General features: G+C 43.0%; 56 protein-coding genes and 1 CRISPR repeat array (1 of these 57 cut by a window edge). Of the genes, 18 read left to right on the plus strand and 38 right to left on the minus strand.

Going from position 1 to position 57,671, the window contains the following annotated elements; translation table 11 throughout:
- Nucleotides 1–390, plus strand: partial view of a dipeptidyl-peptidase 3 family protein gene (locus ABD128_RS10860; RefSeq protein WP_343990170.1) — the 3' end only. It extends 1,341 nt beyond the left edge of the window; the window shows 390 of its 1,731 coding nt (coding positions 1,342–1,731); the start codon falls outside the window, past its left edge; its stop codon occupies nucleotides 388–390.
- A gap of 57 nt (nucleotides 391–447) precedes the next feature.
- On the opposite strand, the gene ABD128_RS10865 is transcribed toward ABD128_RS10860, so the two are convergent.
- Complete coding sequence (locus tag ABD128_RS10865) at nucleotides 448–2,217, minus strand: DUF7927 domain-containing protein (RefSeq protein WP_343990172.1); 1,770 nt, start codon at nucleotides 2,215–2,217, stop codon at nucleotides 448–450.
- 119 nt (nucleotides 2,218–2,336) lie between these two features.
- Between ABD128_RS10865 and tusD the strand changes: the two genes are divergently transcribed.
- From tusD to ABD128_RS10890, 5 genes are all read left to right on the plus strand, one after another.
- Entirely contained in the window at nucleotides 2,337–2,729 is a 393-nt protein-coding gene (tusD, locus tag ABD128_RS10870; RefSeq protein ID WP_343990175.1) for a sulfurtransferase complex subunit TusD, read from the plus strand.
- A 19-nt stretch (nucleotides 2,730–2,748) separates the two neighbouring features.
- Nucleotides 2,749–3,108 (plus strand): sulfurtransferase complex subunit TusC, encoded by a 360-nt coding sequence (tusC, locus tag ABD128_RS10875; RefSeq protein WP_343990177.1) that lies wholly within the window; start codon nucleotides 2,749–2,751, stop codon nucleotides 3,106–3,108.
- A 9-nt stretch (nucleotides 3,109–3,117) separates the two neighbouring features.
- Nucleotides 3,118–3,375 carry a sulfurtransferase complex subunit TusB gene (tusB, locus tag ABD128_RS10880; RefSeq protein WP_343990179.1) on the plus strand — a complete coding sequence of 86 codons (258 nt, stop codon included), beginning with the start codon at nucleotides 3,118–3,120 and terminating at the stop codon, nucleotides 3,373–3,375.
- Nucleotides 3,372–3,698: a TusE/DsrC/DsvC family sulfur relay protein gene (locus ABD128_RS10885; protein ID WP_343990182.1), complete on the plus strand. Its 327-nt coding sequence runs from the start codon at nucleotides 3,372–3,374 to the stop codon at nucleotides 3,696–3,698. The genes tusB and ABD128_RS10885 overlap by 4 nt, the downstream gene beginning before the upstream one ends.
- A 132-nt stretch (nucleotides 3,699–3,830) precedes the next feature.
- Nucleotides 3,831–4,490, plus strand: coding sequence for an MlaC/ttg2D family ABC transporter substrate-binding protein (locus ABD128_RS10890; protein ID WP_343990185.1), 660 nt, complete (start codon nucleotides 3,831–3,833; stop codon nucleotides 4,488–4,490).
- 75 nt (nucleotides 4,491–4,565) lie between these two features.
- On the opposite strand, the gene ABD128_RS10895 is transcribed toward ABD128_RS10890, so the two are convergent.
- The 12 genes from ABD128_RS10895 to ABD128_RS10950 all read right to left on the minus strand — a co-directional run bounded on the left by ABD128_RS10895 (nucleotide 4,566) and on the right by ABD128_RS10950 (nucleotide 13,726).
- The gene (locus ABD128_RS10895) at nucleotides 4,566–5,039 is read right to left on the minus strand and encodes a peroxiredoxin (protein WP_343990188.1); all 474 of its coding nucleotides are present in this window, start codon (nucleotides 5,037–5,039) and stop codon (nucleotides 4,566–4,568) included.
- Between the two features lie 31 nt (nucleotides 5,040–5,070).
- Nucleotides 5,071–5,250 (minus strand): PspC domain-containing protein, encoded by a 180-nt coding sequence (locus ABD128_RS10900; protein ID WP_343990191.1) that lies wholly within the window; start codon nucleotides 5,248–5,250, stop codon nucleotides 5,071–5,073.
- 145 nt (nucleotides 5,251–5,395) lie between these two features.
- Nucleotides 5,396–5,812 carry an alternative ribosome rescue aminoacyl-tRNA hydrolase ArfB gene (gene arfB, locus ABD128_RS10905; protein ID WP_343990194.1) on the minus strand — a complete coding sequence of 139 codons (417 nt, stop codon included), beginning with the start codon at nucleotides 5,810–5,812 and terminating at the stop codon, nucleotides 5,396–5,398.
- A 7-nt stretch (nucleotides 5,813–5,819) separates the two neighbouring features.
- Entirely contained in the window at nucleotides 5,820–6,842 is a 1,023-nt protein-coding gene (gene trhO / locus ABD128_RS10910) for an oxygen-dependent tRNA uridine(34) hydroxylase TrhO (RefSeq protein ID WP_343990197.1), read from the minus strand.
- A 148-nt stretch (nucleotides 6,843–6,990) separates the two neighbouring features.
- Nucleotides 6,991–7,725: a M48 family metallopeptidase gene (locus ABD128_RS10915; protein ID WP_343990200.1), complete on the minus strand. Its 735-nt coding sequence runs from the start codon at nucleotides 7,723–7,725 to the stop codon at nucleotides 6,991–6,993.
- 8 nt (nucleotides 7,726–7,733) lie between these two features.
- On the minus strand, nucleotides 7,734–8,051 hold the full coding sequence (locus tag ABD128_RS10920; protein ID WP_343990203.1) for a GIY-YIG nuclease family protein: 318 nt from the start codon (nucleotides 8,049–8,051) through the stop codon (nucleotides 7,734–7,736).
- Entirely contained in the window at nucleotides 8,038–8,565 is a 528-nt protein-coding gene (locus tag ABD128_RS10925; RefSeq protein ID WP_343990206.1) for a C40 family peptidase, read from the minus strand. Before ABD128_RS10925 ends, ABD128_RS10920 begins: the two co-directional genes overlap by 14 nt.
- A 165-nt stretch (nucleotides 8,566–8,730) precedes the next feature.
- Complete coding sequence (locus tag ABD128_RS10930; RefSeq protein WP_343990208.1) at nucleotides 8,731–9,717, minus strand: serine/threonine protein kinase; 987 nt, start codon at nucleotides 9,715–9,717, stop codon at nucleotides 8,731–8,733.
- A gap of 24 nt (nucleotides 9,718–9,741) precedes the next feature.
- Nucleotides 9,742–11,313 carry a SulP family inorganic anion transporter gene (locus ABD128_RS10935; protein ID WP_343990211.1) on the minus strand — a complete coding sequence of 524 codons (1,572 nt, stop codon included), beginning with the start codon at nucleotides 11,311–11,313 and terminating at the stop codon, nucleotides 9,742–9,744.
- Between the two features lie 114 nt (nucleotides 11,314–11,427).
- Complete coding sequence (locus ABD128_RS10940; protein WP_110201456.1) at nucleotides 11,428–12,021, minus strand: DUF502 domain-containing protein; 594 nt, start codon at nucleotides 12,019–12,021, stop codon at nucleotides 11,428–11,430.
- 13 nt (nucleotides 12,022–12,034) lie between these two features.
- Nucleotides 12,035–12,472 (minus strand): SRPBCC family protein, encoded by a 438-nt coding sequence (locus ABD128_RS10945; protein WP_343990219.1) that lies wholly within the window; start codon nucleotides 12,470–12,472, stop codon nucleotides 12,035–12,037.
- 72 nt (nucleotides 12,473–12,544) lie between these two features.
- The gene (locus ABD128_RS10950) at nucleotides 12,545–13,726 is read right to left on the minus strand and encodes a GNAT family N-acetyltransferase (protein ID WP_343990222.1); all 1,182 of its coding nucleotides are present in this window, start codon (nucleotides 13,724–13,726) and stop codon (nucleotides 12,545–12,547) included.
- An 800-nt stretch (nucleotides 13,727–14,526) separates the two neighbouring features.
- Between ABD128_RS10950 and cas9 the strand changes: the two genes are divergently transcribed.
- The 3 genes from cas9 to cas2 are packed head-to-tail and all read left to right on the plus strand — an operon-like array spanning nucleotide 14,527 to nucleotide 18,927.
- A complete protein-coding gene (cas9, locus tag ABD128_RS10955) occupies nucleotides 14,527–17,685 on the plus strand; it encodes a type II CRISPR RNA-guided endonuclease Cas9 (protein ID WP_343990225.1) in 3,159 nt (1,052 codons plus the stop codon).
- Nucleotides 17,686–17,687: 2 nt separating this feature from the next.
- On the plus strand, nucleotides 17,688–18,605 hold the full coding sequence (gene cas1, locus ABD128_RS10960; protein WP_343990228.1) for a type II CRISPR-associated endonuclease Cas1: 918 nt from the start codon (nucleotides 17,688–17,690) through the stop codon (nucleotides 18,603–18,605).
- A complete protein-coding gene (gene cas2 / locus ABD128_RS10965; protein WP_343990231.1) occupies nucleotides 18,598–18,927 on the plus strand; it encodes a CRISPR-associated endonuclease Cas2 in 330 nt (109 codons plus the stop codon). The genes cas1 and cas2 overlap by 8 nt, the downstream gene beginning before the upstream one ends.
- A 62-nt stretch (nucleotides 18,928–18,989) precedes the next feature.
- Nucleotides 18,990–20,213: a CRISPR direct-repeat array (repeat unit 36 nt; unit sequence AGTTTATCAGATAGGAAATTGTGCTTAAACCGCAAC).
- A 148-nt stretch (nucleotides 20,214–20,361) separates the two neighbouring features.
- On the opposite strand, the gene ABD128_RS10970 is transcribed toward cas2, so the two are convergent.
- Nucleotides 20,362–22,593 (minus strand): M3 family metallopeptidase, encoded by a 2,232-nt coding sequence (locus ABD128_RS10970; RefSeq protein ID WP_343990234.1) that lies wholly within the window; start codon nucleotides 22,591–22,593, stop codon nucleotides 20,362–20,364.
- A 192-nt stretch (nucleotides 22,594–22,785) separates the two neighbouring features.
- Nucleotides 22,786–24,042, minus strand: coding sequence for an MFS transporter (locus ABD128_RS10975; protein ID WP_343990237.1), 1,257 nt, complete (start codon nucleotides 24,040–24,042; stop codon nucleotides 22,786–22,788).
- A gap of 247 nt (nucleotides 24,043–24,289) precedes the next feature.
- Between ABD128_RS10975 and ABD128_RS10980 the strand changes: the two genes are divergently transcribed.
- Together ABD128_RS10980 and ggt are read left to right on the plus strand one after the other, a co-directional pair.
- Complete coding sequence (locus ABD128_RS10980; protein ID WP_343990240.1) at nucleotides 24,290–24,826, plus strand: hypothetical protein; 537 nt, start codon at nucleotides 24,290–24,292, stop codon at nucleotides 24,824–24,826.
- Nucleotides 24,827–25,068: 242 nt separating this feature from the next.
- Nucleotides 25,069–26,793, plus strand: a complete 1,725-nt coding sequence (ggt, locus tag ABD128_RS10985) for a gamma-glutamyltransferase (protein WP_343990242.1) — start codon at nucleotides 25,069–25,071, stop codon at nucleotides 26,791–26,793.
- Between the two features lie 52 nt (nucleotides 26,794–26,845).
- Here ggt and ABD128_RS10990 read toward each other — a convergent pair whose 3' ends face one another.
- The 4 genes from ABD128_RS10990 to ABD128_RS11005 form a co-directional block, all read right to left on the minus strand.
- A complete protein-coding gene (locus tag ABD128_RS10990; protein WP_343990245.1) occupies nucleotides 26,846–27,412 on the minus strand; it encodes a GNAT family N-acetyltransferase in 567 nt (188 codons plus the stop codon).
- A gap of 202 nt (nucleotides 27,413–27,614) precedes the next feature.
- Entirely contained in the window at nucleotides 27,615–28,709 is a 1,095-nt protein-coding gene (locus tag ABD128_RS10995) for a PepSY-associated TM helix domain-containing protein (protein WP_343990248.1), read from the minus strand.
- Between the two features lie 20 nt (nucleotides 28,710–28,729).
- Complete coding sequence (locus ABD128_RS11000) at nucleotides 28,730–30,835, minus strand: TonB-dependent receptor (protein ID WP_343990251.1); 2,106 nt, start codon at nucleotides 30,833–30,835, stop codon at nucleotides 28,730–28,732.
- A gap of 161 nt (nucleotides 30,836–30,996) precedes the next feature.
- Complete coding sequence (locus tag ABD128_RS11005) at nucleotides 30,997–31,284, minus strand: DUF6694 family lipoprotein (protein ID WP_343990254.1); 288 nt, start codon at nucleotides 31,282–31,284, stop codon at nucleotides 30,997–30,999.
- 194 nt (nucleotides 31,285–31,478) lie between these two features.
- Between ABD128_RS11005 and ABD128_RS11010 the strand changes: the two genes are divergently transcribed.
- Nucleotides 31,479–32,309, plus strand: coding sequence for a pseudouridine synthase (locus ABD128_RS11010; RefSeq protein WP_343990257.1), 831 nt, complete (start codon nucleotides 31,479–31,481; stop codon nucleotides 32,307–32,309).
- Between the two features lie 50 nt (nucleotides 32,310–32,359).
- Entirely contained in the window at nucleotides 32,360–32,593 is a 234-nt protein-coding gene (locus ABD128_RS11015) for a DksA/TraR family C4-type zinc finger protein (RefSeq protein WP_343990260.1), read from the plus strand.
- A 48-nt stretch (nucleotides 32,594–32,641) separates the two neighbouring features.
- Here ABD128_RS11015 and ABD128_RS11020 read toward each other — a convergent pair whose 3' ends face one another.
- From ABD128_RS11020 to ABD128_RS11035, 4 genes are all read right to left on the minus strand, one after another.
- On the minus strand, nucleotides 32,642–32,935 hold the full coding sequence (locus ABD128_RS11020; protein WP_343990263.1) for a hypothetical protein: 294 nt from the start codon (nucleotides 32,933–32,935) through the stop codon (nucleotides 32,642–32,644).
- Nucleotides 32,936–32,988: 53 nt separating this feature from the next.
- The gene (locus ABD128_RS11025; protein ID WP_343990266.1) at nucleotides 32,989–33,480 is read right to left on the minus strand and encodes a hypothetical protein; all 492 of its coding nucleotides are present in this window, start codon (nucleotides 33,478–33,480) and stop codon (nucleotides 32,989–32,991) included.
- 4 nt (nucleotides 33,481–33,484) lie between these two features.
- Nucleotides 33,485–34,237 (minus strand): Tle-like phospholipase domain-containing protein, encoded by a 753-nt coding sequence (locus tag ABD128_RS11030; RefSeq protein ID WP_343990269.1) that lies wholly within the window; start codon nucleotides 34,235–34,237, stop codon nucleotides 33,485–33,487.
- A 124-nt stretch (nucleotides 34,238–34,361) separates the two neighbouring features.
- On the minus strand, nucleotides 34,362–34,946 hold the full coding sequence (locus tag ABD128_RS11035) for an exopolysaccharide biosynthesis protein (RefSeq protein ID WP_343990272.1): 585 nt from the start codon (nucleotides 34,944–34,946) through the stop codon (nucleotides 34,362–34,364).
- A 124-nt stretch (nucleotides 34,947–35,070) separates the two neighbouring features.
- Here ABD128_RS11035 and ABD128_RS11040 point away from each other — a divergent pair, with 124 nt between their 5' ends.
- Entirely contained in the window at nucleotides 35,071–35,820 is a 750-nt protein-coding gene (locus ABD128_RS11040) for an SDR family NAD(P)-dependent oxidoreductase (RefSeq protein WP_343990274.1), read from the plus strand.
- On the opposite strand, the gene ABD128_RS11045 is transcribed toward ABD128_RS11040, so the two are convergent.
- Entirely contained in the window at nucleotides 35,821–36,453 is a 633-nt protein-coding gene (locus ABD128_RS11045) for a flavin reductase family protein (protein ID WP_343990277.1), read from the minus strand.
- 61 nt (nucleotides 36,454–36,514) lie between these two features.
- Nucleotides 36,515–37,975: a bifunctional 2-methylcitrate dehydratase/aconitate hydratase gene (locus tag ABD128_RS11050; RefSeq protein ID WP_343990280.1), complete on the minus strand. Its 1,461-nt coding sequence runs from the start codon at nucleotides 37,973–37,975 to the stop codon at nucleotides 36,515–36,517.
- Nucleotides 37,976–38,153: 178 nt separating this feature from the next.
- Here ABD128_RS11050 and ABD128_RS11055 point away from each other — a divergent pair, with 178 nt between their 5' ends.
- Entirely contained in the window at nucleotides 38,154–39,440 is a 1,287-nt protein-coding gene (locus ABD128_RS11055) for an NAD(P)/FAD-dependent oxidoreductase (protein WP_343990283.1), read from the plus strand.
- A 32-nt stretch (nucleotides 39,441–39,472) separates the two neighbouring features.
- Here the strand turns inward: ABD128_RS11055 and ABD128_RS11060 are convergent, their stop codons facing one another.
- The 12 genes from ABD128_RS11060 to ABD128_RS11115 all read right to left on the minus strand — a co-directional run bounded on the left by ABD128_RS11060 (nucleotide 39,473) and on the right by ABD128_RS11115 (nucleotide 52,869).
- Nucleotides 39,473–40,501: a Vgb family protein gene (locus ABD128_RS11060; RefSeq protein WP_343990286.1), complete on the minus strand. Its 1,029-nt coding sequence runs from the start codon at nucleotides 40,499–40,501 to the stop codon at nucleotides 39,473–39,475.
- Between the two features lie 327 nt (nucleotides 40,502–40,828).
- Nucleotides 40,829–41,473, minus strand: coding sequence for a nuclease-related domain-containing protein (locus ABD128_RS11065; protein ID WP_343990289.1), 645 nt, complete (start codon nucleotides 41,471–41,473; stop codon nucleotides 40,829–40,831).
- 11 nt (nucleotides 41,474–41,484) lie between these two features.
- Complete coding sequence (locus ABD128_RS11070) at nucleotides 41,485–41,928, minus strand: hypothetical protein (protein ID WP_343990292.1); 444 nt, start codon at nucleotides 41,926–41,928, stop codon at nucleotides 41,485–41,487.
- Nucleotides 41,929–42,038: 110 nt separating this feature from the next.
- Nucleotides 42,039–42,626 carry a hypothetical protein gene (locus tag ABD128_RS11075; RefSeq protein ID WP_343990295.1) on the minus strand — a complete coding sequence of 196 codons (588 nt, stop codon included), beginning with the start codon at nucleotides 42,624–42,626 and terminating at the stop codon, nucleotides 42,039–42,041.
- A gap of 28 nt (nucleotides 42,627–42,654) precedes the next feature.
- The gene (locus ABD128_RS11080; protein WP_343990298.1) at nucleotides 42,655–43,164 is read right to left on the minus strand and encodes a PIN domain-containing protein; all 510 of its coding nucleotides are present in this window, start codon (nucleotides 43,162–43,164) and stop codon (nucleotides 42,655–42,657) included.
- A gap of 432 nt (nucleotides 43,165–43,596) precedes the next feature.
- Entirely contained in the window at nucleotides 43,597–44,787 is a 1,191-nt protein-coding gene (gene prpF / locus ABD128_RS11085) for a 2-methylaconitate cis-trans isomerase PrpF (protein ID WP_343990301.1), read from the minus strand.
- A 23-nt stretch (nucleotides 44,788–44,810) separates the two neighbouring features.
- Entirely contained in the window at nucleotides 44,811–45,419 is a 609-nt protein-coding gene (locus ABD128_RS11090; RefSeq protein ID WP_343990506.1) for a LysE family translocator, read from the minus strand.
- A gap of 39 nt (nucleotides 45,420–45,458) precedes the next feature.
- Complete coding sequence (gene acnD, locus ABD128_RS11095) at nucleotides 45,459–48,047, minus strand: Fe/S-dependent 2-methylisocitrate dehydratase AcnD (protein WP_343990303.1); 2,589 nt, start codon at nucleotides 48,045–48,047, stop codon at nucleotides 45,459–45,461.
- A 23-nt stretch (nucleotides 48,048–48,070) separates the two neighbouring features.
- On the minus strand, nucleotides 48,071–48,556 hold the full coding sequence (locus ABD128_RS11100; RefSeq protein ID WP_343990306.1) for a hypothetical protein: 486 nt from the start codon (nucleotides 48,554–48,556) through the stop codon (nucleotides 48,071–48,073).
- A gap of 470 nt (nucleotides 48,557–49,026) precedes the next feature.
- Nucleotides 49,027–50,172, minus strand: coding sequence for a bifunctional 2-methylcitrate synthase/citrate synthase (gene prpC / locus ABD128_RS11105; protein WP_343990309.1), 1,146 nt, complete (start codon nucleotides 50,170–50,172; stop codon nucleotides 49,027–49,029).
- Between the two features lie 188 nt (nucleotides 50,173–50,360).
- On the minus strand, nucleotides 50,361–51,239 hold the full coding sequence (gene prpB / locus ABD128_RS11110) for a methylisocitrate lyase (protein ID WP_343990312.1): 879 nt from the start codon (nucleotides 51,237–51,239) through the stop codon (nucleotides 50,361–50,363).
- Nucleotides 51,240–51,363: 124 nt separating this feature from the next.
- Nucleotides 51,364–52,869, minus strand: a complete 1,506-nt coding sequence (locus ABD128_RS11115) for a fumarate hydratase (protein ID WP_343990315.1) — start codon at nucleotides 52,867–52,869, stop codon at nucleotides 51,364–51,366.
- Nucleotides 52,870–53,043: 174 nt separating this feature from the next.
- On the opposite strand from ABD128_RS11115, the gene pabB reads away from it, so the two are divergent.
- From pabB to ABD128_RS11130, 3 genes are all read left to right on the plus strand, one after another.
- Nucleotides 53,044–54,495 carry an aminodeoxychorismate synthase component I gene (gene pabB, locus ABD128_RS11120; RefSeq protein ID WP_343990318.1) on the plus strand — a complete coding sequence of 484 codons (1,452 nt, stop codon included), beginning with the start codon at nucleotides 53,044–53,046 and terminating at the stop codon, nucleotides 54,493–54,495.
- Nucleotides 54,496–54,537: 42 nt separating this feature from the next.
- Entirely contained in the window at nucleotides 54,538–55,119 is a 582-nt protein-coding gene (locus tag ABD128_RS11125; protein WP_343990321.1) for a CoA pyrophosphatase, read from the plus strand.
- 86 nt (nucleotides 55,120–55,205) lie between these two features.
- Nucleotides 55,206–56,099, plus strand: coding sequence for a TIGR01777 family oxidoreductase (locus tag ABD128_RS11130; protein WP_343990324.1), 894 nt, complete (start codon nucleotides 55,206–55,208; stop codon nucleotides 56,097–56,099).
- Nucleotides 56,100–56,110: 11 nt separating this feature from the next.
- On the opposite strand, the gene ABD128_RS11135 is transcribed toward ABD128_RS11130, so the two are convergent.
- Nucleotides 56,111–57,661 carry an amidohydrolase family protein gene (locus ABD128_RS11135; RefSeq protein ID WP_343990327.1) on the minus strand — a complete coding sequence of 517 codons (1,551 nt, stop codon included), beginning with the start codon at nucleotides 57,659–57,661 and terminating at the stop codon, nucleotides 56,111–56,113.
- Nucleotides 57,662–57,671: the final 10 nt, after the last annotated feature.

Consider the following 57,671-nt stretch of genomic DNA (forward strand, 5'->3'; position numbering starts at 1 on the left):
GGCGAAATTAAAGAAGGCGAATTGATGGATAACTACGTCACCTTCTTAGCTGGCATCTTCCGCTCTGTACGCTTTGGCGCAAGCAGTGCCCACGGTAAAGCAAACATGGTTCGCTTCAATTTCTTTAAAGACAAAGGTGCTTTCGAGCGCGATGAAGAAACTGGCCAATACAGCGTAAACTTCGACAAAATGACGCAAGCGATGAACGACTTATCAGAAACCATTCTTGTGATTCAAGGTAACGGTGATTATGAAGCGGCTAAAAACTTACTGAATAATCAAGGAGTTATCAGCAAGCAGTTAGCTGCCGACTTAAAGCATCTTGAAGAAAAGCAAATTCCTGTGGATGTAACCTTTAAACAAGGTAAAGAGGTTCTGGGTTTAAAATAAGCACCCCAAAGAACTCACACAAGATTAAAAACGCCACTATTTTAGTGGCGTTTTTTGTTAAAAGCTTGAAGGGTCGGTGTCATAAATAACAGGGATAACAATTGTTATAGCACTGTCTTTGTCTAAATTTATCGATTGACTATAGTTTTGACCGGATATTGATTGCGCGCCACAACTTCCCGTTCCGGTAGTAACAGAGCAAGAAATAGCCCCACTAATCGTCAACCCCGAAGGTAATGAGTCAGATACTTGCATACCATTAACGGTATGGGGTCCAGAGCTGGACACCACAATAGTATAGCTCGAGGCTTGTCCCGGAGTATAACTTACAGATGAATCGTCTTTAGTGACTGAGATATCGGCTAGACAGCCAGCAGTAATGACGGTAGCGTCATCATCAGCAGTCGCTCCATCCGCATCACTATCCACTCCATCGTCTCGGCTTGGATCATCTGTAAACTCGGTCACTTGATTAAGATTATCAATATCTCCTATAACCGACGTATCTTCAATCGGATCCATATTTAATTGTCCCTGATTGTTGATAGAGCTGAGTACACAAATCGACATATCGGGATTTACTCTTACACGGTACTGTAGAGTCACAGTGCTAGATGCAGGCACGCTCCCCTGCCACTCAAGTCGCCCTGCGGTCGAGTTAAAGGTCAAACTTCCGCTCGAAGCTGACACTACCGAGTCAAAACTTACGTTTGTATCCAACAGATCTATAAACTCAGGCCCCGTACTCGCGGGATTATTAACTTGTGCAAAGTCATCCTGTTGGTTAGTAATCGTTACCGAATAAGTCAGTAACTCTCCAGGCCCAGCAACCCCATCACTATCTTCATCAGTGACCGTTTTAGTTGCAGTTAAAAATTCTAAAACCCCGAAGCTACCGCTTTCAAAAGCAAACCAAGAAACAGCTTCGTCAATACCGGTCCTATCAACATCCGTCACTTGGTCTTCATCCATATGCACAAAAAAGCTGCTCAACCCAACCTCTGTACCACACAATCTAACCCATCCGCCATCACCACCAGCCATCGTATTATGTTTTGCAATAACATTTGGAACCGAAGTGTAACTAGCCCCTATGTTTATAATCTGGCACTCGTCGTTGTGTCTGTCGACGATTCGATCTACTACGCCCGCCGAGTATCTATTGCCGTTATTGAGACCAGTCACTGGTTCGATTGCCATCCACCCAATTACTTCGGTAGCATGAGAATTCTCAGCTTCACCACCCTCAAGAGTTATGCTGAATCCGGTAGTATCTGGCCAGTTGCTTCTTGTTGTTGGCCCCCAAACAGAAGACGTAACCCAGTCAGCTTCATTAAAACTGCTGACACTATGGATAATGGCTGGGCGCGTTGTGTAAGTGTGGCTGAATGAGACGATATCTCTTGCTGTGCCTGAACCGGCCTTGCTTCTTAAGGTGTTTGTTGGGTGATTATAGGCTTCAACCTTAGTTCCATCAGGAAATACCCAGGTTCCTTGCTCAATGACAATCCATTGGATTGATTCACTCACCCACGGGACAATCGGACAGGTGTTTGCCGCTGGTGGCGTTGTGCCAGCATACTGATTAAAGGATTCACAGGGGCTTTGAACCCCAATTTCAAAACTATTTCCACTAACATTCCGAATTCTTGCCGAAAGTGAGTTGACGTTGTTATGGCTTACCGAGCCGGCAATCACCACAGGGCTTACATAAGACTTTTGGAGGTTAACTGTGACCCAACCACCATTGTCGAGGGTAGTTGTTACTTGCGCTTCACCTGTTTCGAAAAAAGCAGTAGCACTCGCTTTAACACTTATAAAACTCAAAATAAGGGTTACGCAAAGTATATAAATACACTGCCCGAGGTTCTTCATGTATGCGCACCTAACAATTTGTTTTTAATTCCTATAAAATATGCATACTAATTTATTTGTTTAAATGCTGTATGGCAACTTTTTCTTTATTGGTAACTGCAAACCCACATTCGTCCCAAGGTCAGTTTAGTGCCATTCAATTTGCCAAAAGCTTATTGTCGATTGGCCACGAGCTTAAGCGTGTATTTTTTTATGGTGATGGCGTATTGGTGGCTAGTCGCTTAAACCACCCTCCTTCTGACGAGTATAATTTAACCAAGTCATGGGCAAAGTTAGCGATTGAGCATGATTTTGAGTTAGTCGCTTGTGTCACGGTTGCCATGAAGCGCGGAATTACTAATGCAGTAGAAGCGGATCGCAACGCCCTAACGGGTGATAACCTAGACCCAGCTTTCGAAATTAGTGGCTTAGGGCAATTAACCGAAGCCATGCTTGAAAGCGATCGGCTTATAACGTTTGGGTGAACTTCGTGAGATATTCATTATGAGTAAATCCCTATCAATCATCTTCAATAAAGCCCCTTATGGCTTGCAGTCTGGCCGTGAGTTACTCGATATTGCTTTAATGGCAGCGGCATTTGACATGGACATAAAAGCTTTGTTTATTGAAGACGGCGTTTACCAGCTACTAGATAATCAGCAGCCCGATGTGCTCTATATGAAGAATCATAGCCCAACCTTTAAGGCGCTGGATTTATATGGCATCGAAACACGCTTAATTGCGGAGCATGATTTGGATGAGCGTGGCATCACCCAGGAGCAGCTATTGCCAGTTGCCGAAACCACCTCACAAGAAACCATCAAGCAAGTCATCTCTGAGTCTGACTTTGTCTTTATGCTATAAGCACTATTTATGAAAACACTCTATATTCTGAATAAACCAAGCCTACTGTCGCAATGTCAATCAGCCATGAGCGCGGACGACGGCATTATTCTTGTAGAAGATGCAGTCGTTATAGCCGCCCAAGACAAGGCCAATACTGACTATTATGTGCTTGAGGAAGATCTTATCGCTAGAGGGTTAACTCCAAAGGACGATTGGAACATTAAAGATTACGAAGGCTTCGTCGAGTTAACTCTAGCCTATGATAAAACGGTGTCCTGGTTATGAGCGTTGACTTAGGCGCTCTTCCTCGCGATAAAGAAGGCTACCTCACAGACTCTTCCGTTTGGGATGAAGCGGTAGCATCCGCTATTGCTATAGAAGAAGGTATAGAGCTAAACGAAGACCATTGGCAAGTAATTCAATATGTCAGACAGTTCTATGTCGAATTTAACACTAGCCCTTCGATTCGACCACTCGTTAAGTATCTTGCTAATCAGTGGTCAAAAGAGAAAGGCAATAGCATCTACCTACACATCTTATTTCCAGAAGGCCCAGCTAAACAAGCTACTAAAATTGCTGGATTGCCCAAACCTGCGCGTTGTATTTAACAAGTGTTTTAATTTGGAACTAATCATTAAAGCCATTAAGCATTAGTTCAGGTCGATTGTTTAAGATGGTCGGCAAAGGTAAAATAACAGCCACTTTATTTAGTGTAAGAAATCCTTATTTAAGGGGAAACCATGAAACATCTTGCTTCTAAAGCCCTGATTGCTTTAACATTTTTAACCTTCAGCCTGTCCAGTTTGGCTTTTGAAGACCCTAAAATACACTTGGAGACTGTTACCAAAAAAATCAGCTCTGAGATTTTAAGCAATAAAGAAAAGATTAAAACCGATTCGGAATATGCCAAAAGCCTGATTCGTGATTATTTACTGCCTGAAGTCGACAGTGAATATATGGCTAAAAGAATCTTAGGTAAGACTTATTGGACACAAGCGACCAAAGAACAGCGCGAAAAATTTATCAAAGAATTCATAGGCTTACTGTTAAATAGCTACTCTAAAGGTCTTGCAAACTATGATGGCCAGCCCATTACTTATGACGACACTCAATACTCAAAAAGTGGCAACCTAGCCAACGTCCGTTCGACCATTCAACCAAACGAAGGCGAACCTATCATTATTGATTATCGCTTAAAGGTTCAACCGGATGAAACTTGGTTAGTCACTGATGTCATTATTGAAGGTGTCAGTATGGCTAAAAGCTATGCTAACCAGTACCGCGAGCAGATTTCTAAAGTAGGCTTGGAGGAAACTCTAAAGCAACTTGAAGCTGAAAATGAACGAGCCAAAGAAGCTACTGAAGTTAGCGACGTCATTCAAACTGGCGACAAATCTTAAAAAAGATTTTTTGATAAAATCATTTACACAAAAAAGCCACCTCTCGGTGGCTTTTTGTTACTTCCTAGTTTAATTCTAAAGTAACGACAGAATATTCTCAGCGGAACTTTTTTCGAAGCCTGTTTCATCGACTTCAAGCGCAGTAACCACGCCATCTTCAGCAATCATGGCGAAACGCTTCGAACGAACGCCCATGCCAAAACCAGTGCCGTCCATCTCTAGTCCTAAAGCCTCTGAGAAATCTGCATTACCGTCGGCAATCATGAGTAAATTCTCAGCGTTTTGATCTTTTTCCCATGCATCCATAACAAATACATCATTAACCGACATACAAGCTACGGTATCCACGCCTTTTTCTTTTATTTGATCGTAGTTAACGACAAACCCAGGTAAATGGGCTGCCGAGCAGGTTGGCGTAAAGGCGCCTGGCACAGCAAACAATACCACTTTATTTCCAGAGAATATTTGATCCGTTTGGATGTCTTCTGGACCATCTTTACCCATTACCTTAACCGTAACATTGGGCAGTTTATCACCGACTTTTATCATATGTACCTCTTTAAAATTTTATCCCAAGCACTTACTCGCTTGGCATTACAATCCATAAAATAATGTAAACGATTACACCTGCAAAAGCAGTAAATATAGTCAGTAATGTGTAGAGGATTCTGGTTAAGGATGTATCCCAACCGAGCCACTTTGCAATACCGCCACAAACACCTGCAATCACTTTGTCTTTTGACTTTTTAAACTCTGCCATAAATCTCTCCTTAAAAATTATTTAAGTTCTCGATTTAAGAACAACTTACTATTTAATATAAGGAGTTAAAGGTGGGATGCAAGGAAATAGTTTTGAACAAATGTAAAGGATTGAGAGACAGCTTCATTAGAAAAAGCCGTAAGCGCTAAAAATCCACCTTTCCACGGAGAGATTTCTTCTGAGCCTTTTGCTTTTTATTCTCAAGCCTTCTACGCTTAGCCGCCTTCGAAGGTTTCGTTGGAATCCGCTTTTTAGGTGCTTTTAAGCAACGCTGTATGGCTTCTCGTAAACGTTTAATGGCATCGTCGCGGTTACGCTCTTGTGTGCGAAACGATTGCGCTTTAATGATCAGAACGCCTTCCGATGTAATTCTTGAGTCGTTACTGTTAAACAATCGCTCTTTGACTTTTTTTGGTAATGAAGAATGAGCGATATCAAAGCGCAGATGAATCGCTGAAGCGACCTTATTGACGTTTTGGCCACCCGCGCCTTGCGCACGAATGGCCTGTAAATCAATTTCATGATCGCCTAAAGATATATCTTTGCTAATAAATAAAGACATTAGGGGACTAGTTTCTCTTCGCCTGATTTTTGATAGCTTGCTGTGCTTTAGTTTGCTTTTTCCACTGACGACGCTTTGCTATAGCGGTAATGACTTCAGAGCCGATATGCTTCTCACCGCGAGCTTTGGCTAACTGAACCTGACGTTCGCGCTCAATGTAACGCTGGCGTTGTTCCGGCGTTTGTTTATCGTAGCAATGTGGGCAGCTAACACCTTTCTCATACTTCTCATGCTGCATTTCTTCTTCCGTGATTGGCATACGGCATGCATGGCACTGATCGTACTGCCCTTTCTTCAAATCATGGTCTACAGCCACACGATTATCAAAAACGAAACACTCGCCTTCCCACAGCGTTTCCTCTTTATCCACTTCTTCTAAATATTTTAAGATCCCGCCTTCTAAGTGGAACACATTCTCGAAGCCTTGCTCTTTTAAATATGCAGTCGATTTTTCACAGCGGATACCACCGGTACAAAACATCGCGACTTTCTTATGCTTTTTAGGATCTAAATTTTCTTTGACGTATTCAGGAAACTCACGGAAAGTTTCTGTTTTCGGATTTACAGCACCTTTAAAAGTACCAATACCCACTTCATAATCATTGCGCGTATCGATTAATAAAACTTCAGGGTCTGAGATTAGGTCATTCCAGTCTTTAGGCTTGACATAAGTCCCCACCACTTCTTTAGGGTCGATACCTTCAACGCCCATGGTGACGATTTCTTTTTTTAGTTTTACTTTTGTGCGGTAAAACGGCATAAACTCTTCGAAAGACTCTTTATGATCAAGCCCAGCCAAGCGCTCATCACTCTTAATCCAAGTTAGAACATTATCAATGCCTTGGCGTGTGCCAGCGATAGTACCGTTTATACCTTCTTGCGCTAGTAGCAAGGTACCTTTAACTTCATTATCGAGCATGACATCCAGTAATGGTTGACGGATTTCTTCAAAGTTTTCGAGAGTTACGAATTTATATAGGGCGCAGACAACAATAGACTTTTCGCCTGCTTTAGGTGCAGATATAGACATATTCAATTTTCCTCAGCTTTCTGGAACGTAAATCCAGTGCAAATTTCAGGCGGAATTGTAATGGAAAACTAAGGCTTTGTGTAGTCTTTGTGGTTAATTTTCACTCAACAAAACGTTTTGACTAAAGGAATCAATACGGCAAGTTTCATTAATACCAAACACTATGTCCCTGTTGTTTTAACCAAATTTCAGCATTTTTATAGTCAGGGCAGTATGATTCGACCATGCCCCAAAAGCGTTTGGAGTGGTTTAAGTGCTTTAGGTGGCTTAGTTCGTGAATTATGAGATAGTCGATAACGTATAACGGCGTAAGCAGAATAAGCTGGTTGAGTTGAACCATGCCCTTTCGCGTGCAGTGCCCCCATTGGATTTTAGTTTTTCGAAAACGAACTCCGCTTAGTTTCTTTTCCAGCCCCATGATTTCTGCCCAGGCTTGAACTTTTTGTGGCAAGCTTTCTTTGGCGTGGTTTAATAACCAACGATCCATTTGTTTTGCGATTGAACTCGGCGATAGGTCTTTGTTACGGATTAGAAACTCGCTATCGCTAAGGGTAATTTTGTTAGCGCCTTGACTAACGCGAATAACAAGCGGCTTGCCTAAAACGCTAATAAGTTGCCCGTTTTCCAGGACTAGGCGTGATTGATGCCATTCTGCTTGCTCAACGAGCTTGCGCGCTATCCATTTGGCTTTTTGATAAACAAATCCTTCAATCCAATCGTCAGGAGCTTTTTTAGGCGCTCTAACTTTTACTCGGTTATGGTGAACCTCGATTGACAGCGTTTTACGATCGCTTCGGATTACTTCATAGTCAAAGTTTTCATAATCAAAGCTCTCTCCATCAAAACTGTCATAGTTCAAACTGTCTAAGCTTTTTAATTTCATTATCTTAACTAGTGGGTATCGGCGATTTCATTAATCACTAACTGCCCTGAGGCAAGCAGTTTCTTTTGGCTGGCGGTGAGCTTTTTTACTTTAATTTCGGCTTTAAGCGCCAAAGATTTAGAGCTAAACTCGGTATGGTAAATCATGGTAAGAGGCTGACGACCACGCAGATATTTTGCACATCGCGGGCTGTTCGACTGATGCTCTTCGAAGCGGCGCTGTAGATCATTGGTGATCCCTGTATACAGCGTTTCGTCCTTACATCGCAAAATGTATAAGTGCCACTTTGGTGATTCTTGCTCTGACATGTTCTTACTGGTCGTCATCGGTATATAAACGCCCGGCTCTAATGAAGCGAGGTTTGAAGTATACATTTTCAATCGAGCTGACACTAACCTTTTTGCCGCTAGAAGGTGCATGAACAAAACGCCCATGGCCTATATAAATTCCTACATGAGATGGCTTGCCGTTGATTCGATAGAAAAGTAAGTCGCCGGGCTGTAAGTCGCCTTTAGCCACTTCGTCAGAAGCTGCTAGCTGCGCATAAGAAACGCGAGGCACCTGCTCGCCGACTTTAGTATGAGAATAATAGACTAGCCCACTACAATCAAAGCCTTGTTCAGGGTTACTGCCACCATAACGATAATCCACCCCCACCATAGCTTCAGCGATCTGGGCTATTGTTAGGCCTTTATTACCGCTGTGTTGAATCTTTGAAGTGTTTATAGACTTAGTACTTTTGCTCGATGACTTTGGTGTGCTGGCACAACTGCTTAGCAGCACAGCTATTACAGCTAACAGTAAGCTTCTATATAAATAATGTAGATGGGTGCTTTTCATGAGCTTAGACTAGCACGAGAAAACTGAATTTACACTAAACGCGGGCTAATTTCGGTATGCACGACACGCCTGCCATCCAGAACTTGTTTCAGGATCTTGTCAGTATAAGTCATAAATTCAAGCTAGGTCCTGAATCAAGTTCAGGACGACAATATAAAAAATCAACTAATAAATGGGTAGGCTAACTGGAGCTTCTTGTAATTCGGCAAACTGAACGCGCAAGTCTAGAATTTGCTCTTGCCAGTATTGAACTGAGCCAAAGTATGGGAAAGCATGCTTAAACGCTGGATCGTGCCAACGACGCGCTAACCAAGCGCTGTGGTAAATCATTCGCAGAGTTCGTAAGCATTCAACCAGCTGTAACTCGGCAACATTGAAGTCGCAAAACTCTTGATAGCCTTCAATAATTTCAAGTAGCTGCTTTTGTTGCTGATCACGCTCACCAGATAGCAACATCCACACGTCCTGTACCGCAGGCGCCATACGCGAATCATCTAAATCGACGAAATGTGGGTTATCATCACGCCACAGAATATTTCCCACATGGCAATCACCATGCACTCGAATATAACGTTGCTGACCGGCTTTTTGCCACAACTCATCCACTAACTTCATGACGTCGCGCGCTAAGCTTTCGTAGGGCATTTTCACTTCAGGTGGCAAGGCATGCTCGATAATATAATCTATGCTGTCATTGCCATAAGTTTGAGGGGTTAGATCAGGACGCTCGGCATAATCCTTGGCCTGCCCTACTTTATGAATACGTCCCAGAAAACGGCCAAGCGTAAATAAACTATCAAGGTTATCCAGTTCAGGTGCATGACCGCCTTTACGCTCAAATAAAGCGCAGTAATACCCTTTATACTCGAAGAGACTTTCGCCCTGAGTGACCATCGGAGCGACCACTGGAAGCTCCTGCTCTACTAATTCAAAGCAAAACTCATGCTCTTCTAGAATCTGAGCTTTTGTCCAACGGTTCGGACGATAAAACTTTGCAATAACAGGATCTGACTCTTCAATCCCAATCTGTAAGACACGATTTTCGTAACTGTTTAAAGCAATAGCACGACCATCCGAATAAAAACCTCTTGACTCGACCGCATCTAAAATGAAGTCTGGCGTCAGCGCCGCAAAAGGCTTTTCTTTAGTCATGCTATTTTCGTCAGTCAATGTCTATTAGCCGCCTAATTGGTCATCTGCAACAAAATAGCGAGGATCTTCAGCTGCATTTCGCTCAACTAAATTACCCGCTTTTTTCAGCAACTTAATGCAGTCAGGGCTTAAGTGTAACAAGTGGAGCTTTTTTCCCGCTTTTTCGTAACGTGCCGCTAAGGAATCAATCACTTCAACACCTGAGTGATCCCAAACCCGTGACTCTGCAAAGTCGATATAAACTTCGTCTAAATCGGTACGCGCCGTAAATTGCTCGGCGAAATGTGTTGTCGAGCCAAAGAACAAAGGCCCACGGACTGTATAAAAGGCTTTCCCATCTTTTTCAGTACGGCGAACTCGTACACGCTTAGCGCTTGTCCAGGCGAAAACCAGTGCCGATAGGATCACACCGACAAATACCGCCATCGCTAAATCTGTAACTACGGTGACTACCGAAACCACAACCAAGACGAAAGCGTCGTGGCGCGGAACTTTACGCATAATACGGAAACTAGCCCACTCAAAGGTGCCAATAACCACGATAAACATAACGCCAATCAAGGCTGCAACTGGAATCTGCTCAATCCAGCTTGAAGCGAACAAGATAAAGGCCAGCAAGAATAGCGCTGCGGCGATTCCTGAAGCACGTCCACGACCGCCCGAGTTCACGTTAATCAAACTTTGTCCGATCATGGCGCAACCGCCCATACCACCGAAGAAGCCGGTCGCAGTATTGGCCAAACCTTGGGCGAAACACTCGCGGTTACCTTGTCCGCGTGTTTCGGTGATTTCATCAATCAAGCGCAAGGTTAATAAAGACTCAATCAAACCAATCGCTGCTAGCACCACCGCATAAGGCAGAATGATTTTGAAAGTTTCAAGGTTTAAAGGCACCGACGGAATGTGGAATTCAGGGAAACCACCGCCGATACTAGCGATATCACCAACTGTTTTAGTTGGCATATTAAAGCCAAGAACCAACGCTGAAACGACCAAAATAGCCGCCAATGAAGCAGGAATCGCTTTGGTAATTTTTGGCATGATATAGATGATAAACATCGTCAACAGCACTAGACCGAGCATCAAATAGAGCTCAGAGCCCTGCATCCAGGCCACGTCGATACTAGAACCTTCGAGGAAAGTACCGTCCAACCAGCTTGGAGCATTTTCGTCTTTAACGCCGAACTGCTTCAATTGCGCTAGGAAAATCACAATCGCAAGACCATTCACAAAGCCAAGCATTACAGGGTGTGGCACCATACGGATCAATTTACCCAGTTTCATCCACCCCGCGAGCATCTGGATAATGCCCATCAAGACCACTGTGGCAAACAGGTATTCCACACCATGATCGGCAACTAATGCCACCATAACTACGGCTAAAGCGCCCGTAGCACCAGAAATCATACCGGGACGGCCACCAAAAATTGCCGTGATTAAACCCACCATAAAGGCTGCATAAAGCCCTACTAATGGATCAACATTCGCGACAAAGGCGAAGGCAACAGCCTCAGGCACCAAGGCCAGAGCCACCGTTAAACCTGACAATAAGTCATTTTTCAGGCTAGCTGTTTTGTTTACTAATAAATCAATCATGTTTCATACCGAGCAGATGAACCACCCCAGAACGGGGTTAGACAAGGCGCGCATTCTACAGAAAAGACTACTCCATCACAAATAGCAACTGAATCAATGGCGCCCTTATGAAATCTAGATTTTATCCGGTGTTAGACGCTTTTCGCTACCCATTGAAGCGGTCAGGACTTTTTTCATGGCTTCACTCGGCGACATGTCCAACTCCTTGACCTTATCCCTTGGCATAAACAGGGTAAAGCCACCGATTTGATAACTCATGGGGATGTAAACCGCTATCAGCTCTGAACGTTCGCCAAGCTCAACATCTTCGCTGGTGACAAAGCCAATCACTTCTGCGCCTTCTTGAACCTCAACCAAAACAGCTTTTTGTAGCTCTTCTTTCTCAGAAGGTGATAAAAAGCGAACCATATCGTTAAAGGCGCTATAAACCGCACTGACAACTGGAATTCGCTCCATCAGTCGGTTAAGCCCCTTGATAATCAACTGCCCCAAGTAAAACTTAATCAGTAGCCCAAGGCCGAAAATTAAAAGAATCCCTAAAATTAGACCAAGGCCCGGCCAATACATGCTGGCTGGCATCACCAACAATAGCAGCTTACTTAGGTAAGTTTCTAAAGTGGTTATTAACCAAACGATAATGGCTATGGTTAAAACAATAGGCAGGATCGCAAAAAGCCCCTGTATAAAAATTTTACTTAATGTTTTCATAAATGGTGAGTCATTATTCCTTTTCTGCAAAATCTTTAAATTGTTGCATGTAGCACTTAGTTTGTTTTGGAAAAGCTTTCTTCATAAAAAAGCCCATCAACTTCATGCCGAAGCTTGTAAACTGAAACTCGTTGATCGAGCTCCAATGAGTCTGATCCGAGCCAACCGCTTTAAAGTGGTTTTCCACTCGATTAAATACCCCATTTGTTTCATAGGTTCCTGTAAACTCTTGTGGCAGGTTTCGCGTTTCAATAGTTTCTATCATTTCGCACTTTCTTTTACCCATCAAATAGACCAGTTTCGACTTTGCGCCCGGTTGCCCCTCTTCGCCACTAACATGCTCAAAAGACACCAGCTCAGGTTGCCATTCTTTTAAATTATCGGGGTTATCAAACAAAGCCACCACTTCATCCACCGGCTTATTGATAATGATATCTAACTCATACTTCATGGGTGACTCCTATGTACTAACGCATTGATAATGCTCAGTCTATAACGCCCCACCCAGCAATCCTAGTAAAATTTAGTCATGTTTTTGCTTGTAGGGGCTGTGTGCTAAGTAGTCAATGCAACGCAAATCCAGCCAATCATTTTCGCGATTTACAGCGTCGGTGATAGCCTCGCGGAATTCCGGGCGACAGACATAATGCAACGAATGGGTAAACACCGGCATAAAGCCGCGCGCGAGCTTATGCTCGCCTTGTGCACCTGGCTCAAACACCTGCAAGCCTTCTTTAATCGCGTATTCAATGCCTTGGTAATAACAGGTTTCAAAGTGTAAGAACTCAACTTCCTCAAAACAGCCCCAGTAGCGCCCATAAAGCCTAGACTCTGAGCGCATGAAAAAAGCCCCGGCAATAGGCTTACCTTGGTGTTTAGCGAATAATAATAAGGTTTGCTTAGGCATCGATTCCGCACAAGCCCTAAAGAAATAGTTGGATAGCTGGGCCCAGCCCCCTTTTTTATCGAAAGTGTTGCGGTACATCTTATCGAATAGTTGCCAATCCTCGGCTGTCGCACTATCACCATCGAGCCATTCAAAAGTCCAGCCGCTATCCTCTTCTAAAAAAGGCTTACGCTCACGAACGATATTTTTACGCTTCTTCGCCTTAAGGGAAGCTAGAAAATTCGCAAAGTCTGAATAATCATGGTTGTGCCAATGAAACTGAATATCCTGGCGGCGAAGAAAAGAGTCAGACTGCAACGATTCAGTCGCAATAGAGTCACAGACTGCGTGTGTTAAGAAATTAAGGTGCCAACTACTCATACCGCTTTGCTCCACCCAGCGACAGGCCGCATCAATCAAAGCAGGCGTGTTTTCAGGCGCTAAGCGACTTAATAAACGAGGCCCTGTAACCGGCGTCATCGGTACCGCTGTAAGCGCCTTAGGGTAATAATCTAGGCCATGTCGCTGATAAGCGTCCGCCCAGGCCCAATCAAACACATATTCGCCATAAGAGTGGCCTTTGATGTAATTAGGCAACACAGCAACCAGATCGTCCCCTTGATAAAAAGCTAAATGACAAGGTTGCCAGCCGGACTCAACACAAACCGAGCGAGTCGATTCTAATGTCTTAAGAAATTCATATTGAATAAAAGGATGATCTTGCTGGTCTTCGGGTAAAGCTTTTAAAAGCTCACTCCATGCTGTAACAGGAATTTCGCTAAGCTCAACAACCGGTTTTAAACGAATATAATCTGACAAGGTAGGTGACAGTTAAAAAACGATGAAATGATTGTAACGAAGGGCCAAATTAAAGCCAATAAAAAACCCGAACGCCGTGATGGGGGTGACGTTCGGGTAGGGTATTTTGGGGTAATACCTAATGAAACGACTTTTTTAGATAACTTTTAGAAAAACGTAACGACTAGCGCCGATACCAAAACTACAGCTATAATAGCAACTAATGCACTTTCGATATGTTCACTCATAACCATCTCCTATTAGATTAAGACTGTGAATGTTTAACTTGGTGCCTATTATAAGCATTAAATGTTACAACTATAAGACAAACTCACAGGACATTTACTAACCATTAGGATAAGTAAAACTAATAGAATGCAAATATGAGATGAAAATGAGGTATAAACCAATCGAAAGCTCAAAAAAGCGTGTTCAAGCCCTCAATTCAACCTATAAAACCTTCCCTAATGCCCCTTTAAGCCTCTCCGTGATGCAAAAATGACTTTAGCGAGGAATTGGGTGAAAAAACAAAAAAGCCGCCCTAGAGCACAAATAGGCCGCTGTAGAGCTTTTTGAGCGAAGTAGATTTAAGTGAAGCTAATCAAGGCGGGGCAAAATTTCTGCTTAATTCATTACTGAATAAACAAATAAGGCATAAACAGAAAAGCAGGCCGTAGCCTGCTTTTTAATTTGTTGGAAATTCCTTGTTAACGGAAAAACCACAATTTCCTATCTGTCCGAGTAATCTATTCCAGAAATTGAATTTTGTCAAATTTTGAGGTATTACTACAGCCATAACAAATAAAAGGGAAAAGGATACAATGAAATATAGACTTGGAATCGACATGGGTTCTACCTCTCTTGGCTGGTGTGCCGTAAAATTAGATAACAATAATCAACCCTACGATATCATCGATATGGGAGTTAGAATTTTCCCAGATGGTCGAGACGCTAAAAGTAAGCAACCTCTTTCTGTAACACGCAGAGAAAAAAGATCTGCGCGACGTAGAAGAGATAGATATATTGAAAGACGCAACAAACTATTAAACGCATTGATTAAATATGGCTTGATGCCAAAAGACAAAACACAGCGTAAAAATATTGAACTTATTGATCCTTGGAAAGCTCGAGCAGAGTCTGCTATCAAACAAGTTCCTCTCTTTGAATTAGGGCGAGCACTATTTCACATCAATCAACGTCGTGGTTTCAAAAGTAACCGCATACTCGATGATACTTCAGACTCTGAATTAACTGGCATGAAAGGAGGCATACAAGATCTCCAAGAAAAGCTCAACGGCCAAACGGTAGGCCAATTTTTATATGAAAAGCATAACAACAAAGAAACGGTGAGGCTTAGACCTAACACTGTGAAAGGTAAAAATGAGTGGGACTTTTACATTTCTAGGGAAATGATGGAGCACGAAGTTAAAACTATTCTGACATACCAGTCAAAGTTTTATCCAGAGATACTGACATCTGAAATCCAGCAAGAGCTAACAGATATCATTATAGAGCAACGCCCTTTAAAAATACCTGAGCCTGGGTGGTGCACCTTGATTGAAGGAGAAAAAAGAGGACGACAAGGTTATCCAGAAATACAAAGGTTTAGGATTTTTCAGGAAGTCGCAAATTTGCAATTAAAAAAATACACTCCCGATGACCCAGAGCTTACAAAACAGCAAAAAGATATCATTTTAAAAGAATTGACCACTAATTTTGCTGAAGTTAATAAGAACGGGCTTCTAACCTGGGCAAAAATTAAAAAACTCGCCAACCTGAATCGAGCATCTTCATTTAACCTCGAAGAACTTGGCCGAAAAGGATTAAACTGTGATCTAACAAGCTTTAAACTTTCTGATGATACAGCCTTTGGAGCTGAATGGTTTGAGCTCGACCTTGCAACACAAAATCAGGTTGTGGATAAAATTGTAACTGTTGCCAACAAAAATGATTTGAAAAGCTGGCTATCTGATAATTTCGATTTAAGTGATTCCAAGCTAAAAGCCATTGGAACTGCAAAACTCCCGCAAGGTTACGCAAGCATAAGCCTCAAAGCCGCGGAAAAAATAAATCCACATATGAAAAGTGGTTTAACGTACGACAAAGCTTGTAAGAAAGAAGGTATAGACCACAGTCAGTTCCACACCGGTGAAGTTTATAACGATGGTGACCTCCCCTACTACGGGCAACTCCTTCAGCGTTATGTGTTAGGTGGAGACCGCTCTTTAGGTAAAGACGCAACACCAGAAGAATATTACGGGAAAATAAACAACCCAACTGTTCACATAGCTTTGAATCAATTAAAAACAGTTGTAAATGCATTAATTAAGCAATTAGGTTCTGCTCCAGAGGAAATACACCTTGAGCTAGCAAGAGAGCTTCCCCTTGGTGCAGAGCAATACTCAAAGCTTGAAAGGGATCTAAGAAAAGGCCGTGATGATAATGAACGAATTAATGAAGAACTTGAAAAGCTTGGGGTAGTCCAAAACTACCAAAACAAAATGAAATATAAACTTTGGGAAGACCTCGCGGAGTCACCGAATGAGCGCTGCTGCCCTTTTACTGGTGATATAATTTCATCACATGATATTTTCAATTCAGTTTATGAAGTAGAGCACTTACTACCTTTTTCGCTAAGCTATGACGACTCACGAGCAAATAAAGTCCTATCGCATAGAGATGCCAACAGACTCAAAGGCAATCAATCTCCTTATGAAGCTTTTGGCCATAGTCCCGAGGGTTACAATTGGGATGAAATCATTGCCCGCGTAGAAAACTTTGCTAATAAAAGCAAACGCTGGAGATTTGAGCCAAATGCATGGGATAAATGGAAAGGTGAAAATGGTGACTTGTTAGCAAGGATGCTTAATGACACCCGCTATATGACCCGAGTAGCTAGAGAATACATGACCTATGCTTGTCATAAAGATAAAGTGGTCGCTGTAACAGGACAGTTAACATCAATGTTAAGACATCATTGGGGTTTAAACAGCCTAATTAGTGAAGATGATACTAAAGACCGTTCGGATCATAGGCATCACGCCATTGATGCTTTGGTCGTAGCTTGCACAAGCCGCAATACTCTCAACAAAGTGTCTAAAGCATCTAAACGCGCACACGATACAAGCAAATTGCTAGAAAAGCTCGAATACCCTTTTCAAGGTTTCGAACGTCCTAAAATTCAAAATCTTGTAAATGATATCGTTATCTCTTACAAACCAGATCATGGAAAACCAAACGGTTCAACCACAATAGGCTCATTACATGAAGAAACCTTTTACGGTCGGATTTCTGATGGCAGGAAAAAGAACACTGGAATCTATGCCACGCGCAAACCATTCCTAAACATTGAAAATAAAGAAAAGAAAGTCTTAGAAGTAGCTAACAGAACAATTAGAGACGACTTATTGGAGAAACTCTCCACAAAACCAACTAACAAGCAATGGCAGGACTTTTTAGCGCAGTACGCTAAAAAGCATAATGTACGCAGAGTTAGAGTTCATATCGAAAAGTCTGATGATGTCATGATTCCAATAAAGGATAAGACCGGCAAGGCTTACCGCTATGTTCAAGGCGGGAATAACTATTGTGCTGATATCTGGTGTACCGACAAGGGTAAAAAAGCAGGGAAATGGCAATCTGAAATCATTTCCATGTTTGATGCTCATCAGCCAGACTTCACACCTCAGTGGCGTAAAGGTAACCCTACTGCCTGGCGCGTTATGCGACTACAAATCAATGATATGGTGGCTTATGAAGAAGAAAATAGAACAATCATTGCGAAAGTAAAAAAAGTAACTGGCGGTAGAGTTTATCTAAGAAGCCACCTTGTAGCCAAAGAGGAAAAAGATAAGCTAAGCTGGGCGGCGTCACCAAGCAAACTACAAGAAAAAAATGCTCGAAAGATATTTGTTGACGCCTTAGGTAAGGTCAAAGATCCAGGCCACGCTCGAAAAGCCCATAAAATTAAAAAGGAGTAGCTATGTCCACAAGGATATTAGAGATCACTCAAGATAACCGATATCTCTCTATCCATCGAGGGTTTATCGAAATCAAGGAATCAGGGGACCTAATAGGTAAGGTCCCCATAGATGATATTAACAGTATTATCGGCTCAGCCCACGGGCTAGTTTATAGCCAGAGCCTATTAATGGAACTTGCGAAACGCAATATTCCTCTTGTCGTATGCAACCAAGCCTTTGTTCCCGTTTCTGTCTTATGGCCTCTAGATGGTCATTACAATCAATCTGCAAAGATTGACAACCAGCTAAAAGTAACTCAGCCACTAAAAAAACAACTCTGGAAATCGTTAGTGAGTCAGAAGATTTTTCGCCAGGGGCAAACGCTTGAAGTCTTAGGGTTACCCGCCGGCGCTTTCTACCAACTCAGCAAAAAAGTTAATTCTGGTGACAAGGAAAACCTAGAAGGTCAGGCCGCAAAACGCTACTGGCCTCTTCTTCTAGGCAAAGACTTCAAACGCTACCGTACAGGTCCATCGCCAAATAACTTGCTCAATTATGGTTATATAGTCTTACGTTCGGCGACAGCCAGGGCGGTTGTTGCCGGCGGACTCCATCCATCTATAGGTTTGTTTCACCGCAACAAAAACAATCCGTTTCGATTAGTCGATGACCTTATGGAGCCCTTCCGTCCGTTTATTGATTTACTGGTTTGGAAGTTACATTTACAAGAAGGCATAGATGAACTTACTCCAGACATAAAGTCGCGCCTAGTATCCATACTATCCGTTGAGCTAGAATCTAACGATTTTACAAGTTCTTTGCTTAACCATATACAATTCTTAGTACGCTCGCTCAATAAAAGCTATGAAGAAAAAAAAGTTTTGTTGCAATACCCAAACCCTAGCCTATTAAACCTACAAGCAATTTTAAATGGATAAGAGTAAGTTTAGACTTATGTGGCTCATGGTTATGTTCGACTTGCCAGTAACGGAAAAGTCAGAAAGAAGATCGGCAACGCAATTTCGAAACTTCTTGTTAGACGAAGGATTCGAAATGTCACAGTTTTCCGTTTATTTCCGCTTTATTGGAGAAAAAGAGCGAAGCAAGCCGATTGTAAAGAGGATAAAAGAAGCTTTACCCGCCAATGGAAAAGTTAGCATACTATTTTTTACCGACAAACAATTTAGCGATATCTTGTATTTTCACGATAGAACCCTTGTCGAAAATGCTGAAATACCAGATCAGCTAGCCCTATTTTAGCTCCTTTTTTAATCTTAAAGGCATGAAAAAGCCCCTAAAATCAGGGGCTTAAAGGCACATAGAGTTTATCAGATAGGAAATTGTGCTTAAACCGCAACAATAGCTTTCTCACCCTTCTTTTTGCCGATAGTTTATCAGATAGGAAATTGTGCTTAAACCGCAACTACTGTTAACATCTATCCCATAAGGCGGGTAGTTTATCAGATAGGAAATTGTGCTTAAACCGCAACGATACTTGCAAGCTATTTATTTTCACTTTTAGTTTATCAGATAGGAAATTGTGCTTAAACCGCAACGAAAGCGATACTATTTAGTGGCCATGTGCTAGTTTATCAGATAGGAAATTGTGCTTAAACCGCAACAGTCCTGCCATTCTATAATTAGATCGAAGGAGTTTATCAGATAGGAAATTGTGCTTAAACCGCAACATAGCTGAGTTGCTTGGCGTTCCTGCTACTAGTTTATCAGATAGGAAATTGTGCTTAAACCGCAACTAGAATAACTCCTTTATCGTCTCCCCTAAAAGTTTATCAGATAGGAAATTGTGCTTAAACCGCAACAATGGATGGACGCAGGATTGCCATGAAAGTAGTTTATCAGATAGGAAATTGTGCTTAAACCGCAACTCTGATTCGGTTTTGGCGTGATAAATTCCAAGTTTATCAGATAGGAAATTGTGCTTAAACCGCAACGATCCCCTACTTATATCAAAAGTATTAATAAGTTTATCAGATAGGAAATTGTGCTTAAACCGCAACATAAGTGCCGACACCGCCACCATGATGAATAGTTTATCAGATAGGAAATTGTGCTTAAACCGCAACGAGTGGTCACTATGCGACCCTAACGCATGGAGTTTATCAGATAGGAAATTGTGCTTAAACCGCAACAACAGTCCAAAAGCGGGCTACTTCTCAGTAAGTTTATCAGATAGGAAATTGTGCTTAAACCGCAACGGAATCAACTTGGACGCTAAAACAATAAAAAGTTTATCAGATAGGAAATTGTGCTTAAACCGCAACATATTAACTGCAACACAATATATGTACGTTAGTTTATCAGATAGGAAATTGTGCTTAAACCGCAACGTCGGCAACTTAAACAACGCTTCATTCCCCAGTTTATCAGATAGGAAATTGTGCTTAAACCGCAACCACCCTGCTAGGTCTATAGAATCAATTCGAAGTTTATCAGATAGGAAATTGTGCTTAAACCGCAACCCTCAGTGTCTAACAGGGTCATGTTCCAGGAGTTTATCAGATAGGAAACTGTGCTTAAACCGCAACCACGTATTACCAGCGTGGGGAGTTAACTCAAGTATATCAAATAAAGAAAATAATTATACAGCTGCTTTTTATCAGATGGTTAAGCAAAAAAGCCGCCCTAGGGCGGCTTTAGACCATCAAATGACGGTTTGATTATCTAAGCTTTCGATTAACTCTCGTTAGCGTCGATTAATCCACGGCTGATCATTAAGTATTTTGGATCAGCTTCTTTACCACGGAACTTTTTGTATAACTCGATCGGATCTTGTGTACCGCCTGACGATAAGATGTACTTTTTGTACTTTTTGGCAGTTTCTTTGTCGAAGATACCGTTTTCACGGAACGCTTGGTAAGCGTCGGCAGCGAAAATTTCAGACCAGATGTAGCTGTAGTAGCCCGCTGAGTAACCACCACTCGCACTTGAGAAGATGTGGTTGAAGTAAGTGGTACGGTAGCGAGGTGCGATTTCAGGAATCAAACCAAGCTCGTCCAAAGTCGCTTTTTCGAATGCATTAGCGTCTTTAAGCTCTTTGCCGTCAAGCGTGTGCCATGCCATATCAAGCAATGCTGCTGCCATGTACTCAGTAGTGGCAAAACCTTGGTTGAACTTAGAAGCTGCTTGGATCTTGTCGATAAGCTCTTGTGGAATCACTTCGCCTGTTTTGTAGTGCTTAGCGAATTGCGCTAGTACTTCTGGCTCTAACATCCAGTTTTCAAGTACCTGCGATGGGAATTCTACGAAATCACGAGGAACCGAAGTACCGGTTTGTGAAGGATAGACGCCATCAGACAGTAAGCCGTGTGCCGCGTGACCAAATTCATGGAACAAAGTGCTCGCTTGGTCAAACGTTAATAACGTTGGCTCGTCGCCTACCGGACGTGGGTAGTTTAATACGTTTACGATGATAGGCTTAACAAACTCACCGTCTTCAGTAACGAACTGCTTACGGTATGAGTTCATCCAAGCACCGCCACGCTTACCGTCGCGCACATAGTGGTCAGTTAAGAAGATACCAATTAACTCGCCATCATTATCCGTCACTTCGAAAGTACGAACATCGTCGTGGTATTTAGGCAGGTCAAAGCGCTCTTTGAAGTTCATGCCAAATAAACGGTTCGCTGTGTAGAACACACCTTGTAACGTGCTTTCTAGCGAGAAGTATGGCTTAACGGCTTCTTCGTCTAGGGCGTATTTTTCGTTACGAACTTTAGCCGCATAATAGCGCCAGTCTGAAGCTTTAAGCTTGAAGTCTTTACCTTCTTTTTCGATTTGCTCTTGCATCAAAGCACGTTCAGCTTTCGCCTGCTCTAGGGCTGCTGGCCATACTTGGTTTAATAGCTCATAAACGTTTTCGCCGTTCTTCGCAGTGCGCTCTTCTAAAACGAAGTCAGCGTGCGTGGCGTAGCCTAGTAACTGTGCTTTTTTAGCGCGTAACTTGGCTAGCTTAGCTGCGATTACTTTGTTGTCATTAGCATTGTCATTATCACCACGGTGAGTATAGCCATGATACATCTTCGCGCGTAGCTCTGGCTTTTCAGAGTACATCAAGAAAGGTGTTTTACTAGGACGGTGTGTGGTGAAAACCCACTTGCCTTCGTGACCACGTTTAGTCGCTGTCTCAGCCGCCGCATCGATCAAACCTTGTGGCAAGCCAGCGAGATCTTCTTCGTTGTCTATTACCATTTCCCAGTAATTGGTTTCAGCCAATACGTTCTCTGAGAAAGCTAGCGCCAATTCCGTCATTTCTTTGTTAAAGTCACGGAGCTGCTGCTTCTGTTCTTCGTTTAACTTAGCACCACCACGCACGAACGACTTGTAGTTATCTTCTAATAGACGCATCTGATCTTCGCGCAAACCAAATTCGTTACGTTGCTGATAAACCGCTTCAACACGCTCGAATAACTTTGGATTTAAGCTAATATCGTCGCGGAAAGCCGATAATTTTGGGCCCACGTCTTTTTGAATTTCTTGTAGCTTAGGATTGGTGTTGGCTGAAGTCAGGTTAAAGAATACGCTAGAAACTTTGGTTAACAGCTTACCGCTGTATTCCATTGCTTCGATAGTGTTCTCGAACGTAGGTGCTTCTGGGTTATTAGCAATAGCGCCCATTTCAGCGCGTGCTTCTGCAATCGCTTTCTCAAACGCTGGGCCATAATGCTCATCTTTGATTTGGTCAAAAGGCGGCATACCAAAAGGCGTATCCCACTTTTCGAAGAACGGGTTACCACCTGTGCTAGCGGAGTCTTTCGAATCTTTAGCACCGTCATTATTAATCATTTGCGCCTGATCCGTTTGTGCTGGCTTAGTCTCTGCTGCGCCAGTTTCTTTTGCTGAATCATCACCACAGCCAACGGCTAATACTGCCGATACAATAGCTGCCCCAAGAGTCAATTTTTTCATATCTATCTACCTATAGTTCTAGTATTAATACTTGCAACTGATCTTTTATACGTGGTCTATACTTAATAGGCAAGACAGACCAGAGCTTACAAGCTCCAAAAGTGTAACAATTTTCAACAAAGACCTGTCTAAAGTGGCAGCCCCCCCTGAATTGGCAATAAAATCCAATACAATCAAAGACATATCAGAAACCTAGAGAGTTAAGGTTTCTTGCTCTTTTGTGTGCTTATCGATCATCGCTTGTTGGCGATTACGCGTTTTGAGCATGACCAAAATCGATGCAAAAACCAGCCCTGCACCCGCTAAAATTACCCATCGAGAGCTAAGGATACTTAAAGGCCCACCTAGACTCGCCACCAATACGTTAGCCACACAAAAAGTTGTGGTTTGAAGCCCCATGACCTTGCCCTGCCCTAAATGGCCAAAGTACTTCGACAAATAGGTCGGCACCATGCCGTTGGCTATGGCGATAAAGACACCAATAGTTGCGAATACAAAATATACTAGATCCATTTCAATGAACGGCTGGCCAATAAAAGACAGGCATAGCAAGCTTGAGCCGACGATGATTAACTTAATTTCGCCATATCGAGCATTCAGTTTATCGACAAAAAAGCTACTAACGATAATCATACAGGCGGTTAAAGCCACCGTCGCCCAAGCAATTGTTTTACTGCCCTCATCGAGGTAATCAACAAACCACACAGGGTAAAAGTCATAAAAAGCGTTCAATCCCATGGTGTACAAAAAGTAGAACCAGAAGATGGGTAATATATTTTTATCTTTAAGTAGCGTTAAAGAGTTATTACGACGAATCACCGTCCAAAAGTGTAACATGCTGGTATCTTTGGCCTCTTGACTTCGCTCGATGGTGAAGAATACCAATACTAGTGCTACAGCAATCCCCGCGGCGGCGATTAAAAACACCGAAGCCACGCCATAAACCACCAAGAAGCCACCAGCGATAGGCCCAATCATCCAGCCAGCATAGTTCGCCGCATAAGACATCGAAATCGCTTTAGTCCGCTCTATATGGGGGTGTAGCTCAGCCGCAATCGCCCGCGCAATCGACATATTTCCTTCGCAAACGCCAGTTAGCAGCCTCGCTAAACTAAAGGCGATGAATGATTCGTAATAAATTGCTAATGCCGTCAATACATAACCGACGGTGCTCCCAAACAAAGTAATCAGTAATACCTTTCGGCGACCATAGCTGTCAGATAAAGCACCCACAAAAATATTGCCGATGAGAAGCCCTAACGGATAAAAAGCGAGCGAGAAACCCAGTAGAATTTTGGGGTGAATGCCCATAAAGTGGGTTAAATCATTCGGCGGTGAATCTAAGAAGTATGGCGCTAGAACGGGATAAGGCAAAGCTATTCCTGCAGTTCCTAACACAGAAAGCAACATAACACTGGTGAGTACCCATATTGCTTTTTGTCTAGTCATTGAATAGCCCGAATGTAAGGTTGATATTGAGTGTCAGCAATCATAGTCCACCGGTAGAATATATAAAGCGCTTTCGTCATATAAATACCCAATCAGTCCATAGATTTAAGCAATCCAAGAAGACTAAGACCAACCGCATCAATAGAACTGTTCTGCCTATAAAAAAAGCAATCCTTACTTCACAGACTTCTACAAAACCCTTTGCTATAGTGAGGGAGTCTTTTAGACGAAAAAAGGAGGTTTTTTTATGTCACGCTTACTCTATCAGGCCGATCATCTTAAGGAGTTGGAAGATACCTACGATGACCTTCGAATGACCGGAATTGCGGATGATCATCTCCACGTCATCGCAAAAAAACAAGGGCGAGTCCTTCGTCGAGGTCTTAACGCGGCTAATCACTGGTATAAAACCGATATTCTTAATGGCGCAAGCAAAGGGGCCATTTTCGGCTTTGTCACAGCAATTATCTTGTCGTCTATTCTCCTAGCCACTGACTCTTTTAATGATGGTTTCCAAGCTTTTGGTGTCATAGCTACAATTGTGCTACTAACAGCGTTTGGCACTTGGTTCGGCGCATTCATTGGTTTGCAGTCTCAAAACCACGCACTGAAGCAGTTTTATCATTTAGTGGATGAAGGTAAGTATCTATTACTTATTGACTTAACGCTAGCAGAAGAAGACACGATTAAGCTGGTCATGGCGACTAGACACCCTGAGTTGTCGCTATTAAGTACTAACGCTGAAACAACGATTCCATTAAAAATAATGCAACGTATGCATTGAAGCTTTATGTAATCGCGTGAATAGTTTGAATGGTTAGCTATAACTCGTATAGCTTGACCAACAAGTACTTATGTCTATGGAAATGTCTACTGTCTGAGTAAATCTGACTGGCCTTTAATGAAAAACAACGGACTACCCGCATAAACCAGTTAGGGATAATCATTTACTTCTTACATTACAAAGCTTTTACTTAGCCAACGCAGAGTTTATTATCAACCCATATACACCATTTGGGGAAATCAATGATATTAAAATCTATTAAATATGCACTGCTTTGTTCGCTACTGCTCGCCACAACTTCAAAAGCTGCTGATCGTGTGACCGGTGAGATGCACGCCACACGCTCCGAAGTAATAGCGCCTCACGCTATGGCAGCTACCAGCCAACCGTTAGCTACACAAATTGCCTTAGACGTTATGAAAAATGGCGGTAACGCTATTGATGCAGCGATTGCAGCGAATGCTGCTTTAGGTCTTATGGAGCCGACAGGCAGTGGTATCGGTGGCGATTTATACGCAATTTTGTGGCACGAAAAAACCCAACGACTCTATGGATTAAATGCATCTGGTCGTTCGCCTAAAGCGCTGACTTACGAAAAGTTAGAACAAGAGCTTGAAGCTCTGGAGCGTGACGATCTGCCTCCCTATGGCATGTTACCAATCTCAGTGCCAGGCGCGGTTGATGGTTGGTTTGAACTCCACCGTAAGTTTGGCGAAATGCCAATGGACAAAATTCTCCAGCCCGCTATCGATTATGCTGAGAATGGATTTCCAGTCTCAGAGCTAATCGCCTACTATTGGGATAGAAGCGTTCCTCGACTGAGCCCACAACCTGGCAGTTTTAAAGAAACCTTTACTATCAATGGCAAAGCTCCACGCGAAGGGCAAATGTTTAAAAACCCAGAGCTTGCAAACACCTACAAGCTACTCGCTAAAAACGGTCGCTATGCTTTTTATCAGGGTGAAATCGCCAAGAAAATTGACGAATTTATGAAAGCTAATGGTGGATATTTACGCTATGAAGACTTAGCCGAGCACCGCTCAAACTGGGTTGAGCCTTTGGGTGTTGAATACAAAGGCCATACTTTGTGGGAATTGCCACCGAATGGCCAAGGCATCGCAGCACTACAAATGCTACAAATCTTAAAAAACTTTGACTTAGCTGAGATGGGTTATAACTCGACTGAGAGCTTACACACTATGGTCGAAGCGAAAAAACTGGCTTTTGAAGATCGCGCCAAATTTTATGCCGATATGGATTTTTCAAAACAGCCTATAGAACAGCTGATTTCTGAAGAGTATGGCAAGAAGCGTGCTGAGTTAATCACTGAGCGCGCCGCTAAAACGGTTCAGGCTGGTAACCCTAACCTGATTGAAGGTGACACCATTTATTTAACAACAGCCGACAAAGACGGCAACATGGTCTCTTTAATTCAAAGTAATTATCGGGGCATGGGCTCTGGAGTTGTGGTGCCAGGTTTAGGCTTCGTCTTCCAAGATAGAGGTCAGCTTTTTTCAATGGACAAAACACACGCCAATGCTTACGAGCCAGGTAAGCGCCCTTTCCACACCATTATTCCAGCATTCGTGACTAAAGATGGTAAGCCATACATGAGTTACGGTGTGATGGGCGGCGCCATGCAACCCCAAGGCCACGTACAAATTCTTGTCAACATGATTGATTACGGTATGAATTTGCAAGAAGCTGGAGACGCTACCCGCTGGCAACACATGGGCTCGACCGAGCCAACCGAAAGCCAAGCGAAGTATTTAACCGATGGCGGCTATGTCGAGATTGAGTCTGGAGTCTCGGCAAAGGTTTTAAGAGAGTTACAACAAAAAGGACATGACGTACGGTTCGGTAATGGCGGTTTTGGAGGTTATCAGGCCATTATGCGCGATCACGAAGAAGGTGTTTATCGTGGTGCGTCGGAGTCTCGCAAAGATGGTCAGGCAGCCGGTTATTAAACTCTCTAAATTCAAGCGAAAAAAAGCGGTTTCTTTAAACCGCTTTTTTTATTTAGGCTACTTGCCCTTGCCTAGCGTGACTTTGGGTTAAATCACTTTCACCACGCTGCTTAATAGACTCCGATAAGGACAGCTCCATAATATAATCATCCATAATAAAGCCTGCACCAATATCCTTTTCAACGCTATCAACCGTTTTGAACCCTATGTTTTTATAGACTTCGATTGTTTTAGAGTTGAACTTATTCACCGCTAAGCGAACCTTCTTGGCAGATTGCTCCAGCGCTTTAGAGGCGATATATTTTATCGCTTTTGTTCCAACACCGTTACCACGTACTTCCTTGATAACATAAATTTTATTTAAAAATAATGCATCGCTTTCGAAGTGATAGCTAAAGTAGCCTACGGGATGATTCTTTTCAAAAAGTAGATAGTAACTGGCACCATCATTTAATTGTCGTTTTATTGCAGGGCATGACTGGTATTTGGCAAGCATATAATCTACTTGCTCTTTACCGATGATATCAGGGTAATGCTCTTGCCATATTTTTGTTGCTAACATCTCAACTAATGTAATATCACTAGCTGATGCCACTCTATTAATTATTGTGTCTTCCATAGATTCATCCTAACTGAACACTGAGGTTTAACGCCGCCAATGATACTTCAATGATTAATATTTTCTTGTTAAAAAACGACTTTTTCCTAAATATGTCTAACAGTTCAAATTTTCTAATTCATTCCTGCATTATGTAACCTGAGAAATAGTATTTTTGCATTGTTTAGCTTCAAGTTTCGCCAAATATTGATACAAACGGATACTATTTTTTCTTTGTTTTGCGATTCTTCTTTTTAGCTCGGCACCATAACCAAAACCATACTCCACTTAAGCAAACCCAAAGCAGAGACACTCCACTTATAACCACTAGAGAAAAATACAACCAACCACCCACTTCCCCAATGTGTAACGGGTAAATTTTATGGGATAGCTTTGTGCCCAGAGTTTGATTTCTATAATCCACGACCTCTGACAGTTTGCTAGTTCCTGGCACAAATCCCACATAACTTCGACCGTTTGGGTGCCACTCTTCGGGCAGCTTCAATCGAAGGCGGTCTCTATCGAGGTAGATCATAATAGTTTGCGCATCGGGTAACAGCTTCTGCATTTCCCTAATCCTCGTTAACCAATCTGAGGGCAGGCGTTCAGCTCTTTTATGCTGTTCTTCGAGCTGACTCTTATAGTTAACAACCGTTTTAGGCACTTGCGGAAATAAAATATTAAGTCCGGAGTTAAAGCTAGCACTATAAATCATTCCAATACCAGTTAGCACTAATAGGAGCATTGGTAAGAACAGCACAACACTTAAGCTCCGATGCGACTGCCAAAGGGTTTGCCCCCATTTCTTTTTAGTCGGGCGAGAAAAGGTTATGGCAATGTCACGTTTCTTAAAACGACCTTTAGGCCACCACTTGATTAGCCCAGTAATCATGACAATCAGAGCCAAAAGTCCAAGGATACCCTGTAGCTCTTCGCCAAAGTCATCTAGCAAAAGGTGGTGATGAAACTCTACAAACCAACTGATCCAGTCGCCATACCTCGGTCGGTGCAGCAGTAAGTCGCCTTCTGGGGAGTAATACAGCCGTCCTCTATTATCGTCTATTGACTCAATCCAAGGATGCAAATCCGTCGGTACAAACGCGTACCGTTCTTGCTCAGATAAAGCACCGGACTCTAGCACTCGAATGGCCTGTTGTTGATTAGCTTTATCCTGCTGCTCTAATTGCGGATACTGTAATTTCAGCAGCTCATTTTTATAAAGAAGTAGGGTTCCTGTTAGAGTGACCAAAAAAAGCCAAAGGCTGAGCGCAATGCCCAGCCATTTGTGGATCTTGGTCGAAATTTTCTTCACTGTCATACCCAATAAGGCCTAAAACCTTACCAAGCGTACTGCCAGTTTAGACGTACCGTACGCCCACGCCCCATGAAGTTTCGAGTATCATGAGCTGCAGTTTGCGCGTAGTAAGTGAAGTACGACTCGTCGAGCAGGTTCTCGATTCCTAATGTAAAATCACCAGCTTTTTGAGTCATTAAATTAACGGTGAAATCTAAAGTAGAGTATCCGTCAAAGTTGTTTACCGACTCGGCACCAGTGTAAATATGACGGTCGAAGAAATGATTCCACTGCACACGACTATCAACATCTGAGCCCCAATTTTGAGTCCAATAAAGGTTTGCTCGACGTGGAGAGATATTACGACCGCCTAATTTTGTATCCACCAGGCCGTCTTCATCACTATCAAACTCACCATCGTTGTCGGCATACATAACACCCAATAAAGTATCCGTTGATAACGCATACTCAGTAGTCACTTCAAAACCTTGGATTTCAGTTTTTTCGCGGTTAACTTCAAAGATGCCATCAGAGTTTGGCGACAAACGAGCGCCTAAATCCGAAGTTGATTCGAAATAACTGGCTGCGAAAGTTAGGTTATCACCAAAATACTCAACACCAATTTCATTGTTATCGGTCAACACAGGTTCAAGGTTTAGGAATGTATTTACAGACTGGTTCGGCTCACTTATCCCGCGCATTACCCTTCCAACATCAGCCATGCTAAAGCCTTCAGACATGCTAACAAAACCCCGCCAGTTATCGGTAAATTCGTAAACCACGCCTAAATTAGTCAGAAGTTCATTGAACGAAGGATCCCCCCCTTCAACAAAGTGGCCACCATAAGATGCCAAGGTCGTGAAATCATCAACCTTTAATTTGCCATATTCATAACGCAAACCAGCATTAAAGCTCCAGTCGCCCGTATTAAAACGTGCTTGGACAAATGGCGCCCAGTTTTCAAATTCTGTCTCAGGAACCCACTTACGCTTAGTTTGAGCCAACTCTTGGAAAGTACGATCGCGCAGGAAGTCTAAACCGGTTGTAATATCGATATTCGAGTCAGCGACTTTTAACCAGTTCAAGGTTATGCGCGAACCAAGTTTGTTCGAATCATTGCGTGACTGATCATATAAGTCGCTACCGTAGGCAGGATCTTGGAAAGTCGCGAAATTACCGCCACCGTAGAGTGCTGAGAAGCTCTGAGAAAATAGCTGCCAGTTCAAATCTGCACCCAGCCAATCTGCATCGCTGTAATTTAGGCTAGCAGTAGTCACTTCATTTTCAGCAGGGTCAAGCTCCAATTCGCCACGGGCAGAAATTGTAGGAATACCATTCTCGCGATCGCCTCCAATTGAAATGTAGTCACCATTCGAGGCAATATCCAGGTGATTTATCATAAGTTGTAGCTGGCGCTCTCTATCAAATTGGTATACGGCCTTACCAAAGAAATCATAACTACTAGAATCCATGGTGTCGCCTTGTGTGGTATCGACGCCGATTAACTGACCGTCACCATCAACGTACATCCCCGTTTCGCGCAAATGTACGCCACCAACAAACTGCCACTGGCCTTCACCATGAGATACTAAATACCCTGCGTCATAGGACAATCCTTCCGAACTTTGGCTTGTTGGCGCCGAGACACCTGCAGTTACTTGATGTTGAGTCCCTTCTGTTGCTGATTTTGTAATGATATTAATGATACCGCCGCTAGCACCCATCCCTTGAATGGCACTCGCTCCATGAATGACTTCCACACGCTCAATCAACATGGGATCAATTGTATACCCAGAACGCGAGCCATTACGCAAAGGATTCGACTGCGGAACACCATCAATTAAATATAACGGTGTGCGTCCGCGGAAGCTCTCCCCTGAACTGGTGAGCTTTTGACGCGATGGGCTGTATGAAGGTAGTAGGTTCCCCAAAATATCAGATAAGGAGTTACTCACTGAAAGCTGCTGCTGGATTTGCTCACTATCGATGATAGTAACCGTTGCCGGAACAGCACTTTTTTGTAATGGCGCGCGTGTAGCCAAAACCACAAGGATTTCATAATCTTTAACGGCTTCTTCAGCCTGAGAATTTGCAGCTACAGTAGTAGCTAAGATACTAAAAATTGCAGAAGATATTATTGATTTTTTCATTGGCATTCACAAATCAGGAATTAAGGCGCGAATGATAAAGCTTCTCATTTGCGATTCCAACCCCTTTTTTTGAATATTTATTAACTTTTTTGTGAGAAACCTTATGTTGTAGGCACAAAAAAAGCGCCCTAAGGCGCTTTTAGATTAAGAATGAGCTCTACTTACTTGCTCATCTCAATAATTTCTTCAGCAGTTTTACCGTCTAAAGCATCAAGAACCGCTTCTTCAGCTTTTTCAGGGTTACCCATGTTTTCCATAGCAACTTTCATTGATACTGACATAATCGCCATACCAAATTCAGTTTTTTCTGCTTCGGTCATATCTTTAGTCATCTCTTCTACCGACTCTTTCATAGCAGCTTCGCTAGATGCGTCAATAGTAGGAGCACCACAAGCCGTAAGAACCAAAGTCAATGCAAAAGCCGCAAACAAATATGTAATTTTTTTCATAATTATATCGTCCAGTTGTTAATCAAAAACAATCATACTCTGAAAAATGGCAAATAGGAATCCTCAAATCCTATCGTTTAAAAAAATAATTCTTGCTACAATCATTGCCTTAATGCACCACACAAACCCTAATGTCGAAAGCCAACTACCCGTCTTTTGTCACTTTACCTTCCCACTCTAACTGTAGGAATGTATTGGAGTTCTTGGTAAAAAAGTTCCCACACATCTCAGAGCAAGTGTGGCGCAATAGAATAAATTCAGGGAAAGTCTTTTGGCGTGATGGCGGAATCATGAATATCGATGAGCCATATCAACCTAACTCTACATTATGTTATTACCGTGAAGTTCCTCTGGAACCCACAGTTCCTTTTGAAGAATTAATTATTACCCAAAATGAACAATTTTTAATTGCCCATAAACCGGCTTTTCTACCAGTCATGCCAGGTGGTGAATTCGTTAACGAATGCCTGCAAGCACGGCTTATCCAAAGAACAGGAATACAAGAGATACAAGCAGTTCATAGACTCGACCGCGACACCGCTGGTTTGGTGCTATTTTCGACAAACCCTGCTACTAGAAATCAATACCACCAGTTATTTGCAGAACGCCGAATAGCTAAGACTTATCAAGCTGTGGCCTCTATCAATAGTAGCGAACCAATAATAGGAAAAAAGTGGCACGTAAAGAACTACTTAAAGCGCTCACAACCAAATTTTCTATTCGAGAATACCACTGCGTCAGATACAGGTCAGTATGCAGAGTCTACCATCGAGTGTATAGACCAGTCCCAAACCAAAGCCCTATTCTCCTTATCCCCTATCACAGGCCGCACCCATCAGTTACGATTGCACATGCAACATATCGGCTACCCGATCCTCAACGATCGCTTTTACCCAACCTTACAACCCAAACAGCCGGATGACTTCCACAAGCCCTTGCAATTACTAGCGAAAAGCCTTTCTTTCGTAGATCCTGTGACACAACGAGAAGAAACCTTCAAAAGCCCTACAGACCTTGAAATATAAAGCATCAAGCCCAATATCTAAGAAAGTAACGTTTTGATCAGAGGTTTAAAATGGCAACCGGTTGGGCAAAAGAAGGTGCTGTCCAGGAACAAATCGAAAGCACTATCAAAGATGCGGTAGAAAAAGCTCGAAGCGAGATGAACAACTCAGGTGAGTCATTAACGCATTGTGAGTGGTGTGACGTCAAAATTCCTGAAGCTCGTCGCAAAGCGGTAAAAGGCGTCCGCTTCTGTATCGAATGCCAACAGGAGTTTGAAAAAGAGAAGCAAGCTAGTAGCAGCTAAAATCGTAGAGGCAGTAAAGACAGTCAATTACGTTAATTGAGTACAAGTTTACTCTTCTTCTGAGAAATCTACCATCGGTGGAATTTTAAATTTAGGACCATCACTATTCTGAATACCATTGTCCAATCCTGCTTTTTCTCGCTTAACAAAATCCTCAAAGTCTTTCTTTATGATAGGGAGAATAGCAAAAATCAAACGGTTTGGAATATCAAAGCGTATTAAGCTTTCAGGCTGGTTTTCAAAATCATAACCTGGCGTCGAGGGCCCAAACCGACCTTGGTAACTGCTTTTCTTTAGATGCACTTCATAAGGAATGCCAACATTACCTAAAGCCCCACACATAATATCGGAAGACAGGTATGTGATGCCTTTTAAGTATTCTTTGTCATAACTTGCTATACCTGTATTAGAAAAGCCCCCCTAGATGAACCATCTCCATAATTTTTGCTGATAACTCTCAGGGTATTCGCTGAGGTAGTAATATATCGCTCAAAAAACCAGTTTATTTCTTTGTCAGGTGTATTCTTTCCTAGGAAGAAGCCTGCTTCGCTATTTTGACTCCAACGATCTCCGTGGCCTCTTTCACCAGAAGGAACAGCCACTTCTAGGTTAGAATCTATATAAAGTTTTAAGGTGCAATTTAAAAGAGAAGGATCATTCAAGTTTGGCCTAAGGTGGAAGCCAATTGCAAATAACCCATCATCTAATCTAACCACACCGTCAGCAGGTAAGTTAAAACGCTTAGCAAACTGATCATTATATAGAAAATAATTACTGTCTTGTTTAACTATGAATGGCTCTATAACTTCCTTCTCTTTGCCCACTTCCGAACTATCACAAGCAATGATAAGTGCAACCAATGCTAATAGTACCCCTAATCTAACCATAAAATTACCACCTTAAGGGAGCTTTAAACGCCGGCCACATAGCTGCTGAAGGCTCCAAATAATCAATAGAGTGTTGGTGCAAAGCTTTTGCTCCTGCCTCTTTGACCTTTTTAAAATGAGAGCTCCAGAACCAGTGAGTGTGATGACCGTGTCCGCAATGAGAAGGGATACTAATAACATCACCTATGTGCGCGCCTGTAGCCCTGCTAATAGCGTCCCCATTAGATCTTACATTTAGCCACTTAGCATACATCGGAAGTTTGTCGCTTTTAGCCAAGCTTTTTGAAAATTGGCTCATGCTGATCTCACTGTGTATTCCTGGAACACCTATACCTAGATCTCGGTAAGAGCGTTTTGTTCCCGGGGCATTGAAGGTCACAAAAGGAACTTTAAACTCTGCACCAATCATCTGTGCTAAACCACCTCCCAAGGAGTGGCCTGTTATATAATCAACCTGTTTCTTTTTAACATACATACTAGCTAAGATAGACTTATATGCCATTCTGGCCGAACTATACTGGTTCGGTACCACCCCAAAAATCATTTGAGCATCAGGCTTAACATCCCCTAAGCCGTCGGTGCCTCTAAATGATATCACTAACTTTTCATTTACTTCATATAAACAAGCATAAAAACTCTTGTCAAAGTAATCACTACCAAACAGTCTTTTCACATTAAATTCAGTCTGTAAATCTCTATCGAGATAAGAGCGTTTTGAAATATTAGCGAGCTGAAGAACTGATACATCCGTTTTCATAAAATATCATCCTTGAAAATTTTGAATAAAAAGAAACTACCCCAAACATCAGATAAATACAAGATTATTTATATTGAAGCAGTCTTTTTGTGACCTTACCCTGGATTTCGTACTGTATTTATTATTACTGAATATAATTAACCCACAGCAGGTAAAACGAGCTGACCATGATGATGCTTGCTATTGTAATTACCACACCGTCTTCCGTACTCAGTCCGACCGCCGCTAAAACAATTGCAAATGCAGGAAGCATGACAGCGAAAGGTACTAACTCTAGGGGAATCATGACGAGTCCAGCAAGTGCGCATAATACGGCTATAAAACGTTTAACTATTCCTTCTGAAAGTATTTTGATTCGAGGTTTAAACCAGCGATCAACTTTCTTGGTGTATGGACTGACTTTATCAATAACCTTTTCAAGCTTGTCTTGGCTAAAACCGATTGATGTGAGTTTGTTTGGCAACCAAGGATGTTTTTTACCCCATGCCATTTGGATAGCGATTAAGAATATTAAAATGCCACACGCGCTTGGAATCCCCGGTATAGCGCCTGTCGGAAACAAAGCTACCAACGCGGGCGCTAGCAATATGGGCCCAAACCCACGATGTTCTAGGTGTTCGACGACTTCTCCAAGCTCTACATCCTCACCCTCAGCATTGTCTTTAACTGACTCTAAAACCTCGGTGATACCCATTCGTTTATCAGGCATAGACACATCCTTTTCCTTATAGCTTGGTCTCCATCATACTTAAAGTCCCAATTATCCTCAGTAAGAAGGTAGAAATTTTAAAGATTTTCACCTTCTATTCACAGGATTTGGGGGATAGTGAAGTATGAAAACCGCTATTATATTTGGTGCAAGTGGCGGTATTGGTCGTGAATTCGTAGCTTACTGCTTACATAAATATGACCATGTGTTTGCTTGCACCCGTCAATCGCAAACCTTTGAGACCATCGAAGGTGAGCATCAAGGCGCCCTACATTTAATGCAGGTAAACCCTACTTCCGAAAGAGAGTTAAAGGTTTTTGCACAATTCCTGGGTGGCCGAGAATTCAATGTGCAACTTATTATTAATGCATGTGGCGTATTACACGATCAAGACGGTCTAGCTCCAGAAAAGAAAATTGAAGATTTTAATGTCGAAAATTTTGAAAAGAGTATTGGTGGCAACACTATAATTACTCCCTTAATAGCAAAGCACTTAATGCATCTATTGGATAAAGGAGCGAAACAACTCAACACCACTGGTGTATTTGCTTCGCTATCGGCTCGTGTTGGCAGTATTAGTGATAATTACTTAGGAGGTTGGTATAGCTATCGAGCCAGTAAGGCGGCTCTTAATCAACTTATCAAAACGCTATCGATTGAGTCCAACCGTCGCTTTAAGAATTGCGCTGTAATTGCAATACACCCAGGTACCACTGATACAAAACTTTCTAAACCCTTCCAAGACAATGTTCCTGAGGAAAAATTATTTACGGCAGAATTCGCTATTGAAAAGATGATGTCTGTAATAGAAAAAGTTACTCAAGAGAATAGCGGAAATTTTTATGCGTGGGATGGCAAGGAAATCGAATGGTAATTAGTAGAAATCTGGCTCTTCGCCAAGTCTAGCGTATGGAAATTCGTCAATCTTTTTAAGGCTGTAATACTGATTCAAACCACCAATACCCACATTGCTACAACTCTCCAAATCAATATAACCGGTTCCGTAAAGCGCATTACCTGGAAGCACAATTGTTTGAACCTCGCCAATAATTAGACGTGTTCCATTTAACTCAATGGGAATTTCTTTTCGAAAACGAAGGCCAAGCTTAACCTTTGACTCTCTAACAAAAGGAGCTTTAGTTAAGTCAATATACTCCTCAGTAAACCCACAAGCTTCAAACTCTGATGTTTCGCGTGGGAACTTTGTTGAAGTGTAATGTGCATTTTTAATATAGCTTTGCGGAACATGGTTTATGGTGAAGCTGTAAGTTTCTAATATATTTTCATAAGTGTGACGAGGGACTTCACCCGTTGGTCTCGTTATAAAGCCAATCAAGGCTGGGTCACTGCCTAGATGAACCACCGAGCTTATGATAGCAAGGTTAGTCTGGCCGTTGCTTGAAACCGTTCCTATAAGGTTCGCTGGTTTCACGCCTGTTACGCTATTGATTAGATTAAGCCTAAAATTACGATCTAAATGTTGTATTTCACCAGCGGTTAAAATCATGACTTATCTCCTATCAATAAGCTGATTCTTCCACAACCGCCATGAATATTTAGTGAAGGCTTTAAATCACCAGTAAGTTCATGAATTCATTAACAGGAGTCTTTAAAAGCGCTTCCTCATCGAGACACAAATCTATAATCTCTTCGCCATGCCTTTTCGGGAAACGACTATAAACATTACGTTTGAACTTTTCCACCAATACAGGAATTCCCTCATCCCTTCTTCGGCGGTGGCCTAAAGGGTATTCAACAGCCACTTTATCGGTTTTTGATCCATCATTAAAAAATACCTGTACAGCATTAGCGATACTCCGCTTGCTCGGATCATGATAATCCTCAGACCATTTCTTATTTTCTGCAAGAGACATCTTCTCGCGCAAAGCATCGATTCTCGGATCGCTGGCCACATCATCCTCGTAATGATCCGCATTTAGCTCGCCAAACAATAATCCACAAGCAACCATGTATTGCAGACAGTGATCTCGGTCTGCGGGGTTATGCAGCTCCCCTTCTTTCGAAATGATTCGAATCGCAGATTCATGGGTGGTTAGCTCGATTCTTTCGATATCGTCTAGCTTATTGACCACCTCACTGTGTAGTGCTATCGCTGCTTCTACCGCTGTTTGAGCATGGAATTCAGCGGGATATGAAATCTTAAATAAAATATTCTCCATCACATAGGAACCAAACTCACGCTGAAAACTAAAAGGTTTGCCCTTAAACGACACATCATAAAAACCCCAGTTTTTGGCACTCAACGCACTTGGATAGCCCATCTCACCCGTTAACGTCATCATCGCTAGGCGAACCGCTCTGGAGGTTGCGTCGCCCGCAGCCCAAGATTTGCGAGACCCAGTATTTGGAGAGTGGCGATACGTTCTAAGCGACTGGCCGTCTACAAAAGCCTGAGAAACCGCATCAACAATATCCGCTCGGCTGCCACCCATCATCTGCGTTACCACAGCGGTAGACGCCACTTTAACTAAGATAACGTGATCCAAGCCAACTCGGTTGAAGCTATTATCGAGCGCTAATACGCCCTGTATTTCATGCGCTTTCACCATGGCTTCCAAAACAGTTTCCATAGTTAAAGGTGCATATCCTTCGGCGATTGACTGCCTGCTTAAAAAATCCGCTATTGCAAGGATGCCGCCCAAGTTGTCCGAAGGATGTCCCCACTCAGCCGCCAGCCAAGTATCGTTGAAATCTAGCCACCGAACCATACAACCTATATCGAAAGCCGCTTTAATAGGATCCATTTCAAACTGAGTACCAGGAACACGCGCACCATTAGGTACTGTCGTGCCAGGAACAATTGGTCCTAAGTGTTTTGCACACTCAGGGTAGCGCAAGGCCAAAAAGCCACAGCCGAGCGTATCCATAAGACAATATCGTGCCGTTTCTATCGCCTCATGGCTATCAACTACGTAATCCGCCACATACTCAGCGATCCGCACTAACTCTTCATCTGGCTCGGGACGTACATTAGATTCAACATTTCTCGACTCAACACTTTTCGACATCGAAATCTCCTTGCGCATAAAAAACCTATACACTCACCATAAACAGACGCCATTACTATCTCAAGTTGCAAATGTTAAGTTTTAAAAAGCCACGGTAAGCTTACCAGTGACTAGATACTTTTCCTTACCACAAAAATAAGCCACAATGATGTTCATAAAATAATCACTATAAGCATATATGGACACGCTATACCCAGAGACTTATTACGCGGCAACAAGAAACCAAACCATTACGAGCGATGAGTTTATCGATAACCTTGATGTAGAAACCTGCATCATCGGTGGCGGTTATGCCGGATTAATGACGGCCTTGGGGTTGGTCGAGCGAGGACATAAAAATATTGTTATCGTCGAAAAACACGGTGTCGGCTTTGGGTGTTCTGGCCGAAACGGTGGCTTAGTTTTTGGTGGTTACTCTCTAGGTGTTAGAGCTTTAGCCAAGCAAGTTGGTCTTGAGCGAGCGAAAGAGCTTTACCAGCTGACTCAAGCAGCCGTAAACCTAATACGAAGACGTGTCGTTCAATATACAATTAACTGTGATTTAGTGGATAAAGGGGCACTCTGGGCAAGCTGGTTTAAAGATCAAAGCCTACTACACGAAAAGCAAAACTTCATGCGAGATCAGATGGGGATTGAGTGGGATTACCTTCCACCGGAAGAGTTAAGCGAACAACTCAAAAGCAACCAATACCACGGCGCTTTATATGAACCTAACGCGATGCACTTCCATCCGCTGAATTACGCTTTAGGGATTGCGCAAGAGCTACAGAAACAAGGCGTTAAAATTTTTCAAAACTGTGAAGTTACCGAACTGGATTACAGCGCTCCAACCAAACTGGTTAAAACGGTAAAGGGAGTTATTAAAGCGAAGAATATTGTAGTCGCTGGTGGCGGATATATTGGTAATTTCTGCAAACCTGTTTCCAGCTCCATACTCCCCATCGCTACTTACGTCATGGCTACCGAGCCTTTAGGCGAACGCTTAAAAGAGTCCATCAATACGCAAGCGGCAGTCTACGATACAAGGTTTGCCTTCGACTATTACCGCCCACTCAAAGACACGCGAATACTCTGGGGAGGTCGTATTCACGCCAACACCAAGAAACCTAAAGATCTGAATCACATCCTAAGGCGCGATATGTTAAAAGTATTCCCGCAACTCGAAGGTGTAAAAGTCGAATACGACTGGCAAGGTTGGATGGGCTATGCCAGACATCAAATGGCACAAATAGGACAGTTCGCCCCAAACGTCTGGTACAACACAGGCTTCGGCGGGCACGGTGTCGCGCCAACCACGGCAGCGGGTGAAATAGTCGCCGCCGCAATTACTGGTGAAAATGAAGACTACAAAAAATTTGAGCCTTGGGGACTGACATGGAACGGAGGAGTTTTCGGACCGCCCGCTGCCCAGCTAAGCTACTGGTGGTATCAACTGAAAGACTGGCTAAAAGAAAAAACAGAATAAAAAAGCCTCAAACGAACTCGAGGCTTTGAGTGTTATTTTGCTTTGCCTCTAACGATAAAGCCACTATCCACACCAAACCAGAAAACGTCTTTGTCATCATCATAAAACATATGACGAATGGAGCCGCCACTTGCAACAGTGGTTTGGCTGATAAATTTTTCTTTGTTTGTATCAAACGCTAGCATTTCATTGGGATAAGAACCCGTCTCACCAATCCAAATACGTCCGTCACTATCTAGAGCGGTACCATAAGGTTGACTGTCATGACCATTTGGCGACAACCACTCAGTAAACGTTTCAGACTCAGGGTTAAAGCGCCCTAAATAACCGCGATTAAAATCTACGTACCAAACATTATCATCAGAGGTAATCTCAATACGGCGTGGACGTGCTTTTTCGCGTGGAATAACGAATTCCTCAATAGTGAAACTCTCAAGATTCACACGAGCCAGCTTATTAGTTCCAACCAATACACTCCAAGGCATACCTTCCGAGTCGAGCTTAATACCATAAGGACGAGAGCCTTTTTCTGTGGCCGTTACAAAACGAACCTTACCGTTATTCGTATTAAGGTGCCCAATAGCGTTTGAATGCTGCGCGGTAAACCAAATGTTTTCATCTGAATCAAACACCAAGGTGTGCGGATCTTTGATCGCTTCCGGCATAGGGAATTTTTTAATGTCGCCTGTTTTCGGATCTAACCGACCGATATGAGCATTCTGATTGCCCGCGTACCAAACGCCACCGTCACTAGCCACAATTAAATTATGCGGATGCGAACCCTCTGGAACCGAAAACTGCTTCATAGCGCCCGTTTCAGGGTTTAAACGCGCAATATAATTCCCCGCCTGACCACAAAACCACACCATACCATCAGGTGCCACCGCAGGATCACGTGGACGACCGCCCCACTCGACCTCAAAAGATTTAAGCTCTAAAAGAGATGGCAATGAAGACTTATCTAAAGATGGTGACTTTTCAGTGTCTGAGCTTAGGGCAACGCAAGACACAAAGAATAGAGAGGAGAATATAAAAGGAATAACTAAATAACGACTAAACATACTGACTCCATGATAAAAAAGCCTAGAGCCAGTATAAAGATTAAACAATTTAGTAGCAAAGCACGACTTAACAGGCTAGAGATTTACAAATAGAACTTAAAAACAGTTACACGTAGCCTCGATTAGCCTGAGCGCACCTCGGCACTCCCTTTGGTCGTAATCGAGGGGGCATACGCCCTAATTACCTTAAACTTCGAAGTTCCTTCGAGGCTACGCCTCTAATGTCTTGTCATCCTGAATAGTGACCAAAGGAAATACCTTTAGGTAATTCAGGATCTAGCGACCTTCAATCCAAATGGTGCGTCACGACGCACCCTACTAATATAGCTATCTTCCAAACCTCCGAGTCAAATTAGCCTTATGTTCGATATCTGTCTCACTAGTAAGCGCCATACGCTGATATTCTAAACGTCCTACACAAAATTGGACTCGATTTAAGCTCAAAACATCATCTGGATAACCATCAATCGCTGATATAAGCTCTTTTAGATAGAAAACATTATTAGGCTTCTGTGTTTTAAAAACAGCTTCGCCACTGAACACAACAATATTATGAATCGAGGAAGGTTCAAGAAAGTCCAATAACTTTTCAACTGCCTTAACATGCTTATAGTTTTGATGAATCGGATTTTGAAACTTATGCTTTTCTTTATAAATGGTTTGTGTCCAGACTTTGGACTTAGCTGCCCCAAAGATCCAGCCTTTATAGTGCTTGGTTTCTATAACAAAGATTCCTTTACGAGAAACCAACACATGATCGACTTGTGTTGTAGTCCAGTCTTCAAGCTTCAAGGTTACATTACTTAACAAATGAGCTTCCCCTCCAATGCAATATCTGACGAGAGCTTGCCTTACAAGTGCCTCTCCTCCATTTTCGACAGCATATCTTCGAAAACGTCCAAGAATTAAACCCGAGAAAAAACCAAACAAAAACAACAAACTAAAGCCAATAATTACATTTTGAAAGCTCATAATATTAACTCTTAAAAGGCTCTTCCAAAACAGATTCGTTGCTTATTAGATAAGCCTCCATCCGAAATCAGGGAAACTTCCATAACATTACCTTTAGCATCCCAGGTAATCTCTCTAGTCCAATTATCAGCAACATCAGCGAGCTTTCGTTGATTCTTTGGCCACTTTGGTTTAAAAGAAGGTGCCTGAGCCAACCTTTTATTTTCTATAACTGTAGTTTGGCACTCTAAGCTAGAGCGGTAATTTAAAAGAGTTTTACAGCGGTATTTAATCCTTAAGTCTAACTCTCGAACAACAGGCTTTAGCTCGTCACTTTTTTTAACTAAAGCCTGTTCAAAGCACTTATTAAGATTAAAATTCATTTGATTTTTAGAAAAGAAAATATCCCTCGAAGCCTCTGTTACTTGTTGAGTCAAACTAGAGAATAAAACTAATAAAATTGATTGAGTGATCATATAGTTCCTTTACATATAAAAGTTACTTTGTAACCTCGATTAGCTTTCCGTAATCGAGGTTGCTTACAAGTTAAAACCTCGAAGTTCCTTCGAGGGTACGCTTACTGAAGTTAAATACTTTGGCCATCTTCATCCGATAAAGTATTGCCATTATATTTTATATTTACAATTTTTGGGGATGTTAAGTTTTGTGCGGTTGACAAATTTGTAGTCCAAATAACTTCAAACAAATCTCTTCCTTTATACTCAGTAACTATAGTTCTCCCCTCTATTTTCGTAGCCATCAACTGCTCGTAAAGCCTGTTTAAGTGATTTACTGTAGAGTACGCTTTTAAATGAGGGTTAGTATCTAAATAGCTAGACTCTGCTTCCACCTTATAGCTATAAAGCTCAAACTCTGGTTCAACGGCGCTTGCCCATGTGATCTTGTTCTTTTCTTTTTTTATAAAGACTGGAGAGCTAATAAACCATTTACCAATACTTTTCTCCAGCCCTCTTATTGATGACTTCTTTAATTGCACATCGTATTTGCTTTTAATCTTAGCCTGAACATCCTCTTTATAATATAGTGTCTTTTGATTATCCTCCTCAAAAAATAACTTATCCGCTTTACAAGAATACTCATCTACAAACTCTTCACTAACCTCAGAAACCAGCGTGTTTATCAAGCTTTCTAAGTCCTCAAGTTTAGATAGCACCCTGACATTCTTTCGGTCTTTTGTTAATTCAGTGATGTAGCCTGCATATTGATGGGGTTTTAGGAGAATTTTTTATCAATTGCACAAATGAATGTGCGATTATAGAATCCCTAAAACCTTTTTCTGAGCTTGAATCTTCAAAGGGTGGCATGCGAGACACAGAGCGATTAATGATTTCACCCCAATCGATAATTTTTGTATTAACGTCGACTACAGAAAATCTATGCTCGCTCACCCCTTTCTCAATTGCTTTATCCACATGTAATTCAAGCGTATCCTCACCAACTGCAAACTTATGACCCAGCAACCTTTCGAGTTTCGTCAATGACGGAAGCAAGTCCTTGGCTTTCTTAATCATTTGAAATTTACGTTCGTTAACTACAACCTGAGGCAGGTACCACTCAACATTCAAATCAGAATGTTCTGAATTCTCACTTATAAAATCCCTCAAATTCTTACTAACTAAGTCAGAAGCAACTTTGGTAAATAGAATATTAGTATCGAATATAACCTTTAAATTAGGTATTCTGTCAGCCATAGCATATTTTTCTTGTACTCCATACAAATATAGTCCCACAAAAAAACCACATGACAAATGTGGCTTAATGCAAATATGACTTAAATATCAGTAAATTAGATCAGTTTACTTCCACACTTCCTTCATCAAGTTATAAGCGTTTAATCCTAAAATTTTTTCAATGCGGGTGCTGATATGGCCTCGTTCGGCGAGCTTGTTGGCGAGTTTATAGAACTGGTGGGCAGCTAATAATATCAGGCAAAAAAAACCGCAATTTAATGCGGCTTTAAGAAAGACTCTGAATTATGAAATACATCTCCCTAAAGGGATTTTCTTCGGTCTCCTATATTACACTTGTGCCAGCTGCGCTGTTCAAATAGCTCCCTGCGATTTAGTCCGCGGTAAGCGTACCAAAGGAAGTGCCCTTGGTACCGCGGTATGACAAAAGGAAAGTTAGAAACAATCGCCGGGTACTCTTACCCAGCCTTCCATTAAGATTCTAGCGCTACGGCTCATAAATACTTTTTTGGCGATCCATTGGTCATTTTGTAGTTCAGTTTCTGCGCCAACTTTTAAGGTGCCCGATGGATGACCAAAAACAACGCTTTGACGTTCGCCACCACCTGCAGCTAAGTTCACCACCGTACCTGGAATGGTGGAAGCTGTTGCGATTGCTACGGCGGCTGTGCCCATCATGGCGTGGTGTAGCTTACCCATAGACAATGCGCGTACGTTGAGGTCGATATCGTTGGCGCTGATATTTTTACCGCTAGAAGATACGTAGTCTGCTGGCGGTGCGACGAAGGCGACTTTTGGCGTGTGCTGACGGTTTGCCGCTTCTTCGATATTTTCGATAAGCCCCATCTTTACTGCGCCATGCGCTCGAATCGTTTCGAACATTTCTAACGCTTCGTCGTCGTTATTAATAGCTTCCTGTAACTCGGTGCCGTTATAGGTTTTACCGTTAAAATTGATTTCGTCGGCATTCAAGAAAATCGTTGGAATACCCGCGGTAATCATGGTGGCTTTGAATGTGCCTATACCCGGCACTTCTAATTCATCTATCAGATTACCCGTTGGGAACATAGAACCTTCACCAGCTGGGTCTAGAAAATCGACCTGCACTTCTGCCGCTGGGAACGTCACACCATCAAGAATAAAGTCGCCGGTTTCTTGTACCTTCCCATTGGTGATCGGAACATGAGCAATAATCGTTTTCTCGATATTAGCCTGCCAGATTCGAACTTCGGCATGACCATTTTCAGGAATACGATCAGCATCGACGAGCCCGCTATTAATCGCGAAAGAGCCTACTGCCGCGGTTAAGTTACCGCAATTACCACTCCAATCGATAAAAGGCTTGTCGATAGAAACCTGACCGAATAAATAATTCACGTCATGATCAGCGATATCGCTTTTCGACAATATAACCGTTTTACTGGTACTCGACGTCGCGCCGCCCATGCCATCAGTATGTTTTCCGTAAGGATCTGGGCTTCCAACCACTCGCAATAACAGTGCATCACGTGCAGGGCCCGGAACTTGTGCTTCTTCTGGCAAATCCGTTAGGTTAAAGAAAACACCTTTACTGGTTCCACCACGCATATAAGTGGCTGGAATTTTTATTTGTGGTTCGTGCTTCATGCTAAATCCTAATATTGTTCAATCTAATCAAAAATTATCACTTTCAATAGCCCGTAAAAGGCTAAGGATGAAATCAACAGTGCGAATACAATGCGTATCACTCTTTGTTGGTTGCCTTTATTAAATACTGGTTTTAGCGTGCCGCCCAATACTAACCACAAAGTATCGACTAGTAATCCAACCAGCAAAATACAAGTACTGGCTATTAGTAGGACTGTTATAGAGTCGTTACTGACCAATAGTGGTTGCGATAATAGGGTCAGCATAGCTGCATAGGCTTTAGGGTTGATAATATTAAAGATAAACCCCGTTCTATAGCCAGGTACCTCTGATGCTCGCTGCTGAATAGTACTCGACACAGCTCCAATTTTATATGCTATATAAAGCAAATATAGGCAACTCAGTATTTGTAACGTAAAGGTAATTGCTGGGAACTGCTTGAGTAAAATAGAAAGCCCGAACAGAGTCGCGCATAGCACCACACTTAAACCTGAAATTATCCCAAGCAAAAAAGGCGCGCTTTTACGAAACCCAAAAGATGCGCCTGTTGCTGCTAAAGCTACAGGCACTGGCCCCGGAGAACCCAGCAGTAATGCCGAAGCTGCCGCTAATGTGGCGAGAGACTCCAGCATCACCTTACTTGCTTACACGAAGCAGACTGTTCAAAACTCTTAGCTCGCTGCCAAGAAGTCTTTTGCGAAACGCTGCAATACACCGCCTGCTTCATAGATATTTACTTCTTCAGCGGTATCTAAGCGACATGTCATTGGCACTTCGACTCGCTCACCGTCTTTGCGCTTGATGACTAAGGTCATGGTCGCACCTGGGGCGATATCGCCTTCAACATCATAAGTTTCTGTGCCGTCGATGTTTAGTGTTTTGCGGGTTGTGCCCTCTTTAAACTCAAGTGGTAAAACGCCCATACCGATTAGGTTCGTACGGTGAATACGCTCAAAACCTTCGGCAGCAATAACTTCAACACCCGCCAAACGAACGCCTTTAGCCGCCCAGTCACGCGATGAGCCTTGGCCATAGTCAGCACCTGCGACGATAATCAACGGCTGCTTACGTTCCATGTAGGTTTCAATGGTTTCCCACATACGCATTTCTTTGCCTTCTGGCTCAAGACGCGCTAACGAACCTTGTTTCACCGAACCATCTTCGTTACGAACCATTTCGTTCAGTAACTTAGGGTTAGCGAAAGTTGCACGCTGTGCCGTTAAGTGATCACCACGGTGCGTTGCGTAGGAGTTATAGTCTTCTTCTGGAACGCCCATCGAGTCTAAGTAAGCACCTGCAGCGCTCGACTTTTGAATCGCGTTTGATGGCGATAAGTGGTCAGTGGTAATGTTGTCGCCTAAGACGGCTAACGGACGCATATCCTTCATCGTACGCTCGCCAGCTAATGCGCCTTCCCAATAAGGAGGACGGCGGATATAGGTGCTCATTGGACGCCAGTCATATAGCGGGTCTGTCTTATCGCCCATATCAACTTTGACATTAAACATTGGCTCATAAACATCCCGGAATTGTTGTGGTTTTACTGACTCAGCAACAATCGCATCAATTTCTTCGTCCGTAGGCCAGATATCTTTAAGCGTTACTGGATTGCCGTCTGGGTCAGTACCTAGTACGCCTTTTTCAATATCAAAACGAATGGTACCGGCGATAGCATAAGCAACGACTAATGGCGGCGATGCTAAGAACGCTTGGTCAGCGTGTGGGTGAATACGGCCGTCGAAGTTACGGTTACCTGAAAGTACCGCTGTCGAGTAAAGGTCACGCTCTTCAATCTCTTGCTTAATTTTTGGGTCAAGCGCACCACTCATACCGTTACACGACGTACAGGCATAACCGACAACACCAAAACCTAACTTCTCCATTTCAGGCAGAAGGTTCGCTTCTTCTAGGTATGCAGTAACTGCTTTCGAGCCTGGAGCTAAAGAAGTTTTAACCCAAGGTTTACGCGTTAAGCCCAGCTTATTCGCGTTACGCGCAATAATACCGGCAGCAATCATGTTGCGCGGATTACTGGTATTGGTACAACTGGTAATTGCCGCAATAATACAAGCACCGTCCGGCATTTTGCCTTCTTCAATTTCGTAATCTTTAACAATACCTTTGGCGGCTAAGTCTGTAGTAGAAACACGCGCGTGAGGATTCGATGGCCCCGCTAAGTTACGAACGACTGAGGATAAATCGAACTTTAATACGCGTTCGTACTCTGCTTCGGTTAAAGCGTCAGCCCAAAGGCCGGTTTCTTTAGCATACTTTTCGACTAACTTTACTTGCTCGTCATCACGGCCGGTTAATGTTAAGTAGTCAATCGTCTGCTGATCGATATAGAACATGCCAGCAGTTGCGCCGTACTCTGGGGTCATGTTTGAAATTGTCGCGCGGTCGCCTAACGTCAAGTGCGAAGCTCCTTCGCCAAAGAATTCTAAGTACGCTGAAACTACACGTTCATTACGCAGGAACTCAGTAATCGCAAGCACGATATCCGTGCCCGTAATTCCTGGCTGTGGCTTACCCGTTAGCTCGACACCAACGATGTCTGGAAGACGCATGTAAGAGGCACGACCAAGCATAACGCTTTCAGCTTCAAGACCACCAACACCAACAGCGATAACGCCAAGCGCGTCTACCATTGGAGTGTGGCTATCGGTACCGACAAGCGTGTCTGGGAAAGCGACGCCATCTCTGGCTTCGATTACCGGCGACATACGCTCAAGGTTGATTTGGTGCATAATGCCGTTACCTGGTGGTACTACGTTGACGTTTTTAAACGCCGTTTTACACCAGTTGATAAAGTGGAAGCGGTCTTCGTTTCGACGCTCTTCAATCGCACGGTTCTTTTCGAAGGCATCTTTTTCAAAGCCCGCGTGTTCGACAGCAAGCGAGTGGTCAACGATTAATTGCGTTGGCACAACAGGGTTTACCTGAGCAGGATCACCACCGCCTTCGGCGATAGCATCACGCAAGCCCGCTAAGTCAACAAACGCAGTTTGACCTAAGATATCGTGACAAACGACTCGTGCTGGAAACCATGGAAAATCCAAATCACGCTTACGCTCGATGATCTGCTTTAAGCTATCAGTCAGCATTTCCGGATCACAGCGACGCACTAAATTTTCCGCCAGTACTTTTGAAGTGTACGGAAGTTTGTCATAGGCACCTGGCTGTATGTCTTCAACCGCTTGACGCGTATCGAAGTAATCTAAATCAGTACCTTCGAGTTTCTTTCTGTAATTTGTATTCATAATACCTTAGGTCTCTTAAAAATTTATTTGTAACGCTTCTCTTTAATAAATTTATCAAAGTGTTCCGAATCTATTTCTTCGTCGTATTCTTTTAAATATGCTTTTATTGAATTCTGCTCTTCGATGACAAGCTTGCCGTCTTCATCATAAGCATAGTTCATAGCATCCTTCTTTTTATACTTAAAGTGTGTAATTAATAGATATACGCCATGCTCGTCTTGGCCTATATCAAATGTCTCACTACTACTTTCTAGTGACTGTAACTTTATAGTACCGTCATTATTCTCTTCCGTGAAATACTCAAACTTAGGAGAAGCAACCGCCATAGAAAAACTGTAAAGTCTGAAATAATCTTCTGTTATTTCGTAAAGACTATCGTCTCTATGTTTTTGCAACTTGTCTGCCATGTCCTTCTCTTTACCGACTAATCCCTTAGATTGCTCCTTGCTTTTTTCCGTATCAATAGCCCAAACACCCAAATACCAGTCGTCTTGTGCAGAACTAACCATAGATACCACCATTAATATAATTCCAATACGATACTTCATCGTATATCCCTATTCCTTGATTGAAAGTTTACAAAAGATCCCGAATCTAGTTCAGGATGAAGGTCATGCTAGTCATTGCGTAGCCTTTAGGCTGAAGCAATCTCATAACCTTGCACACATCACTTCAAAAGATTGCGCCCAAGGGCATTTCCGTTGGGCACCGCGGTCGCAAGCGACCTTGCAATGACTTAGTTTGCTTTTCTATTAAAGTGAATTTTAGCGTTGCCATTCACCTCAATATCAAAGACTGGAAATATGGCGATGGAAACACTTAAACAATTTTTTAGCGCCACAAACCAGCCCCCTTAAACCTAAAATGAATTTTAGCGTTTAGAGCAAGGCTTGTGGTGAATTTATTGAGAGAGTTTACACTTAGTAAATGGCCAAAATAAATTCACCGCGTAACGCTGCTATTGGCGCTAAAAAGCATTTTAACGTTTGTCGATTCCAACGAACTCACGCGGCTCCGGCCCCGTGTAGTTAGCACTTGGACGAATAATCTTGCCGTCTACGCGCTGTTCCATAACGTGTGCTGACCAGCCTGCAATTCGTGACATTACGAAGATTGGCGTGAACATTGACGTTGGGATACCCATTTTGTTGTATGACACTGCTGAGAACCAGTCTAAGTTAGGGAACATTTTCTTTTCGTCCCACATCACTGTTTCTAGGCGCTCTGCAATGTTGTACAAGTTAGTATCACCTTGCTCAACCGATAATTCTTTAGCCACTTTCTTGATAACGTCATTACGAGGATCGCCCGTAGTGTAAACAGGGTGACCGAAACCAATTACGATTTCTTTGCGAGAGATACGCTCTTTGATATCAGCTTCCGCTTGATCTGGATTGTCATAACGCATTTGGATGTCTAACGCGACTTCGTTGGCACCACCGTGCTTAGGACCACGCAGTGCACCAATACCACCACAAATCGCTGAGTACATGTCTGAACCTGTACCTGTAATTACGCGGCTAGTGAAAGTCGATGCATTAAACTCATGCTCAGCATATAAGTTCAATGAAATTTGCATCGCACGAACCCATGAATCAGGGCATGGTTCGCCGTGTAATAAGTGTAAGAAGTGGCCTGCGATAGAGTCTTCATCAGTCTCAAGTTCAATCGCTACACCGTTGTGCGAGAAGTGATACCAGTAAAGAAGCATTGATGGGAAAGAGGCCATTAAACGATCGGCAATATCTTTTGCTTCGTTCATTGGCTGGCTTTCGCGCTCTGGTAAAACCGTACCTAGAATCGAACAACCCGTGCGCAAAACGTCCATCGGATGTGCGTTTGCAGGAATAAGTTCTAGTGCGTCTTGTACTAGCGCTGGTAAACCACGAAGTGCTTTTAATTTACGCTTGTAGTTTTTTAGCTCAGCAGCATTTGGTAATTTGCCGTGAATTAACAGGTGCGCAACCTCTTCAAACTCACAGTTTTCTGCTAAATCTAAAATATCATAACCACGGTAGTGTAAATCGTTTCCGCTACGACCCACAGTACATAGGGCAGTATTACCTGCTGGTACGCCTGATAGGGCTACCGACTTTTTTGGTTTTGGTAAAACTGACTCACTCATATTGTGTACTCCTGTTTTAAATTTAAATTCTGTTTCTATCTAGTCGTCACTGACTTAGCAAATTCATGTCATCCTGAGTTTAACTCAGGATCTTGAAACGGTTACTCCAGCTTAACAAAGATCCTGAATCTAGTTCAGGATGACAGATAAGATAGAGTTTTTGCATTCATCAATGACGTACTTAATACTTACTTTTCTTTTCCTTCGGCAAAAAGCTGATCCAGCTTCTGCTCATAATCATGGTAGCCAAGGTATTCATAAAGCTCTTCACGAGTCTGCATGATTTCTACCACATCACGCTGATGACCTTTTTCGAGAACGTCACGGTAGAAAGTCTCAGCGGCTTTGTTCATGGCACGGTATGCACCACAACAATATAAAACGATATCCACGCCCTGCTCGCCTAACTCTTCACACGAAAACAGTGGCGTTTGGCCAAACTCAGTAATGTTAGCCAATATTGGAGCGTTTACGTGCTCACGGAAGTACTTGTAGTCTTCCAGCTTACTCATCGCTTCTGGGAAAATCATGTCCGCGCCAGCTTCAAGACACGCGTTGGAGCGATCAATCGCCGACTGCATACCTTCGACACCAAGTGCGTCAGTTCGTGCCATAATCACGAAGTTTTCATCGGTACGCGCATCAACTGCCGCTTTAATACGATCAACCATTTCCTGCTGGCTGACGATTTCTTTGTTTGGACGATGACCACAACGCTTCGCCGCAACTTGATCTTCCATGTGGAAACCAGCCGCACCTGCTTTAATCAAAGAACGCGTAGTGCGCGCGATATTAAAAGCACCACCGAAACCAGTGTCGATATCAACCAATAGCGGCAAGCTACAAACGTCAGTGATACGACGAATATCGACTAATAAATCTTCAGCAGTAGAAATACCTAAATCCGGCATCCCTAACGAGTTAGCAGCCACACCGCCACCAGAAAGGTAAACCGCTTTATGACCTACTTGCTCAGCCATACGCGCCGCGTAAGCCGTAATCGTTCCCATGACCTGTAACGGATTATTTTCTTCAACCGCTTTTCTTAATTTTAAACCTGCACTCATAATTCTTTGCCTTATTAATTATTCCGTCATTGCGAGTCGCGACTAGGTGCGACGTGGCAATCTCAATCACATGAGCAAATAGAGATTGCTTCGGCCAAAGGCCTCGCAAAGATGTGTTGTAAATTTATGAAGCTAATTTCACTTTCCAAATTTGTGGCCCCGTCTTATGGACACTCTCGCCCGACGAGTCCACCGCAACCGTCACTGGCATATCTTCAACGTCAAACTCATACACCGCTTCCATACCCAGTTCAGGGAATGCGACAACTCGTGAGTTTTTAATCGCTTTAGAGACTAAATAAGCCGCGCCACCGGTAGCCATTAAGTAAACCGACTGATGCTTTTTAATCGCTTCAATCGCTTCGTCGCCACGCTCGGCTTTACCGATCATGCCTAATAAGCCTGTTCTATCGAGCATCATCTCGGTGAACTTGTCCATACGCGTTGCGGTTGTTGGGCCGGCTGGGCCTACGGCTTCGTCGCCAACGGCGTCTACTGGGCCAACGTAATAGATGAAACGGTTATTGAAATCTAGCCCTTCTGGCAAGCCTTCGCCAGAATCGAGCAAATCTTTAATTTTCTTATGCGCAGCGTCACGCCCTGTTAGGATTTTGCCGTTAAGCAATAACACATCGCCCGGCTTCCAGCTGGCAACTTCTTCAGGAGTAACGTTATCCATATCCACGCGCTTAGCGTCGGCTGAAGCTTCATACTCCATATCTGGCCAATCTTCGATTGACGGTGGCGCTAACATCGCAGGGCCTGTACCGTCTAACGTGAAGTGAATATGACGAGTCGCAGCACAGTTTGGAATCATGGCTACAGGCTTAGAAGCCGCGTGAGTCGGCCAGTCTTTGATTTTGACATCTAATACTGTGGTGACACCGCCAAGACCTTGTGCACCGATACCTAGCTTATTAACCGCTTCATAAATATCGATACGCAGTTCTTCAACTTTGTTGTTCGGACCACGCTTTAAAAGCTTCTGCATATCGATCGGATCCATTAAGGATTCTTTCGCTAGCACCATCGCTTTTTCAGCAGTACCGCCAACGCCGATACCCAGCATACCAGGCGGACACCAGCCAGCACCCATCTTTGGGACTGTTTCCACAACCCAGTCGACAATCGAGTCGCTTGGGTTAAGCATTACGAACTTAGATTTGTTCTCAGAACCACCGCCTTTAGCTGCACAGGTGACTTCGACTTTGTCGCCTTTAACCATTTCGACGTGTACCACAGCTGGCGTGTTGTCTTTCGAGTTAAGGCGTTTGCCCGCAGGATCCATCAATACTGAGGCTCGAAGCGGGTTTTCTTTATTGGTATAAGCGCGTCTTACGCCCTCGTCCACCATTTCTTGAATCGTCATGCCTCCTTCAAAGGTCGCGTCCATCCCCACTTTGACAAAAGCACAGGCAATACCTGTATCTTGGCAAACTGGACGATGGCCCATAGCTGACATGCGCGAATTCACAAGAATTTGCTTCATGGCATCTTTAGCAGCAGGACTTTCTTCTTTTTCATAAGCCGCAGACATGGCTTGGATGAAATCTTTAGGATGGTAATATGAAATGTACTGAAAAGCGTCAGCAACGCTTTCGATAAAATCTTCGGCTTTAATTATGCCCATGCAAGGTCTCTCCGAATCTTGGTTTGTCGAGCTTATGTGGGCTTCGCTATACAAGCTACACATAAACCTCTAAAATCGGTGCATCATTATACAGGCTGGATCAGGCGTTTCCCAAATTTTGGAGCTTAATAAGCGAACCAGCATCATTTTTAGACTATATTTTAATCGATTTGCATGAAAAAAGAGCAGCAACAAGACACTTTCGTCGAGTTACCCTATCTTGAGCCCGCTGGCGTGCGCGACTTATTTTCACACTTTGTGGATGAGCCGTGGGCGTTATTGTTGGATAGTGGCAAGACTCTACACCAAGCTTCGCAGTTCGATATTATTTTAGCTCGACCTAGAGCCACCTTCGCCTTCTCACATGATAAAAGCACCATTACTGGTGCCGATATCGATACCACAAACGAGCTATTTGAAGACTTAAAGCGTTTTTATGAGTTTGGTCTAAAGGATTACCAGCCTCTACCAAGCAAGATGCCAACCTTGCCTTTCCATGGCGGAATCGCTGGCTTTTGTAGTTATGACGTTGGGCGCTATGTGGAAAACTTACCCTCTATCGCCACAAACGATATAGGGCTTCCTGAGCTCGCTTTTGGCTTGTATGAATGGGCTTTTATTAGCGATCATAAAAATCATCAAAGTTACTTGGTTAAATTTTGTCGCTACTGCGACAGCTATTGGAAGGACATTGTTGCCGAGTTTGATTCGCTTTATGGCAATAGTGACAATCCTACTCCCGCCTCGTCCAAAAAAGGATTTAGTTTAAGCACGCCATGGCGAAGCAATATGGACAAAGACGCTTATATCGAACGCTTTCAGAAAGTACACGACTATATTCATGCGGGCGATTGTTATCAGGTTAATTTGGCTCAACGTTTTTCAGCCAATTTCGAGGGGCACCCTTGGAACGCCTACTTAAAACTAACCGAGCATAACCAAGCGCCTTTTTCGTCCTATATGAACTTGGAGCAGCAACAAATCTTGTCGTTATCACCGGAGCGTTTTATTCAAGTATTCCCGCAAGGTAGTGGCAAAAAGAAAAAGCTTAGAGTGATAACACAGCCGATCAAAGGCACTCGACCTAGAAGCCAAGACGAAGCTGAAGATAAACGCCTTTCTGATGAGCTACAACATAGCGAGAAAGATCGTGCTGAAAACTTAATGATCGTCGATCTACTGCGTAACGATATTGGTCGTAACGCCGAAATTGGCTCGGTCGAAGTGACCAAACTGTTTGAATTGCAGTCTTTTATTTCTGTGCATCACTTGGTCAGCACTATCGAAGCAAACCTTGCCGAAAGCAGCGATATCTTTACGCTGCTAAAACACTGCTTTCCAGGCGGCTCAATTACTGGCGCACCCAAAGTACGCGCGATGGAGATTATCGAAGAGCTTGAGCCACACCGACGTAGTATCTATTGTGGTTCCATGCTGTATTTAGACTTTAGGGGCTACTTGGATTCAAATATCGCTATACGCACACTGGTTACTGATAACGGTAAGATTCACGCTTGGGCTGGTGGCGGTTTAGTGGCTGATTCAGAGGCTCACAACGAGTACGAAGAAACATTGCATAAACTGAGCAAAATTTTACCCGTGTTAAGCGAAGAAGAATTGCAGTAAGCTAGTGGTAACCATAGTAGCAAAATAAAGTTGTACGATAAGATGATCACTCTCGAACACATACAACAAGCACTCAATGCCTCAGATGAAATTACTCCACGTGTAGCGGAGCTGCGCCCGAGTGCTGTGTTAGTACCATTGATTGAGAAAAAAGATGGGCTACACCTTCTGCTAACTCAGAGGTCTGAACATCTGCGCCATCATGCCGGTCAGATTAGTTTCCCAGGCGGAAGTATGGATAAAACGGATGATAGCTTAATCCATACCGCTTTACGCGAGACAGAAGAGGAAGTTGGGATTCTGCAAACTGAGATTGATGTAATGGGAAAACTTCCTTTACAACCCACGGGATCAGGTTTCCTTATTCAGCCAGTTGTTGGTAAGCTCCCCACCGATTTCGAGTTAGTCTTATGTGAAGACGAAGTTTCTTCGGCCTTTGAAGCACCTGTCGACTTTTTGTTTAATCCCGAAAACCAGATACATTCTTACCAAGAGTTTGGTGGAAAAAGCTATTCAATATACTCGATCCCGTATGAAGGATGGAATATTTGGGGAGCGACAGCCAATATCATCGTTAAGTTTTCAAAACTTATCAACAACTCACCTTATATTAATAAATTGTAGCCTACTTCGATCTCGATCCCTTCACTGAATATCCACTTCGCATTTGCTATAGTAGTTTTATTCGCAGAACGAGTTGAGGTGATTTTATGCCACATATTCTTATCACTGGTGGAACTGGTTTTATCGGCAGGAATTTAATTCCTCTGTTACAAGAAAAGTCCTATGAAATTACGGTGCTCACTCGTTCACCGGACAAATATAACGCCTTCCCTGTTTTTAATAATGTCACATTAACCAGCTCTTTATCCGAAGTTGAGCCCGTCGATATAGTGATCAACTTAGCTGGTGCAAACCTTTCAGCAAAGCGTTGGAGCGATAGTTATAAACAGGAAATCGTCGAGAGCAGACTTAACTTAACCGAGAACTTAATTGCATGGCTTCAAGGACAATCTCACAAACCACACACTTTTATCAGTGGCTCCGCCATTGGTTTTTATGGTGCTCGAGGCAATGAAATACTGAATGAAGACTCTACCTCTGGCAGTGCATCTGAATTTCAGGTAAGGCTTTGTACGCGCTGGGAGGATGCGGCATATCGTGCTGAGTCTCTAGGAATACGAGTTTGTTGCATACGAACTGGCGTGGTACTCGGCGATGAAGGCGCCTTACAGAAAATGTTACCACCTTTTAAGCTTGGTCTGGGCGGCAAGTTAGGCTCCGGAAATCAGTACTTTTCGTGGATTCATATTGATGATCACGTCAAAGCTGTAATTCATCTTATCGAAAACTCAAGCTTATCTGGAGCTTTTAACCTCACTGCACCGCACCCGGTTACAAATGAGCGACTCACAAAGGTCATGGGCAAAGCCCTAAAGCGCCCTACATTCGCCACTATGCCTGCGTTTGCCTTAAAAATCATTGTCGGAGAGATGGCGACAATGTTGTTGACTGGACAACGAGTTCACCCCAAAAAACTTGAAGAATCAGGCTTCACCTTCGAGTATCCCACGATAGATGAAGCCTTAGATGACTTGATATAACTTGTGTTGCTTTACTGAGCTTGTTTAGCTTCTTGTACGAGTTGTTTTACATCCTCACGGAGCTTTCTAGCATCATAGATAATGCCATCTTTTATGGTATATTTTACGCCACCCACATACTCGGCTTTATTGTCTAGGCCTAAACGATAGTGACCGTTTCCATACAGGACCTTAAAGTTGGCGATAGGATTCTCTTCGACAATTACCAAGTCAGCTAATTTGCCAGCCTGGATAGTCCCTATTTTATCTTCTAAGCCTAACGCTTCCGCGCCTTTGATCGTTGCAGACTGCACGACCTCTAAAGGATGGAACCCTGCTTCTTGCAATAGTTCAAGCTCACGAATAAAGCCAAAGCCAAAGATTTTATAGATATAGCCAGCATCCGAGCCAGTCGTCACTCGACCGCCATGATTTTTGTAATCATTTAAGAAGCTCATCCAGATCCTGTAATTGTTTTTCCAATCGACTTCATTCTGCGTGGTCCAATCGAAGAAGTAGGAACCGTGAGACTCTCTATTGGGCTCAAAAAAAGCTTTTAACTTTGAATGTGTGAAGTCTTTATGCCATGGAGCATTACGGGCTCGCATCACATCACGACTTGCTTCATAAATGGTCAACGTAGGATTCAGTGTAAAATCAAGCTCGATAAGCTCATCACGAACGGCGTTCCATTTGTCAGAGCCTTTTTCAGCTGCTTGTTGCCACAAGCGACCGGCCTCCGTGAAACGGTGTGATTCGTTATTGTAGTTATATTTTATGGGGTAGTCCTGAATCACTTTATCTTCAAACAAAGCTTCCGGTAAGCCATACCAGTGCTCCATAGAAGTTAATCCAAGCCGGGCGGAGTCGAGAGCATTAGTATCAACCACGTTAAGCTGAGCGTGATGCATCATGGTGCCTAAACCCTGCTTGTTCGCTTCGTCTAAGGCCGCCTCCATCATAGGGCGTGGTAAGCCAAAAAATTTAATGCCTTTAGCGCCCTTATCCGCAACATGTCGTACCCAGCGGCGTGTTTCTTTTGGTGTCGTAATTTCTTTATCCCAATCCATGTTAAAGCCGACATAAGGCACAATTCTTGGTGCAACGATTTCGTTTTTCTCACTTAACCTCTGATGCTTCAACGTCCAGTCCAAACCGTTAAAGCTTCCTGGCTCGCGCACCGTCGTAATACCATGGCCTAACCATAACTTAAACGGATATTCAGCCGGCAAACCATCGACACTACCTGCAATATGGCCGTGCATATCGACAAAACCAGGCAAAATATAGTGACCAGAAACATCTAGCTCTTTATCGCCCTCTTTCGCTTTAGGCCGACGCGATTCGTTGATAGGTACGCCCGGAGCGCCAACAGAGCGAACAGAGACGATCTTGTTACCTTCAATAATAATATCAACGGGCCCATATGGTGGCGCACCCTTACCATCGATTACCGTAGCACCACGCAAGATTAAGCGGTTATACGGGCCTTCCCCTTCAGAACTTAGTGGAGCATCCAGTGTTCGAGCAGATAAAGTAACGCAAGAAATACAGAAAAGTATAAATAAAAGATAACGAATCATTGCTATGTCC

The sequence above is a fragment of the Kangiella japonica genome (assembly GCF_039523535.1).
In the GTDB taxonomy this organism is placed as follows: domain Bacteria; phylum Pseudomonadota; class Gammaproteobacteria; order Enterobacterales; family Kangiellaceae; genus Kangiella; species Kangiella japonica.

Bases quoted from the DNA above. Each gene is read 5' to 3' on its own strand.
- ABD128_RS10885 (WP_343990182.1), top strand. From the start codon at position 3,372: ATGAGCGTTGACTTAGGCGCTCTTCCTCGCGATAAAGAAGGCTACCTC.
- ABD128_RS11015 (WP_343990260.1), top strand. From the start codon at position 32,360: ATGGCAACCGGTTGGGCAAAAGAAGGTGCTGTCCAGGAACAAATCGAA.
- ABD128_RS10925 (WP_343990206.1), bottom strand. From the start codon at position 8,565: ATGAAAAGCACCCATCTACATTATTTATATAGAAGCTTACTGTTAGCT.
- ABD128_RS10900 (WP_343990191.1), bottom strand. From the start codon at position 5,250: ATGGCAGAGTTTAAAAAGTCAAAAGACAAAGTGATTGCAGGTGTTTGT.
- ABD128_RS11045 (WP_343990277.1), bottom strand. From the start codon at position 36,453: ATGATTTTAACCGCTGGTGAAATACAACATTTAGATCGTAATTTTAGG.
- ABD128_RS10915 (WP_343990200.1), bottom strand. From the start codon at position 7,725: ATGAAATTAAAAAGCTTAGACAGTTTGAACTATGACAGTTTTGATGGA.
- ABD128_RS11005 (WP_343990254.1), bottom strand. From the start codon at position 31,284: ATGAAAAAAATTACATATTTGTTTGCGGCTTTTGCATTGACTTTGGTT.
- tusD (WP_343990175.1), top strand. From the start codon at position 2,337: ATGGCAACTTTTTCTTTATTGGTAACTGCAAACCCACATTCGTCCCAA.
- ABD128_RS11100 (WP_343990306.1), bottom strand. From the start codon at position 48,556: ATGGTTAGTTCTGCACAAGACGACTGGTATTTGGGTGTTTGGGCTATT.
- ABD128_RS11080 (WP_343990298.1), bottom strand. From the start codon at position 43,164: ATGGCTGACAGAATACCTAATTTAAAGGTTATATTCGATACTAATATT.
- prpB (WP_343990312.1), bottom strand. From the start codon at position 51,239: ATGAGTGCAGGTTTAAAATTAAGAAAAGCGGTTGAAGAAAATAATCCG.
- trhO (WP_343990197.1), bottom strand. From the start codon at position 6,842: ATGTCTATATCTGCACCTAAAGCAGGCGAAAAGTCTATTGTTGTCTGC.
- ABD128_RS11020 (WP_343990263.1), bottom strand. From the start codon at position 32,935: ATGTGTGGGGCTTTAGGTAATGTTGGCATTCCTTATGAAGTGCATCTA.
- ABD128_RS11115 (WP_343990315.1), bottom strand. From the start codon at position 52,869: ATGGGCATAATTAAAGCCGAAGATTTTATCGAAAGCGTTGCTGACGCT.
- ABD128_RS11060 (WP_343990286.1), bottom strand. From the start codon at position 40,501: ATGTTTAGTCGTTATTTAGTTATTCCTTTTATATTCTCCTCTCTATTC.
- ABD128_RS10995 (WP_343990248.1), bottom strand. From the start codon at position 28,709: ATGACAGTGAAGAAAATTTCGACCAAGATCCACAAATGGCTGGGCATT.
- ABD128_RS10930 (WP_343990208.1), bottom strand. From the start codon at position 9,717: ATGACTAAAGAAAAGCCTTTTGCGGCGCTGACGCCAGACTTCATTTTA.
- acnD (WP_343990303.1), bottom strand. From the start codon at position 48,047: ATGAATACAAATTACAGAAAGAAACTCGAAGGTACTGATTTAGATTAC.
- ABD128_RS10920 (WP_343990203.1), bottom strand. From the start codon at position 8,051: ATGACGACCAGTAAGAACATGTCAGAGCAAGAATCACCAAAGTGGCAC.
- ABD128_RS11135 (WP_343990327.1), bottom strand. From the start codon at position 57,661: ATGATTCGTTATCTTTTATTTATACTTTTCTGTATTTCTTGCGTTACT.
- ABD128_RS10940 (WP_110201456.1), bottom strand. From the start codon at position 12,021: ATGAAAACATTAAGTAAAATTTTTATACAGGGGCTTTTTGCGATCCTG.
- ABD128_RS11000 (WP_343990251.1), bottom strand. From the start codon at position 30,835: ATGAAAAAATCAATAATATCTTCTGCAATTTTTAGTATCTTAGCTACT.
- prpF (WP_343990301.1), bottom strand. From the start codon at position 44,787: ATGAAGCACGAACCACAAATAAAAATTCCAGCCACTTATATGCGTGGT.
- ABD128_RS10945 (WP_343990219.1), bottom strand. From the start codon at position 12,472: ATGAAGTATGAGTTAGATATCATTATCAATAAGCCGGTGGATGAAGTG.
- ABD128_RS10990 (WP_343990245.1), bottom strand. From the start codon at position 27,412: ATGGAAGACACAATAATTAATAGAGTGGCATCAGCTAGTGATATTACA.
- ABD128_RS11050 (WP_343990280.1), bottom strand. From the start codon at position 37,975: ATGTCGAAAAGTGTTGAGTCGAGAAATGTTGAATCTAATGTACGTCCC.
- ABD128_RS11025 (WP_343990266.1), bottom strand. From the start codon at position 33,480: ATGGTTAGATTAGGGGTACTATTAGCATTGGTTGCACTTATCATTGCT.
- ABD128_RS10935 (WP_343990211.1), bottom strand. From the start codon at position 11,313: ATGATTGATTTATTAGTAAACAAAACAGCTAGCCTGAAAAATGACTTA.
- cas9 (WP_343990225.1), top strand. From the start codon at position 14,527: ATGAAATATAGACTTGGAATCGACATGGGTTCTACCTCTCTTGGCTGG.
- ABD128_RS10975 (WP_343990237.1), bottom strand. From the start codon at position 24,042: ATGACTAGACAAAAAGCAATATGGGTACTCACCAGTGTTATGTTGCTT.
- ggt (WP_343990242.1), top strand. From the start codon at position 25,069: ATGATATTAAAATCTATTAAATATGCACTGCTTTGTTCGCTACTGCTC.
- ABD128_RS11030 (WP_343990269.1), bottom strand. From the start codon at position 34,237: ATGAAAACGGATGTATCAGTTCTTCAGCTCGCTAATATTTCAAAACGC.
- ABD128_RS11125 (WP_343990321.1), top strand. From the start codon at position 54,538: ATGATCACTCTCGAACACATACAACAAGCACTCAATGCCTCAGATGAA.
- ABD128_RS11065 (WP_343990289.1), bottom strand. From the start codon at position 41,473: ATGAGCTTTCAAAATGTAATTATTGGCTTTAGTTTGTTGTTTTTGTTT.
- prpC (WP_343990309.1), bottom strand. From the start codon at position 50,172: ATGAGTGAGTCAGTTTTACCAAAACCAAAAAAGTCGGTAGCCCTATCA.
- ABD128_RS11070 (WP_343990292.1), bottom strand. From the start codon at position 41,928: ATGATCACTCAATCAATTTTATTAGTTTTATTCTCTAGTTTGACTCAA.
- ABD128_RS10890 (WP_343990185.1), top strand. From the start codon at position 3,831: ATGAAACATCTTGCTTCTAAAGCCCTGATTGCTTTAACATTTTTAACC.
- ABD128_RS10980 (WP_343990240.1), top strand. From the start codon at position 24,290: ATGTCACGCTTACTCTATCAGGCCGATCATCTTAAGGAGTTGGAAGAT.
- cas2 (WP_343990231.1), top strand. From the start codon at position 18,598: ATGGATAAGAGTAAGTTTAGACTTATGTGGCTCATGGTTATGTTCGAC.
- arfB (WP_343990194.1), bottom strand. From the start codon at position 5,812: ATGTCTTTATTTATTAGCAAAGATATATCTTTAGGCGATCATGAAATT.
- tusB (WP_343990179.1), top strand. From the start codon at position 3,118: ATGAAAACACTCTATATTCTGAATAAACCAAGCCTACTGTCGCAATGT.
- ABD128_RS11035 (WP_343990272.1), bottom strand. From the start codon at position 34,946: ATGCCTGATAAACGAATGGGTATCACCGAGGTTTTAGAGTCAGTTAAA.
- ABD128_RS11055 (WP_343990283.1), top strand. From the start codon at position 38,154: ATGGACACGCTATACCCAGAGACTTATTACGCGGCAACAAGAAACCAA.
- tusC (WP_343990177.1), top strand. From the start codon at position 2,749: ATGAGTAAATCCCTATCAATCATCTTCAATAAAGCCCCTTATGGCTTG.
- ABD128_RS11090 (WP_343990506.1), bottom strand. From the start codon at position 45,419: ATGCTGGAGTCTCTCGCCACATTAGCGGCAGCTTCGGCATTACTGCTG.
- ABD128_RS11130 (WP_343990324.1), top strand. From the start codon at position 55,206: ATGCCACATATTCTTATCACTGGTGGAACTGGTTTTATCGGCAGGAAT.
- pabB (WP_343990318.1), top strand. From the start codon at position 53,044: ATGAAAAAAGAGCAGCAACAAGACACTTTCGTCGAGTTACCCTATCTT.
- ABD128_RS11040 (WP_343990274.1), top strand. From the start codon at position 35,071: ATGAAAACCGCTATTATATTTGGTGCAAGTGGCGGTATTGGTCGTGAA.
- ABD128_RS10895 (WP_343990188.1), bottom strand. From the start codon at position 5,039: ATGATAAAAGTCGGTGATAAACTGCCCAATGTTACGGTTAAGGTAATG.
- cas1 (WP_343990228.1), top strand. From the start codon at position 17,688: ATGTCCACAAGGATATTAGAGATCACTCAAGATAACCGATATCTCTCT.
- ABD128_RS10970 (WP_343990234.1), bottom strand. From the start codon at position 22,593: ATGAAAAAATTGACTCTTGGGGCAGCTATTGTATCGGCAGTATTAGCC.